Genomic DNA, 57,671 nt, shown 5'->3' with positions numbered 1-57,671 from the left:
TTTTCTTCGCGCAACGAGGTCGCGCACATCTCGCTGACGGCCAGGCGCGATCTGGGCCAGCGAGTGTTCTGCGTCACCGACGATGGCGTGGGCTTCGACATGACGTTTGCGAACAACCTGTTCCGCGCCTTTCACCGCCTGCACACCGGCACCGATTTTCCGGGCTCCGGGATAGGCCTCGCGACGACCTACCGCATCATCGAGCGCCACGGCGGGCAGATCTGGGCGAAGTCGAAGCCCGGCGAGGGCGCGAGCTTCTATTTCACGCTCGGCGGATGACCGCCCGGGCGAGCGGACGCGCCGCCCCGGATTGCGGAAACTCCCCATCGGAATGCCTTGCCACTTATGTCACAATGACTCATGGTGCACTGCAGTAAGCTTGCACTCGGCTCAGATTCGACCAGACTGTAACGACTGCAATTCCGGTACTCATCGAAGCGCGGCCAACGAAGGCTTCCAAGGCCTCGCGGCCCATGGCCAGCGGTTACGGACCCTGCATTCAGGCGATAAAAAATGAAAGAGAAGCACTACCTCAGTCCCCTGCTCGAACCCAAATCGGTAGGCGTGATCGGCGCGAGCCAACGTGAAGCATCGCTGGGCAACGTGGTGATCCGCAACATGCAGAACGCGGGTTTTCGCGGTCGGCTGTTCGCCGTCAACCCGAAGCATGAATCGGTGCTGGGAGTGCCGTGCTACAAATCCGTCGAGGACGTGCCGCACCGGCTCGACCTCGTCGTCATCGCGGTGCCTGCGAGCCAGGTGCTGTCGGTCGTCGAGAGCTGCGGTCGCGCCGGCGTGAAGGCGGTCATCATCATGTCGACGGGATTCTCCGAGACCGGCCCGCGCGGCGCGCTGCTCGAACGCCACGTCGTCGAAGCGGCACGCCGCTACCGCATCCGGCTGCTCGGCCCGAACTGCCTCGGCATCATGCGTCCGGTGCTGGGCCTGAACGCGACTTTCGCGCACGTCAGCGCGATCAAGGGCACGATCGGCCTGATCTCGCAGTCCGGGGCGCTGTGCACGTCGATCCTGGACTGGGCGGAGCCGAACAACATCGGCTTCTCGGCAGTCGTCTCGCTCGGTTCGTCGAGCGACATCGACTTCGGCGAAGTGCTCGAATACATGATCTCGGACCCGCGCACCGAGAGCATCATCATGTATGTCGAAGGCATCCGCGACGCGCGCCGCTTCATGAGCGCGCTGCGCGGCGCAGCGCGCGTCAAGCCGGTGCTGCTGATCAAGGTCGGGCGCCACCCGGACGTGTCGCGCGCGATCCGCTCGCATTCGGGCTCGATGAGCGGCAACGACGCGGTCTTCGATGCCGCGCTGCGGCGGGCCGGCGTCATCCGCCTGTACAACATGGGGCAGCTCTTCGCCGCGGCGAACGCGCTGTTCTCCCACTTCCGCCCGCGGGGCAACCGCCTGGCGATTGTCACCAACGGCGGTGGACCCGGCGTGATGGCGGCCGACCGCGCGGCCGATCTCGGCATCCCGCTTTCCGAGTTCTCGGAGGGCACGATGGAAAAGCTCAACGCTGCGCTGCCGGCCGGATGGTCGCACGGCAACCCGGTGGACGTCCTCGGCGACGCCGACGTCGAGCGCTATCGCAAGGCCGTTCAGGCGGTGCTCGAAGGGCCGAACGTCGACGGCGTGCTGGTGATGCTGACGCCGCAGGCGAACACCGATCCGACCGCGGTCGCCGAAGCGGTCGTCGAGCTCGAGAAGACCGCCGACAAGCCGGTCGTGACGTGCTGGATGGGCGAGCAGCTGGTCGGCCCCGGGCGCAAGGCTTTCGAAGCGGCCGGCATCCCGACTTTCCGCACGCCCGAGCCGGCGGTCGAGCTGTTCAGCCACCTGTCGGCGTACTACCGCAACCAGAAGCTGCTGATGCAGACGCCGGCGTCGCTGTCGCACCTGAACCCGCCCAGCGTCGAGAGCGCGCGATTGGTCATCGAGACCGCGCTGGCCGAGCGCCGCACGGTGCTCAACTCGATGGAATCGAAAGCGCTGCTCGCGGCGTTCCGCATCCCGATCGCGCAGACCGTCGTCGCGCGCTCGGCGACCGAGGCGATGGTGCTCGCCGAGGAAATCGGCCTGCCGGTGGTGATGAAGATCGACTCGCCGTCGATCATCCACAAGGCCGACTCGGGCGGCGTGCGGCTCAATCTCGGCAGCCTTGCGGCGGTGCGCACGGCGTACCAGGAAATCCTCGAGGACGTGCGCAAGAACAAGCCTGCGGCGACGATCAACGGCGTCGCGATCGAGCCGATGATCCTCAAGCGCAACGGCCGGGAACTCGTCGTCGGCGTCAAGCGCGACGCGGTGTTCGGCCCGGTGATCACGTTCGGCGAAGGCGGTAACCGCGTCGTCGCGAACCGCGACATGGAAGTCGCGCTGCCGCCGCTGAACCACTACCTCGTGCGCGACCTGATCAAGTCGTCGCGCGTGTCCCCGCTGCTCGGCGAATTCCGCACGATGCCGCCGGTGAAGATGGAATCGCTCGAGTTCGTGCTGCTGCGCGTCTCGGAGATGGTGTGCGAACTGCCGTGGATCACCGAGCTCGAGATCAATCCGCTGATCGTCGACGAGAACGGCGCGGTCGCCGTCGACGCGCGCGTGACGGTCGAGAACGTCTCGCCGTCGGTCGATCGCTACGCGCACATGGCGATCCATCCGTATCCGTCGCAGCTCATCACGAAGTGGACGAGTGTCGACGGCACCGAGGTCACGATCCGGCCGATCAAGCCGGAAGACGCCGAGCTCGAAGTCGAGTTCGTTCGCACGCTGTCGGCCGAGACGAAGTACTACCGCTTCATGAACACGATGCGCGAGCTGCCGCCGGCGATGGTCGCGCGGCTGACGCAGATCGACTACGACCGCGAGATGGCGTTCCTCGCGACGATCCAGGAAGGCGGCAAGGAAGTCGAGATCGGCGTGTGCCGCTATGCGGTGAACCCGGACGGCGAATCCTGCGAATTCGCGATCGTCGTCGCCGACGCGTGGCAGCGCCACGGCCTCGCGCGCAAGCTGATGGGGGTCCTCATCGAGACCGCGCGCAACAAGGGCATCATGTACATGAACGGCGTATTCCTCGCGAACAACGAGCGGATGCTGAAGTTCGTGCAGGGGCTCGGCTTCACGCTGTCGAACGATCCGGAAGACAGCACCGTCAAGATCGGCGTGCTGCCACTGCAGGACTGACTGACCCCCCAGGACTGCCCCGAAACGCTGCTCCCCCACGACCGATCCCAGTTTCCCCGCTCATGCCCGCATCCATCGAAACACGCACTTTCCACGATCAACCCGCGCTCGTCCTGCGCACGCCGGGCGGCGCGCACGCGGTCGTCTCGCTGTTCGGCGCCCAGGTGCTGTCCTGGACCCCGGCCGGCGGCAGCGAGTGGCTGTACCTCAGTCCGCAGGCGCGCCACGACGGCAGCACGCCGATCCGCGGTGGCATTCCAGTGTGCTTTCCGCAGTTCGCCGCGCTCGGCAGGCTGCCGAAGCACGGCCTCCTGCGCACGCGGCCGTGGACCGTCGGCGAGCAGCGCAGCGGCGACGACTTCGCGCTGGTGACGCTGACGACGAGCGAAGACGATGCGAGCTACGCGGCGTGGCCGCAGCGCTTCTCCGCCGAGATCACGGTGATCATCGAGGGCGATCGCCTCGGCGTCGAGCTCGAAGTCGGGAACACCGGCCACGCGCCGTTTGCGTTCACCGCCGCGCTGCACACCTACCTGCGCGTCGGCGAAGTCGAGAACGCCCGTCTCGAAGGCCTGCACGGCCACGAATACCGCGACGCCGCCGACAACGACCGGATCAAGCGCGACAGCGGCGATGCGCTCGTCGTCGAAGCCGAGACCGACCGCGTCTATCACGACGTGCAGCGCCCGCTGCTGCTGCGCGACGGCGGGCGCAGCCTCGGCATCAACGTCGAAGGCTTTCCGGACGTCGTGGTGTGGAACCCGTGGGAACAGCGCTGCGCCCAACTGCCCGACATGCCGGCCAACGGCTTCCGGCACATGCTGTGCGTCGAAGCCGCGGCCGCACGCCGCCGGATCGAGCTCGACGCCGGCGAGCAGTGGTACGGGCGGCAAACCCTGATCGCACTGTGACGGCGGCAACAGGCGCGGCCAGGGGGCCCCCGCGGCGCTTGCGGCGATGCGGCCGGTTGTTGCACCATCGCGTCCTTTGCCCGGCGGCCGCTTGCCGCCTTCTCGGCCATTGATTCCCTCATGCTCCCGCCCATCGAACAACGCATTGCCATCGAACTCGCCGCGCAGCCCCGCCAGGTCATCGCCGCGATCGCCCTGCTCGACGAAGGCGCAACCGTGCCGTTCATCGCGCGCTACCGCAAGGAAGTCACCGGCGGGCTCGACGACACGCAGCTGCGCACGCTCGACGAACGTCTCGGCTACCTGCGCGAACTCGAAGACCGCCGCGCGACCGTGCTGGCGTCGATCGCCGAGCAGGGCAAGCTCACCGACGCGCTGCACGCGCAGATCGCGACTGCCGACACCAAGCAGCGCCTCGAGGACCTGTATCTGCCGTACAAGCAGAAGCGCCGCACGAAAGCCCAGATCGCGCGCGAAGCCGGCATCGAACCGCTCGCGCTCGCGCTGCTCGGCGACGCGACGCTGACGCCGGAAAGCGAAGCGCAGCGTTATCTGAACGCCGACGCGGGCTTCGCCGACACGAAGAGCGTGCTCGACGGCGCGCGCCAGATCCTCATCGAGCGCTTCGCCGAAGACGCTGAGCTGCTCGGCACGCTGCGCGCCTGGCTGCAGGAGCACGGCCAGGTGAGCTCGGGGGTCGTCGAAGGAAAGGAGAACGACGGCGCGAAGTTCCGCGACTGGTTCGACTTCCGCGAGCCGATCGCCGCGCTGCCGTCGCACCGCGCGCTGGCGCTGCTGCGCGGACGCAACGAAGGGGTGCTGCGCCTCGCGCTGACCGTCGACCAGCCGGACCCGGACGCGCCCCACCCGTGTGAAGGGCGCATCGCCGCCCGCTTCGGGGTGCGCGACCAGGGCCGTGCGGCCGACAAGTGGCTGCGCGAGACGGTGCGCTGGGCGTGGAACGTGAAGATTTCGCTGCACCTCGAGCTCGAGCTGATGAACGCGCTGCGCGAGCGCGCCGAGGAAGAGGCGATCCGCGTCTTCGCGCGCAACCTGAAGGATCTGCTGCTCGCGGCGCCAGCCGGCGCGCGGACGACGATGGGTCTCGATCCGGGCATCCGCACCGGCGTCAAGGTCGCCGTCATCGACGCCACCGGCAAGCTCGTCGACACCGCGACGATCTACCCGTTCGAGCCGCGCCGCGATCGCGACGGGTCGCTCGCGACGCTCGCCGCGCTGGCGAAGAAGCACGCCGTCGAGCTCGTCGCGATCGGCAACGGCACGGCGTCGCGCGAGACCGACAAGCTCGTCGCCGACCTGATGGACGCGGCGCCGCAACTGCGGCTCACGCGCGTCACGGTGTCCGAAGCCGGCGCGTCGGTGTATTCGGCATCGGAACTCGCGGCGCGCGAATTCCCGGATCTCGACGTGTCGCTGCGCGGCGCGGTGTCGATCGCGCGGCGCCTGCAGGATCCGCTCGCCGAACTCGTCAAGATCGACCCGAAGTCGATCGGCGTCGGCCAGTACCAGCACGACGTCAACCAGTCGCGGCTGGCGAAGAGCCTCGACGCGGTCGTCGAGGATTGCGTCAATGCCGTCGGCGTCGATGTGAATACCGCATCGTCGGCGCTGCTCGCGCGCATTTCGGGGCTCAACGCAACGCTCGCCGGCAACATCGTCGAACACCGCAACGCGAACGGCCCGTTCCGCAGCCGCGACGCGCTCAAGGGCGTGTCGCGGCTCGGGCCGAAAACTTTCGAGCTGGCGGCCGGCTTCCTGCGCATCCCGAGCGGTGACAACCCGCTCGATGCGTCCGCGGTGCACCCCGAAGCGTACCCGGTCGTCGAGCGCATCCTCGCGCGCGTCGCGAAGAGCGTGCGCGAGCTGATGGGCAACCCGGCGTTCGTCAAGACGCTGCGTCCGGCCGAATTCACCGACGAGCGCTTCGGCCTGCCGACAGTCCAGGACATCCTCGCCGAGCTGGAAAAACCCGGCCGCGACCCGCGCCCGGAATTTCGCACCGCGACTTTCCGCGAAGGGGTCGAGACGCTGAAGGATCTCGCCCCGGGAATGACGCTCGAAGGCACGGTGACGAACGTCACGAACTTCGGCGCGTTCGTCGACATCGGCGTGCACCAGGACGGCCTCGTGCATATCTCGGCGCTCGCCGAGCGCTTCGTCAAGGATCCGCACAGCGTCGTCAAGGCCGGACAGGTCGTGAAAGTCAAAGTGCTGGAGGTCGACCTGGCGCGCAAGCGCATCGCGCTGACGATGCGCCTGAGCGACGAGCCGCCGGCCGCCGCAGGCGCGGCGGCCGGCGACACGGGCGCGCGCGGCAGGCACGACGGCGGAGCGCGGCCGGAGCGGAACACCGCGCGCAGCGCCGGTCGCAACGACGGGCGCGGCAACGACGGACGGGGCAATGCCGGCGGCGCGATGGCCGACGCGCTCGCTCGCGCGCTGCGCAAGTAGAATGACAACGCGCAACAACAGGAATCTCTGCATGACTTCCAATCCGAGCTACGTCCGCGGTTTCCTGCTCGACGACCTCGACATCCGCGGCGCGGTGGTGCGTCTCGACGACGTCTGGAAAGCGCTGCAGGAAGGGCGCGACTACCCTGCCGAAGTGGCGCGCCTGCTCGGCGAAATGAGCGCCGTGTCGGCGCTGATCACCGCGAACCTGAAGCAGGCCGGGCGACTGACGTTCCAGATCCAGGGCGAGCGGGCGCTCAAGCTGCTGGTCGTCGACTGCACCGAGACGCTGAACCTGCGCGCGTTCGCCGCGATCGACGGCGACATTCCCGCGGACGGCGGCCTGAAGGATCTGATCGGCGACGGCATCCTGCAGCTCACGCTCGACATCCCCGCGCTCGACCAGCCTTACCGCAGCCTCGTGCCGCTCGAAGGCGACAGCATCGCGGCGACGTTCGAACACTACCTGATGCAGTCCGAGCAGCAGCCCGCCGGCATCTGGCTCGCATGCAACGAGGATGCGGCCGCCGCGTTGTTCCTGCAGAAGCTGCCCGGCGCCGACGCGCGCGACGAGGACGGCTGGACGCGCGCCCACCTGCTGGCCCAGACCGTGCAGCCCGGCGAGCTGCTGACGCTCGCGCCGGAAACCCTGCTCGGGCGGCTGTTCGCCGAAGAGAACGTCCGCCTGTTCGACGCCCGCCCGGTGACGCACGACTGGCCTGCCGACCGCGACAAGGTCATCGGCATGCTGCGCAGCCTCGGCGAAGCGGAAGTCAGGCGGATCATTGAGGAGCATGGCGAGCTGGTCGTGCGCGACGACCTGTCGAACCACGACTACCGCTTCGAGCCCGCCGAGATCGACGCCCTTTTCGCCTCGCATCCCGAACCGGGCACACCGCCGTCGTCGCTGCACTGACGAGGGGTTCTCCGGGCTGCCGGAAGGCTTTGCACGGGGCGCTGCCGGCATATCCCGCCAGCCTTGCCCGAATCCCTGCCGCTCAGTAGACTCCCAGCCTTTCAGCGACCCCTTCGGCCACCCATCCCGCCCATGTCCGCGTCCTCCCCTGCCATCCGCCCGATCGAGTTTCGCAACGCCAGCCTCGGCGCGACCATCGCGGTGCTGCGCGAAGCCGAACCGGCCCGCCTCGCGGATGCGCTGCACATGATGCTCGGCGGGATGCCGGATTTCTTCAGCGGCGATGCCGCGGTGCTCGATTTTGCCGATCTCGCCGACCTGCCCGCGCGCATCGACTGGACCGGGCTGATGAGCCTGCTGCGCCGCTACCGGCTGCAGCCGGTCGGCGTGCGCAACCTTCCGCCGGATCTCGCCGCGGCAGCGCGCCAGGCAGGGCTGGCGGTCCTCGACGGCGCCGAGCTGCGCGACCGCCAGAACGGGCCGGCCGCCGCACCCCGCCCGGCCCCGGCACCCGCTCCGGCACCGCAGTCCGCCCCCGCCTCCCGCCGCGGAGCCCCGGGCGGCGACCCTGTTCGTCGACCGTCCGCTGCGCTCGGGCCAGCAGGTCTATGCGCGCGGCGGCGACCTGGTACTGTTCGCCGGGATGAGCAACGGCGCCGAAGTCATCGCCGACGGCAGCATCCACTGCTACGGCCCGCTGCGCGGGCGCGCGATCGCCGGCGCGCAGGGTGACCCTTCGGCGCGCATCGTATCGACCAACTTCGGCCCGGAGATCGTCTCGATCGCCGGCATTTTCCGCACTTTCGAACAAGGCATTCCGGAAGCGGTCGCCGGGCGTGCCGCGCTCGTCCGGCTGCTCGCGAGCGAATCCGACTACAAGCTTGGCATCGAACCGCTGCAGCTCGATTGAGCGCGGCTCCATCTTAAGAAAAGAAAAGGGTATACCGTGACTCGAGTCGTCGTCGTGACATCAGGCAAAGGTGGCGTGGGCAAGACCACCACCAGCGCGGCATTTTCTTCCGGACTCGCACTGCGCGGCTTCAAGACCGCGGTCATCGACTTCGACGTCGGCCTGCGCAACCTCGACCTGATCATGGGCTGCGAGCGCCGCGTCGTGTATGACCTCATCAACGTCATCAACGGCGAGGCGAAGCTCAACCAGGCGCTGATCAAGGACAAGCACTGCGACAACCTGTTCGTGCTGCCGGCCTCGCAGACGCGCGACAAGGACGCGCTGACCGAGGAAGGCGTCGAGAAAGTGCTGAAGGAACTCGAGCACATGGGCTTCGACTACGTGGTCTGCGATTCGCCGGCCGGCATCGAGCGCGGCGCCGTGCTGGCATTGACGTTCGCCGACGAGGCGATCATCACGACGAACCCCGAAGTCTCGTCGGTGCGCGACTCGGACCGCATCCTCGGCATCCTGCAGTCGAAGTCGCGCCGCGCCGCCGAAAGCGACGAACCGATCAAGGAGCACCTGCTCGTCACGCGCTATTCGCCCAAGCGCGTCGACGACGGTGAAATGCTGTCGTACAAGGACGTCCAGGAGCTGCTGCGGGTGCCGCTGATCGGCGTCATCCCCGAATCGGAATCGGTGCTGCAGGCGTCCAACCAGGGTTTGCCGGCGATCCACCTGAAAGGCAGCGACGTCGCCGAAGCCTATTCCGACGTCGTGGCCCGCTTCCTCGGCGACGAACGCGAGCTGCGCTTCGTCAATTACGAAAAGCCGGGGCTGATCAAGCGCCTTTTCGGAGGCAGGTGAAATGACATTCCTTGCGCGCCTCTTCGGCGAGAAGAAGAAGACCGCGGAGATCGCGAAGAACCGCCTGTCGCTGCTGATCGCGCACGAGCGCGGCGACGGCGCGCCGAAAGTGGACTTCCTGCCGGCCCTGCAGCGGGAGCTGATCGAGGTCATCTCGAAGTACGTCTCGGTCAATTCCGACGACATCAAGGTGCATCTCGACAAGCAGAACAACTACGAAGTCCTGGAAGTCAACATCGTCCTTCCCGAGCAGAATCAGGGCCGCTGATCCTCGCTCGGGGGCGGCGGCGGGTCAGGCCGCGAGCAGCGATTCCACCGGCACGCCGACGCGCACGTTGCCCCAGTGCCGCCCGGCGATCATGACCGGCATCGCGATGTCGCACAGGATGTCGCCGGTATCGCGCAGGAAGGTCTGCAGCAGCACGGCTTCCGTGTTCCGCGCGGCGCGCAGCTCGGCTGGCCGGTCGAACTTCCGGCACGTGCGGTTGCCGCCGAGATCGATGTCCGGCTTGCCGGTCAGCGGGCGCGAGTATTTCAGGTTGTGGGCGGCGAGGTAGCTGTCGGTGTTCACCGCGACCGCAGCGACGCAGCCCGGAATCGCCGCGAGGCAATCCTCGAGCAGCTGCTGGCAGCGGCGACCGTACTCGTCGCCCCAGGACACTTTGAACTTCTGCGGCCGGGTGTTCGCGATCGGCTGGTAGCGGCGGTCGAAAATGTCGATGCCCGCTCGCGCCATTTCGTCGAGTTGCGCCTGGATGCGGTCGCGGAAGACCCGCGTCTGGTCCATCGCGTGATCGAACGCCCCTTCCCCGATGCGGAACCGCGACACGAGCTCCTGCACCGCTTCGGTGGCCCGTGAAAGCTCGACCGTGCACTGTTCGGATTCCACCATGTTCGCCGCGACCGCGCCCGACGCCTCGTGGATCGTCGTGACGTTTTGATGCACCTGCCCGTTCGTCGCCGACAGCTGCTCCATCGCGGTGGCGATCTGCTGCAGCTGTTCGCCGGTAGTCTCGAATTCGCCGACCATGAACTCGAAATGCTCGGCGGATTTCCCGACGACTTCGCGCGCCTGCAGCACGTCCGCGTTGATGACGACGTTTTCCGCGCGCGTCGTCATGACGCGGCCGATCATGCCGTCGATGTTGTCGGTGATCTCCTCGGTGGCCCGATTCACCCTTTCGGCGAGCTTCCTGACTTCGTCGGCGACGACCGCGAAGCCGCGCCCTGCTTCGCCGGCACGCGCAGCTTCGATCGCCGCATTCAGGGCGAGGAGGTTCGTCTGGTCGGCGATCGCGCGGATCAACGAAGCGATCTGCCTGACGCTCTCGGAGCGCTCCGACAGATCGTCTACGGTGTGATTGAAATGCAGGATTTTCTCGCTGACCGCGTTGATCTTCCCCGCGATATCCTGCATTTCGTGCAGCGAAGCGCGCGCGATCTCGAGGTTCTTCGTCGTCGAAGCCGAAATGTTCTGTGCGCTCGCCGATACGCTCTCGATCGCCGCGGTCGACTCCGTGCTCGCGGCGAACACCACTTCGGTCATCGTCCCTTGCGTCTGCGCGTCCTGCGCCGAACTCTCGACGTGGGTCCTGACCCTGACGGCGTCGCGCGCGATGCTCACGCTGCGGGTGCGGATTTCGCTGACGATGTGGCGCATCTTCGCCGCGAACCGGTTGTAGCTCATCGCGAGCTGGCGCAGTTCGTCGTGCGTTGCCAGCGGCAGGCTGCGCGAGAAGTCGCCTTCGCCCTGCGCGATCTCGTTGAGAATCCCGGTGATGACCCGCACCGGCCGCACGATGAGGTGGCGGAGGTAAAGGATCTGGCCGATATTGGCGCACAGCGCGATCGCCGTCAGCGCGATCATCAGGTGCAGCCCGCCGTCGAGCGACGCGATGATCTTCTGCGCAGCCGCCTGCGCCACCTCGCCCGCCGCCAGCAGCTCGCGGACCTGGCTCTGCTGATGGACGTAGATGGCGACGTACAACAGGTCGATGAAGAAAAGCAGGAGAAAACTGCACAGCTTCTTCGTCAGCGAGTTCCAGAACGTCTTTTCAACCCATTCGTATAATTGCGAAAACATCGGAGTTCCCGTTTGCATGGCCCGCTTGCCCTTACGGCATCGTGGCCTGCGACTTGAGCCCGGGCCGCGCGTGGCTGCAATTATTTCGCCATGCGGACGCCGGTTCGCGCCTCTGAGGCACGGCCGACGCACGCGGCGCGCCGGCGCCAATTTGCCCGTGTCACCTCCACGTGCCACAATCACCGCTTTTATGCCCCTTGCCGATTCATGAGCGACCAGAACAACACTCCCGCCGCCTCGCAGGACGAGAATCACATCATTTCCGAGCGGCGCGAAAAGCTGGCCGCTTGGCGTGCCGGGGGCCGGGCCTTCCCGAACGATTTCTCGCGCGAGAACATCGCCGGCAAGCTCGATGAAATCTACGGAGAAAAGGAGTCGCACGAGCTCGACGCGACGCCGGTGGAAGTGAAAGTGGCCGGGCGCATCATGCTCAAGCGCGTGATGGGCAAGGCGAGCTTCGTCACGATCCAGGATCTCTCCGGACAGATCCAGCTCTACGTCACGCGCGACGCGGTCGGCGAGGACGTCTATGCCGACTTCAAGCGCTGGGACAGCGGCGACATCGTCGGTGCCGTCGGCACGCTGTTCAAGACGCGCACCGGCGAGCTGTCGGTGAAATGCACCGAAATCCGCCTGCTGACGAAGAGCCTGCGCCCGCTCCCCGACAAGTTCCACGGCCTGACCGACGTCGAGCAGAAATACCGCCAGCGCCACGTCGACCTGATCATGAACGAGCAGACGCGCTTCACGTTCGTCGCGCGCAGCCGCATGGTGCAGTCGATCCGCAACTACATGGTCAGCCACGGCTTCCTCGAAGTCGAGACGCCGATGATGCACCCGATCCCGGGCGGCGCCGCGGCCAAGCCCTTCACGACGCACCACAACGCGCTCGACATGGAACTCTTCCTGCGCATCGCGCCGGAGCTGTACCTCAAGCGCCTCGTCGTCGGCGGCTTCGAGAAAGTCTTCGAGGTGAACCGGAACTTCCGCAACGAAGGATTGAGCCCGCGCCACAATCCCGAATTCACGATGATGGAGTTCTACGAGGCCTACGCGAACTACAAGAGCCTGATGAACTTCACCGAAGGCCTGCTGCGCCAAGCCGCGCGCGAGGCGCTCGGCACCGAAGTGTTCGTCTACCAGGGCCGCGAGCTCGACCTGTCGAAACCGTTCGCGCGACTGACGATCGTCGAGGCGATCCACCAGTACCACCCGGGCTTCTCGATCGCGCAGCTCAACGACGAAGCCTGGCTGCGCGCGAAGCTGATCGACCTCAAGGCCAAGCTGCGCGACGGCGCGGGCTTGGGCACGCTGCAGCTGATGCTGTTCGAGGAGACCACCGAAGCCGAGCTGTGGGAGCCGACGTTCATCATCGACTACCCCGCCGAGGTGTCGCCGCTCGCGCGCCGCAACGACGCGAACCCGGAGATCACCGAACGTTTCGAGCTCTTCATCGTCGGCCGCGAGATCGCCAACGGCTTCTCCGAGCTGAACGACCCGGAAGACCAGGCGGCGCGCTTCCTCGAGCAGGTCAAGGCGAAGGAAGCCGGCGACGAGGAGGCGATGTTCTACGACGCCGACTACATTCGCGCGCTCGAATACGGCCTGCCGCCGACCGGCGGCTGCGGCATCGGCATCGACCGCCTCGTGATGCTCTTGACCGACAGCCCGAGCATCCGCGACGTGATCCTGTTCCCGCAGATGCGCTCGGAGTGATCCCGGCCGGTCCGTCACACCCCAATCCGGGCGCCGCAAGGCGCCTTGTCGTTTCCGAGTCTGTACCCGTGCCCATCGATCCCGCCCGCCTGGCTTTCACCGACGACGGCACGCCCTGCTCCGCGGCCTTCGGCGACGTCTATCACCCGCGCGGCGGCGGGCTCGAACAGGCGCGTTTCGTCTTCATCGCCGGCAACGGCCTGCCCGAGCGCTGGCAGGGGCGCGAGCACTTCACGATCCTCGAAACCGGCTTCGGTTTCGGGCTGAACTTTCTCGCGACCTGGGAAGCGTGGCGAGCCGATCCAAAGCGCTGCGAGCGCCTGCATTTCGTCTCGGTCGAACGCCATCCCTTCACGCGGGAAGACCTCGCGACCTTGCACGCGCGCTGGCCCGAGCTCGCGCCGCTGGCCGCCGAACTGGCGGACAACTGGCCGGCGCTGACACCCGGCATGCACCGCCTGCATCTGGATGGCGGCCGCGTCGTGCTGACGCTGCTGCTCGGCGACGCACGCGAACTGCTGCCGCAGCTCGAATGCCATGCCGACGCGTTCTTTCTCGACGGTTTCTCGCCGGCCCGCAATCCGGAACTCTGGTCCGCCGTGCTGCTCGCAGAACTCGGCCGGCTGGCCGCGCCCGACGCGACGCTCGCGACTTGGTCGGTGTGCGGCGACGTGCGCCGGGCGCTGATCGCGGCGGGCTTCGACTGCGAAAAAGCGCCCGGCTTCGGCAGCAAGCGCAAGATGTGCCGGGCGCGCCACCGCGGCGTCGCGCCCCTGCCGGCGTCGCCCGCGGCGAAGCATGCGCTGGTGGTCGGTGCCGGGCTCGCTGGCAGCGCCACTGCGGAGCGGCTCGCGGCTCGCGGCTGGCGCGTCGACGTCATCGACGCGGCGGGCGGCCCCGGCGAGGGGGCGTCCGGCAACCTGACCGGCGTGCTGCGCCCGCTGCCGAGCCTCGACGACAACCGGCTGGCGCGCATCACGCGCGCCGGCGCACTGTACGGCCTGCATCATCTGCGCCGGCTGACCGAAGCCGGCCTGCCGGTGCGTTGGGACGCGTGCGGCGTGCTGCATCTGGCGCGCGACCCGGTCCACGAAGGCAAGCAGCGCCGCATCGTCGAAGCCCATCGTCCGCCGTCGGATTACCTGCGTTTCGTCGAACGCGATGAAGCCTCGGCGCTCGCCGGCTGGCCGCTGCCGGTTGGCGGCTGGTGGTTTCCGCAGGGCGCGTGGGTTTCTCCGCCGAGTCTTTGCGCGGCGAACCTGATGACCCGTCCCGACCTCATCCGCTGTCACTACGGACGCGCGATGCAGCGGCTCGAAGCGAGCGTCGATGGCTGGACCGCGTTCGACGCCGACGGCAAGGCGATCGCCAGCGCTCCGGTCGCCGTGCTTGCGAACGGCGTGGGCATTCGCGCCGTGCCGCAGGCGGCAGCGCTTCCAGTGCGCAGCGCGCGCGGCCAAGTGACGCATTTCCCCGCCGCGACCGGCAGCTCGCCGAACGTCGTGGTATGTCGGCTCGGCTACGTCGCCCCGGCGCTCGACGGCGTGCGCAGCGCAGGGGCGACGTTCTCGGTCGATGACGACGAGCCGGCGCTGCGCGACGCGGACCAGCGCGAAAACCTCGCAAAACTCGAATTCATCCTTCCCGGCTACGCAAAGGAAGTCAGGATCGCCGGCCTCGCGGGGCGCGTCGGGTTCCGCCCCGCATCCCCCGACCGCCTGCCGATGGTCGGTGAAGTTCCCGCCGTCCTGCGCGCCGACCGTGCCACGCCGCTGGCGCAGATTCCCCGCCACCCCGGGCTGTATGCGGTGGCCGGCTTCGGCGCGCGCGGCCTGGTGTGGGCGAGCCTTGCCGCCGAGCTGCTCGCCAGCCGCCTCGCAGGCGAACCGCTGCCGCTCGAGCGTGACCTCGTCGACGCTCTCGATCCCGCGCGCTACCTGCTGCGACCGGTACGCGGCATGACGCGGGAGGGGTAATTTGCGTCTATCATGAGGGCACATTCCGGCGCGACAGGTACACGCTTTACGGTATTTGCACCCCCTCCCCCCTTGCGTAAGATCGCACCAACTTGAAACTATTCGAAAAAACAGCAGGCCGATTTCGACAGCCGCCGGCACAGGCGGCAGGGCGCACCGGAATCATGATGTTCAGATGAAGGTATGTCCGATGGGATTATCGAGCTGCATGACCGACTTGCGAGTCGGACCGATCCGGGTGGAGGAGACAACCGGATCCCGGATGCCCGCAGCGCGGGTGTCGCTTAAATCGCCGTTTATTTCGTTTGCCTGCGCCGGAAGCACGAAGCGCGATTGCGCCGGCGCTTTCGGTGCGCTCGAGTGCGACGGGAACGCGGGATGACCGGTGGAAACCAGCCGGCGTCTCGTGCAACCGACGCAATGCGACAGTTCGAAAAGTGGGTACTCGATGACCGGGAATAATCGGGCGGCATGGATCGCTCCCGCAAATGTGGACGCCGCCCTCGTCGACAGCACCGACCAGATGCTCGGCCTGCTGAGTTGCGACGGCACGCTGTTGCGGGCAAACCGGAGTCTCGTTGCGTTCTTCGACATCCCGGCGGACGAAATCCTCGGAAAGCCGCTATGGTCCGCGCCGGGCTGGGAGAAATGGGGGATCGGCGCGCTGAACATCAAGCGCGCGGTCAGGGAAGCCGCCGCAGGCAAGGCGAGTCACGTGCTCGGGATCCTTGCCGGCGAGTCGAACAGGGGGCACAGCGCCGAGTTCGATCTCGAACGGGTTGCCGAACATTTCGGCCTCGAGCCGTCGATTGCGTTGATGGGCCGCTTCGACGCTATCGAGAAACAGCTTTCCAGCGCCCGGGCGCTTCGCCTTTCCCAGCTTTACGGCGCCATCTCCGAAACCAACAAGGCCGTGATGCGCAGTTCGAAGCCCGAGGAGGTGTATCGCGCGGTGTGCGACGCGTGCGTGCGCCACTGCGGGTTCAAGCTCGCGTGGATCGGGCTTCACGATCCGCTGAGCGGTTACATCATCCCGGTCGAAGCGGCAGGCCCGGCCGCCTCCTACGTGGACGGCATCAGGACAGGGGCGAACCCCAGCAGCATCGAGCGCCATGACCGCGCCGAGACGGCAGGAGGCGATCTGGTGCCGTCGATCGTGGCGGACATCGCAGCGGACCCGGATCTCGCTGCGTGGCATGCCGCCGCAGCCGCTCACGGTCTGGCGTGCCTCGTTTCCCTGCCCCTGCAGCACAACGGCGCACTGTTCGGCAGGCTCAACGTGTACGGCGGCAAGGCGCACCGTTTCGACGACGAAGCGGTCGCGCTGCTCGAAGAGATGGCGGACAACGTTTCCTTCGCGCTCGACCATTTCGACCGCGAGGCGCTGCGCTGCCACACCGAAGCGGCGTTGCGGGCAAGCGAGGCACGACTGCAGGAAGCGCAGGCGGTGGGCCGGATCGGCGACTGGGAGCTGGACCGCGAAACCGGCGCGATGACGTGGTCGCCCGAGCTCTTCCATCTATTCGGGCGGCCGCTGGAAATGGGCGCGCCGGACCTCGACGAGGCCCTCGCCTATTACGAGCCGGACACGCGCGAACAAACCCGCGCCCGCTTCCGCCACGCGATGGACACCGGCGAGCGCTGCGAACTCGAACAGACGATCACCCTTCCGTCGGGCGCCGTGCACCACCACGCGACCTAGATCGTCCCGCTGAAGGACGCCAACGGGCGGGTGTACAAGCTGTTCGGCACCGTCCAGGACATCACCGAGCGCAAGCTCGCCGAACAGCAGCTTCGCCGCAAGACGCTCGAGATCGAGGACCTCTACCAGAACGCGCCGTGCGGCTACCAGTCGATCGACGCCGATGGCGTCATCATCCGCATCAACGACACCGCGCTGAACTGGCTCGGCCACGAACGCGAGGAAGTCGTCGGCAGGATGAAGATGACCGACATCCTGAGTCCCGACAGCCAGCCGCTCTTTCTGGACCAGTTCCTGCGCCTGAAGCAGACCGGGCTCTTCCAGAGCCTGGAGCTCGAGCTGATCCGCAGCAACGGATCCAGGCTGCCGGTGCAGGTCGACTCGACCGCGATCCTCGATGCCGAGGGCCACTTCGTCGCGACCCGCACGATGTTGTCGGACAATTCGGCGCGCAAGCAGCTCGAGATCGAGCGCGCGGCTCACGAAGCGCGCCTTGCCGAACTGTCGCGGCACATGGTCGATGTGCAGGAAAACGAACGACGCAAACTCGCCGGCGAACTCCACGACCGCGCGAGCCCGAACCTCGCTGCGCTGCAGCTGACGCTGTCGAACCTCGCGGACGCACTGCCGCCGTCGGTATTGACCGAGCTGGAGCCGATGCTCGGCGACGCTCAGGCCCTCCTGCTCGACACCGCCGCCGGCATTCGGGAGATCTGCACGAACCTTCGCCCGGCGACACTGGATTACGCCGGCCTTATCCCCGCGCTGCAGGATTACGCGCAACAGTTCGCGCGCAGGACCGGCACTGCGGTACGCCTCGATCTGGCACCTCTGAAGACCCAGCTTCTGCCGAACGTTCAATCGCTGCTGTTCCGCATCGCCCAGGAAGCGCTGACGAACTGCGCCAAGCATGCCGATGCGGGAACGATTCACCTCCAACTGGCGGAGACCGACGAGGCCCTCATCATGAAGATTTCCGACGACGGAGTCGGCTTCGACTCCTGTCTGCTGGGCGAGAGCGGTTCGAAGCCCGGCCTCGGACTGATCACGATGAAGGAACGGGCGGAGTTCGCGGGCGGCCGTTTCACCATCACATCCAACCCTGAATCCGGGACAGAAATCACCGTGACCTTCGACCTTCACGCACTGAGTACTCTATGGAAAACGCGACAACATCCTTCGCGTCGCGCCAGCGACCGCATGTTCCAAACAGGACCGGGGACCTTATGACGATCCGCATCGTACTGGCCGACGACCACCAGATGTTTCGTCACGCGCTGCGCGCGATGCTCGAGAAGGAGCCGGGAATCCGCATCGTCGGCGAAGCGAGCAACGGCGACGAGCTGATCGATCTCATCAGCCACCAGCCGGTCGACATCGCCTGCGTCGATATCGGCATGCCGGGGATGAACGGCATCGAGGCGACGCGCCGCCTGCTCGCGATCCGCCCGCATGTGCGCGTGATCGGGCTCTCGGCATTCTCCGACCGCCAGTTCGTCCTGGATCTGCTCAACGCCGGCGCGACCGGCTACGTGACGAAGGCCGAGGCCGGCGAGGAGCTGTTGCGGGCGATCCACACCGTGCAGCAGTCGAAGACCTACCTTTGCCCCGACGTCGCCGCGACGGTCACCAACGCGCTGCTCGACAACGCACCGAAAGACATCTCCGCGCCCCGCATCACTGCGCGCGAGCGTCAGGTGCTGCAGCTGATCGCCGAAGGCTACACGTCGACCCGCATCGCCGACCGACTGCACCTGGCGCCCTCGACCGTCGAGGTGCACCGCCGCAACATCATGCGCAAGCTCGATCTGCACAGCGTTGCCGAACTGACGAAGTATGCGATTCGCAGCGGAATAACGACCGTTACCGGCTGACTGAAGATTTTTTCGCGCGTACTACCTGTTTTCATGGACGTCAAACACGCCGATCCCCGTATGGCCCCAAAATGGGCCTGCAAGTAGCATTCCTCGTGCCCGGAGTGATTGTCGTTTTATGCATCTGGACTCGGTCCGCGTCACTGACGCGGGGCTACGTGGAAAAGAAGGGAGCCGGCCTCCCGAACCTTTCGACACCGGGCAACGAAGCTCGCTTCGGCGAGATCAGAATAAATATGCTTTCAGGAATTCAAATATGAATACTCTTCCTTCCGTACAGAAACTGACGCAGGCAGCAAACGGCAACCTCCAGGCTTTCCAGTCGTTCGCCGAGATTGTCCTGAATGCGTCGGAGCGGCTCGTCGCGCTCAACATCGAGACGGCCCGCACGCTGTGCAGCACCGCGACGGCGAATGCCGCCCCGTTGACGGCGAGCAATGACATGCGCGACCAGATCGCGGCGCGCATGGGTACGCAAGGCAAGGTGTTCGAACAGGCCGCGGAATACTTCCGCAGCTTCAACGATCTGTGCGCAAAGACCCAGAGCGAGGTCGCGGAGCTCAATACGCAGCGTCTGAACGAAGTGTCGGAGTCGATGCACGAGCTGCTCGACAGCGTCGCCAAAACCGGCCCGACCGGCGCAGCCGACGTCGTCGCAGCAATGAAGACCGCGATGACCAATGCCAGCGCCGCGTACGAGAACATGATCAAGACGACCCGCGACGTCACCGAGTCGAACCTCGCTGCCGCCAGCAACGCGCTGCAGCCGATCGTCACCGCGACGGCGAAGCAAGCGCGCAAGGCCGCCTGACCGGCAGCCAGAAGGAAATCCTCCGCAAGTCCCGGGGAACCCCCGGGTTGGCTGCGAAGTGAAGCCCTCCCCGCGAAACCGCTTAGGCGGCGCGGGGATTTTTTTCGTTTCGCGCCGGCGCCCGCGGGCGTCGGTTACGCGCCGGGAAGGGCGCCCTGCTGCTGCCCCCCCCCGGCAGGAGCAGGAGGATTCTGCTCCTGCCGCTCCGCTCAGACGTAGCGGCCGATTCGCTTAAGCACCCGCTCACGCCCGAGAACTTCGAGCACGGCGTCGATCGCCGGAGTCTGTGCAACGCCGAGCGTGGCGACGCGCAGCGGAATCGCGACCTGCGGCATCTTCAGCCCGTGTTCGGCCATCGTGTCCTTGATTGCCTGGTTCAGCGCCGACTTTTCCCACGCCACGTCGGCAAGGCGGGCTTTCAGGCTCGCAAGCGCCGCCCTGCCGGCGTCGGTCAGGTGCTGCGCGAGCAGCTCGTCGGACGGGTGGGCTTCGACGCAATAAAGTTCGGCGGCATCCGCGAGCTCGTTCAGGTTCGCGACCCGCTCCTTGTACAGCGCGACGACCGATTCGAGGCGCGGCCCGGTTTCCGGATCGACGCTGCGCCGCGCGAGCCGGCTGGCGACGTCCGCCGCGAGACGGGCGTCGTCGCTGTGCTTGATGTAGTGCGCGTTGAGCCAGTTGAGCTTCTCGGTGTTGAACTGCGCCGCCGAGGGCGTGATGTGGTCGAGATCGAACCAGGCGACGAACTGTTCGCGCGTGAAGATCTCGTCGTCGCCATGGCTCCAGCCGAGACGCGCGAGATAGTTGATGACCGCCTCTGGCAGATAGCCGTCATCGAAGTACTGCATCACGCTGACGGCGCCGTGACGTTTCGACAGCTTCGCGCCGTCGTCGCCGAGGATCATCGACAGGTGCGCATACAGCGGCACCTCGGCGCCGAGCGCGCGCAGGATGTTGATCTGACGCGGCGTGTTGTTCACATGGTCGTCGCCGCGGATCACATGCGTGATGCCCATGTCCCGGTCATCAACGACGACGCAGAAGTTGTAGGTGGGCGTGCCGTCGGCGCGCGCGATGACGAGGTCGTCGAGCTCCGCGTTCGCGATCTCGATGCGCCCTTTCACGAGGTCGTCCCACGCGACGACGCCTTCGACCGGATTGCGGAAGCGCACGACCGGCTCGACGCCGGCGGGCGGTGCGGGCAGCACTTTGCCCGGCTCGGGCCGCCAACGCCCGTCATAACGCGGCTTTTCGCCGCGCGCGCGCTGCTCCTCGCGCATGCGGTCGAGTTCTTCGGTGGACGCATAGCAGCGGTACGCGGTGCCTGCGGCAAGCATCTCCCCGATCACCGCCTTGTAACGGTCCATGCGCTGCATCTGGTAGAACGGCCCTTCGTCGGCGTCGAGCCCGAGCCAGCTCATGCCGTCGAGGATCGCCTGCACCGCAGCGGGCGTCGAGCGCGCGACATCGGTGTCCTCGATACGCAGGATGAAGGTTCCGGCATGCCGGCGGGCGAATGCCCACGAGAACAGGGCGGTACGCGCTCCGCCGATATGGAGGTAGCCGGTCGGGCTCGGGGCGAAACGGGTGCGAACGTTGGAAGCCATGGGGATAGGGGCGCGGAGCCGGGTCGAAAGTTCTGGATTCTACGCCTTCGCCCGGACGTCCCCTGTCGTGACCGGGGCTGCGGCGGGTGAGGCATAAAAACAAAAACCCCGAAGCCGGGCAGCTTCAGGGTCGTGTGTGGTGGGCGGTACTGGGATCGAACCAGTGACCCCTGCCGTGTGAAGGCAGTGCTCTACCGCTGAGCTAACCGCCCTGGGGGCTGCGGTGTCTTCGCCGGAAACTGGTGGGCGGTACTGGGATCGAACCAGTGACCCCTGCCGTGTGAAGGCAGTGCTCTACCGCTGAGCTAACCGCCCGTCGGCGAAGAGCGCGAATTGTAGAAGGAGCCCCCTGCCGCGTCAAGGCGACAATCGCGGCAAATCGGGCCCTTGAGCAGCCGCCCCGGACTCCGGCTATGCCGCCTTCGACAGCGCCGGGCGGCGTGCTTCCATTTTCTCGGCGATCGGGCGCAGGTCGCACTTCTCCGCAACGAGTTTCGGAAACAGCTCCTCTTCTTCCTCTTTCACGTGGTGTTTGACATATTCGCCGAGCACTGTGACTTTGGCATCGAACAGTTCGTCGTCCGGGCCCATCGCCTCGATTTGCGCGATCAGGTCCTTCGCGGTGGCATGCTCGACTTTCGCCTCGTCGAGCAGATCGCCGAACTTCTCGGGATCGATTTCCCGCACGGCAGGATAGAACAGCTCTTCCTCGAGCGTTGCGTGGACTGTCAGTTCATTACAGACGGTGCGGGCGATCTCGGCTTTCTCCTCGCTCGTCTTCGCCTTCTCGAAGTCGCCGAAGAGCTTGTTGACCTTGCGGTGATCCTCGAGCAGGGCGCCGAGGGCGTCCTTGAGACCGGTGGGCAGGCTCGACTTGTTCATGATGTTTCTCCTCGATCGGATTGTTGAAGCGGCCACACAAGACCGCCGGAAGATCGACCCGGAAGGTCGTCGCCGAAAGTCCGGACCAGTCCCTTGCTCCATGGCCGGGCGACCGGTCCGCAGCCGATGGAGCAAGGGCCGGTCCCGCGGCAGCGGAAGGCTGCCGGCGTCCGGTCAATGTCATATCGGCTTGGCGACCATCAGGTAAAAGATACCGACGAATGCAAGAAATGCCGGCACGCCGAGCGCAAACCACACACGGAACAGTCGCCAGTAGCGGGGCGGGAGCAGCGGACGAGCGTTTTCCGCCGCTTCGACGGCGACATCACGCAGGCGGATCTGGATCACGACGACGGGAAGCCAGCACGCGACCGCGAGCACATAGAGCACCAGCGACCAGGCAATCCAGCGGCTGTCGAGCGGGACGTCGGCCAGCGCGGTCAGCCAGAATCCGGTCAGCGGCTGCAGCACGACGGTGGTGCCGGTGAACAGCCAGTCGCCGACGACGACGCTGCGCGTAACCGATGCGGCGACAAGCGGATCGCGTTCGAGGCTCGCGCGCAGCAGATAGAACGCGCTGCCGATGCCGGTGCCGAACAGCACCGTCGACGACAGGATGTGCACCCACTTGACGATCAGGTATTGGTATTCCACCGGTGCGATTCCAGTTCGTACAGCAGCCAGATTGCCGCGAGCATCGGCAAGTTCTTCGATACCGGGCCATAGGGGTGGAGCCAGAACTCGGGGAGCTTCCAGCTGATGATCGCGGTATAAGCGAGGATCAGCCCCGCCTGCACGACGAGCACCGCTGCGCGCCCTCGCCCGGCGAGCATCAGCACGCCGAGCGCGAGGTCGAGCAGCGCGGCGCCGTACAGCGCGGCCGGACGCAGCGCTTCCGGCACGCCGGCCCGGGCGAGCAGCGCATGGCTGTCGGCGACCGGGAAGACGCCGAGCGAGACGATGCCGGTCAGGATCCAGACGAACGCGATGCTCGCGCGCAGCACCGGCAGCAGCCATTGCAGCTGCACGCCGAGGCGCGCCGCGCCGGCCTCACGACGCGGGATGAAGTCCTCGACCCCGCGCGGTTCGCGGCCAAGCAGCCGGCGCATCATCGATGGGTCGGCAGTGTTGCCCCGCCGCAGCATCGCAAGCGTCTCGACGTCGAGCAGCGCGCCGGGCAGCATCGAGGCGACTTTTGCCGCACTGTCGGTCAGCACATCCGGCACCGGGATGAAATGGGGCGGACGCGTGATGCCAAGCGCCTTGCGCAGCGCCGCGAGAAACTCGCGCAGCGTCAGCGCATGCGGCCCGACTGCGGCGATGCGCGAGTTTTCCGGCAGCTCGCCGTCGACCAGCCGCACGACGAGTTCGACCAGGTCGTCGATATGCACCGGCTGCACCCGCTGGTCGCCGCGCCCCGGCAGTGGGATCAGCGGCAGCGACGCGAGCACGCCGAAAAGCCGTGCGCTCGTGCCGCCGGCCCCATACACCAGCGAAGGCTGCACGATCGCGGCCGCAACAGGCAGCCCGAGCAGCACTTCGTCGGCGGCGCGCTTGCTCCGGTGGTAACCGCTTTGCGCGTGCTCATCCGCACCGAGCGCGGAAATCTGGATCACCCGCTTCACGCCGGCTTGGGCGCACGCCGAGAACAGCGCCGCCGGCGCCTGCCGATGCAGCAGGTCGAACGTCTGCCCCCCGCTTTCGCGCAGAATGCCGACCGCGTTGATGACGACGTCGATTCCGCCGAGCATCGGCAGCCAGTCGGCGCTGCGGGTCGCGCGCATGAAATCGACTGCAGCATAGTCGAGCGCCGTGGCATTCGAACGGGCGCGGGCGCGTTGCGGGTCGCGCACGGCGAGGGTCAGCCGGTGCCCTTCGCGTGCGAGCCGAGTGACGAAATGGCTGCCGAGAAAGCCGGTTCCGCCGGTGATCAGGATGTTCATCGCGCTTCTCCTGCACGCGGGCTCCGCGCTTGCATACGTGACGCAAAAGCGGGCTCCCGCCCTCTTCCATCATCCAGACCGACGGAGCGAACCATGACCGACTGGCTGCGCGTGCTGCGCCACGCCGTTGTTTCCGGCAGCGGTGCCGGGATCGTCTCGCTGGTCGCGCTTGCCTGCGGCGGCCAGCGCGATTGTTGCAGCGTGTTCGCGCCGGTCAATGCGGTCAGCCACTGGATCTGGCGCGGCGTCGCGCTGCGCCAGCAGAAGCCTTCCCTGCGATATACGCTCCCGGGCGCCGGCATCCACCATGCGATGTCGATCCTGTGGGCGCTGCTGTTCGAGGAACGCATTGCCCGCGCCGGACCGCGGGTCGGCGCAGCGCGCACGATCGCCACGGCGCTCGGCGTGTCGGCCGCCGCATGCTTCGTCGATCTGCGTCTGACGCCGGAACGGCTGACGCCCGGATTCGAGCGCCGCCTGAGTCCCGAATCGCTGGCCGTGGTCTATCTCGCGTTCGCGCTGGGCCTCATGTTGCCGTCCCTCACCCGGACGTTGCATCGCGATCGGCGGCGTCGATAGTCCGTGTTCACCACCGCCTGGCGAGGCACCGCAATTGCTCGACCGGCTTACGACGCCGCTCCGGGCGGTGCTGCGCGACAACGGGAAACGCGATGAAAATGGAACCGATCGAAGACATTGCAGCGTTCATGAAGCAGAACGGGCTCGTGCTGGTGACTGCCGAGTCCTGTACCGCCGGGCTGATCGCGGCGCGGTTGGCAGACATCCCGGGCGCCGGCGCGCTGCTCGACTGCGCGTATGTGGTCTATTCGTGCGAAGCGAAAGAGCAGTGCCTCGGCGTGAAGCGGGAGACGATCGAACGCTTCAACCTGACGAGCGAAGAAGTCGCGCGCGAAATGGCGCAAGGAGCACTGAAAAAAAGCGCCGCGAACCTGGCGATCGCGAACACCGGCGTCGCCGAAGCGGTCGACGATGAAATTCCGGCCGGAACGCAGTGCTTCGCCTGGGCGTTCCGCACCGGCAAAAACGACGACGACGATCCGGCGATCTTCAGCGAAACACACCGTTTTTCCGGTGGTCGCAACGAAGTCAGGGATGCAGGCGCACACTACGCACTGATGCGCGTGCCGTACTATTTCGCCTGTCTCCACGAATCGTCGTGAGCCCTGCTGCGGGGCCTGCGGGCGCGAGGCGGGCCGGACGAGCATTCACCGGACGGCGGGAGGCCCGATCATGCAAAATTCACCGCTGCACCACTTCGATTTCAGGTTCGTGCTGCTCGAAGGCATTCACGCAACCGCGGTCGAGACGCTCGCCACGAGCGGCTATTCGCGCGTCGATGCGCGCCCCGGTGCGCTGACCGGCGACGAGCTCCTCCATGCGATCGCCGACGCGGACTTCGTCGGCATCCGCTCGCGCACCCGGCTCACCGAGGAAGTGCTCAGACACGCACCGAAATTGCTCGGCATCGGCTGCTTCTGCATCGGCACGAATCAGGTCGACCTGGAGGCGGCGGCGCTGCTCGGCATCCCGGTGTTCAACGCGCCGTTCTCGAATACCCGCAGCGTGGCCGAGCTCGTGCTCGCCGAGATCGTCATGCTGATGCGCGGCATTCCGGAGAAAAACGCGCTGCTGCATCGCGGCGGATGGATGAAAAGCGCGAGCAATTCGTGGGAGATCCGCGGCAAGACGCTCGGCATCGTCGGCTATGGCCATATCGGTACGCAAGTGGGCGTGCTCGCCGAGCACTTCGGCATGAAAGTCGTATATCACGACATCGAGGCCAAGCTGTCGCTCGGCAACGCGCATCAGCTGGGGTCGCTCGACGAGTTGCTGGCGGCGTCGGACGTCGTCAGCCTGCACGTCCCCGAGACCCCGGCGACGCGGAACATGATGGATGGGACTCGCCTCGGTGCGATGAAGCCCGGCAGCTTCCTCATCAACGCGTCGCGCGGCACGGTCGTCGACATCGACGCCCTCGCCGACGCGCTCGCGTCCGGCCATCTGCTCGGCGCGGCCATCGACGTGTTCCCGGCCGAACCGAAGTCCAACGACGAACCGTTCGTCTCCCCGCTGCTGCGCTTCGACAACGTCATCCTGACTCCGCACATCGGCGGCTCGACGGCCGAAGCGCAGGCGAACATCGGGCGCGAGGTCGCGGCCAAGCTCGCCCGCTATGCGAACAACGGATCGACGGTTTCGGCGGTGAACTTCCCCGAAGTGTCGCTGCCCGCGCACGAAGGCCAGTGCCGCGTCCTGCACATCCACCATAACGTTCCGGGCATGCTCGCCCGCATCAACGACCGCATTTCGCAAGCCGGGCTGAACATCGTCGCCCAGTACCTGCAGACGACCCAGCACGTCGGCTATGTGGTCATCGACGTCGACGCCGAAGCGCGCCAAGTGGCGTTCGACGAACTCAACGCGATAGACGGGACAATACGCTGCCGTTTGATTTGCTGAGTTTCTGGCTTCGTCGGGGCTTTCGACCACTGCATGGGGTGACGCTGCACGAGTGATGTTGAGCGCCAGAGCTTAGGCTATCGGCCCGGTGTCGAGCTTAACTTTACCGCTCGCAGCTTGCTCTACCGGCGAACAACAGAAGGAATACCAACATGATCAAGATTGCAGTGATTATTGGCAGCACCCGTCCCGGGCGCAATGGCGAGGCGGTGGCGAAATGGGTATTCGACATCGCTTCGAGACGGACCGATGCCCAGTTCGAGCTCGTGGATCTCAAGGAGGCCAATTTGCCGCTGCTCGACGAGCCGGTACCGCCATCGAGGGGACAGTACAGCCAGCCCCACACGAAGGCGTGGGCGGCGAAAATCGATTCCTTCGATGGCTTCGTCTTCGTCACTCCAGAGTACAACCACGGCACGTCAGCGGCTCTGAAGAACGCCATCGACTACCTGTACAAGGAATGGAACAACAAGGCCGCTGCCTTCGTCAGCTACGGCAGTGCGGGTGGCGCCCGGGCGGTCGAGCACCTGCGGCTGGTCATGGCCGAAGTTCAGGTGGCCACAGTCCGTAACCAAGTGATGTTCTCGCTCTTCACCGACTTCGAAAACTTCAGCACCTTCAAGCCTGCTGCGCATCACGAGAAGTCTGTTAATGCGATGCTGGACCAGCTGGTGGCTTGGACTGGCGCGTTGCAGCCGTTGCGCGGCAAATAGCAGACCCACCCGGACGCCTTACGAAGCGTTAGGCCGGATCCGCGTTTTGCCGCGAACCGCCGCACCAGCGACATCAGCCGCTTTCAGTACAAACGCTAGTCACAGCGAGCCATGCTTGGTGAACACTGAATCGCCCACGCCATGCCGAGACCTGCCGAACTCATGCACGCTCCCGATCTTGGGCTTGCCGGCCAAGTCGCCATCGTCACCGGCGCGAACTCCGGGATCGGGCGCGCGTGCGCGCTTGCGCTCGGCCAAGCGGGGGCGACCGTGGTGGTCAATCATCTGCCGCGCAGCGCCAGCGCGGCGGCCGACGTGGTTACCGCGATCGAGCACGACGGCGGCCGGGCCCTGGCCTTCCCGGCCGATGTCAGCCACGAATCAGAGGTGCAGGCGATGTTCGCCGACGCGGTCCAGCGCTTCGGCACGGTACACATCCTGGTCAACAACGCCGGCATGCAGCGCCGCGCGCCCTTTCAGGAGATGAGCCTCGAGCAGTGGCGGCAGGTCATCGACGTCAACCTCACCGGCCAGTTCCTGTGCGCGCGCGAGGCGGTGCGCGAGTTCCTGCGCCGGGGCATGCAGCCCGAGCGCTCCTGCGCGCTGGGCAAGATCATCTGCATGAGCTCGGTGCACCAGCTCATCCCCTGGGCCTTCGAGGCCAACTACGCGGCCGCCAAAGGCGGGGTGATGCTGCTCATGCAGTCGCTCGCGCAAGAGCTCTCCTGCCATCGCATCCGCGTCAACGCGGTGGCGCCCGGCGCCATCCGCACGCCGATCAACCGCTCCATATGGGAGAACGACGACGCGCACGGAGAGCTCCTGAAGCTCATCCCCTACGGCCGCATAGGCGCACCCGAGGACATCGCCGAGGCGGTGCTGTGGCTCGCGTCCGACCTTTCCGACTACGTCGTCGGAACCACGCTCTTCGTCGATGGCGGCATGAGCCTTTATCCCTCGTTTCGCGGCAACGGCTGAGCCATGAGCAAGCCCATCGAAGACTACGGTTTCATCGGCAACACCTTTACCGGCGCGCTGGTGGCGCGGGACGGCTCGATCGACTGGCTTTGCCTGCCCCGCTTCGACAGCGACGCCTGCTTCGCCCTCGTGCTCGGCGACGAGGACAACGGCTCATAGCAGATCGCGCCGACCGCCCCGGTGCGGAAAGTCACCCGCCGCTACCGCCCCAACACCGCGATTCTCGAGACCACCTTCGAAACCGACGAAGGCCGGGTCACGCTGATCGACTTCATGCCCTTCACCGACGACGAGCACTACATCGATCTGGTGCGGCTGGTGCGAGCGAGCACGCTTGGCGCCTGCAAAAAACCATCCTGCGCCAGCTGGAGGAGGACTGGAACCAGCCCGACGAGGGGATCTGGGAGGTGCGCGGGGGCAAGCGCCACTTCACGCACTCGCGGCTGATGTGCTGGGTGGCGTTCGACCGTGCCGTCAAGGCCGTGGAAGGCTTCGGGCTCGAAGGGCCGATCGGGCGCTGGCGTGCGATACGCGAACAGATTCACGACGATATCTGCCGCCACGGTTGGAACGAGGCCAAGCGCAGTTTCGTGCAGTACTACGGCGGCAGCGCACTCGATGCCTCGTTGCTGCTGATGGCCCAGGTCGGGTTCCTGCCCGCCGCGGATCCCCGTTTCGCGAGCACTGTGGAGGCGATCGAGCGGGAATTGCGGGTGGATGGTCTGGTGCTGCGCTACCGCTCGAACGAGACGCCCGATGGGCTGGAGGGCGACGAGGGTGCGTTTCTCGCCTGCACCTTCTGGCTCGTCGATGCCTACCTAATGCTCGGCCGTCGCGATGACGCGCTCGCTTTGTTCGAGCAGCTGCTTGCGCTGCGCAACGATCTTGGCCTTCTGTCCGAGGAATACCACCCCCGGCTGAAGCGACAACTGGGCAACTTTCCGCAGGCCTTCTCCCACATCGCGCTGATCAACTCCGCCCACAACCTGATCTCTGCCCATGGGCCTGCGGAGGACCGAGGAGCCGACCATCTTCCGCCCGGGCCCTGATTTGATTGTGGCGGGCCGTTCCGGAAAACGCTTCGATCGACGGTCGGCATCCGCGAGGAGCGCGGGCGAGTTCGCCGCGGGCCCCGCTTGTGTCACTCGGCATAGGGGCCCTCTGGCCGCATCCCCTGTCGGGTCACGGCCTTCACGGGGTTATGTGCCTTCGTTCTTCGCCTTGTCGCCCCGTTCGGAGGTTTCGCCGGTCTTCGGCGCGACGGGGTCGCGCTTGGGGGACACGGCCGGCGGGTCGCTTGCCGGAAAGCTCTCTTCGCTCGATTCGTCGATCAGATCCTCGACATGCGAATCCTTCGGCTTATGCACCGAAGGATCGGTGCATGCGGGTTCCCGTTCTGTGCTGGCCATCGAAATCTCCTTGTCGAACATCATGAAGGGCGTGTTGATACGACGCGGGCCCGGCCGCGGGGTTCCACCGCGTTGCTACACCCCGGCGGATGCAAGGGGGTCAGGGACGGTCGTTGCCTTCGGTGTCGGTCCAGATTTCGATCTGGCGCAGCACCGAAAGCACGACCCACGTGATCACGGTCGCGGCAATCGCAACACCGAAACGCCCCGTTCCGATCGTCACACCGATTGCAGACGTCATCCATATCCCCGCAGCGGTCGTCAGCCCGCGGATGTTGTTTTCCCTTTCGCGCTTCAGGATCGCGCCCGCGCCGAGGAAACCGATGCCGGTGATCAGCCCCTGAATGACGCGCGATAGGCCGGAACTGTCCATGCCCCCTTCCACCGCGGCGATGACGAACAGCGTCGAACCGGATGCGACGAGAATATGGGTGCGCAATCCTGCGGCCTTTCCTGCGCGTTCGCGCTGCATGCCGATGACGGCGCCGCACAGCAGCGCAACCATGAGGCGCAGCACGGGCCTTGCGAGTTCCTGGAACCCGCCCAGCCCGGCACTGAGTTCGGCGAGGATCGTATCCAAGACTGCCTCCGTGGCCCGGCGGATGCGGGGCGCGGGGAACGAGTGCAGCCCGCATGCACGTGGCACGCATGGAAGAGCAATTGGGGTGCCTGGCGTCCTCCGCCACCGATCGGATCCTCAACGTGGCCGCAACAGCGACGGCGGTTCCGCCTCGGGTGCGCGTGGCGCCAGCTTCAGGGTGTCGCGCTCCGCCTCGCGCGCTTCCCGCGCCAGCGCCCGCAAGCACAGCGCGACGGTCCCGGCGAACACCTCGTCGTACCACGGAAACGCGCCGCTCGCGGCGACGACGATGCCATCCAGACACACCCCGCCCGCGAGCAGCGTGTCGCCGGTGCGCAGCAGGTGTGGGAACTGCTGCTGCAGGACCCGGCCGTCCCTGCCGGTGATCCAGCTCAGCCGCGCCTTCGCGCGTGCGAACGCGGCGTAATCGGCGTCCCATGCGGTGCGGTCGCCGAACGTGTGCTCGTGCAGGATCGCCTCCTCGAACGACGTGGCGCCGGGCGGCCGGCACGGGTCCATGACAACGACGTGGAGAAAGCCGCTGCCGACGACGCTGCGGTCGCGCATCGCGTGCTCGATCATCGGCGCCGTCAGCGCGATCGCGCGGCGGGCCGCGGCAGGCGTGAGGTAGTGGCTGCCGGTGCCGGGGTAGGCAGGTGCATCTTCATTCAGTGTCGTCATGTCGGGCTGCTCCGGGGTGGGGTTCGGGGAAGCGCTGGGACCGCCAAGTTGAGGTCATGGCGGCGGTTCGAGGGCCGGTGGCGCAGGCGAAGGAGAATCAGCACGCCGTCCGGCAAGGTTCGCGATTACGGCGACGAGCTCGTCGGCGTCGACCGGCTTGGCGATGCACACCTGGAACCCGGCGAGCATCGCGCGCATGCGGTGATCACCGCGATAGGCGCTCAGCGCAATCGCGGGCAGACGGTCGGCGAGGCCGAACCCGTGCTCGACCTCGAAGCGGCGCAGCTGCCGGATCACCTCGTAGCCGTCCTCGTCGCCGAGCGCGACGTCGCAGACCAGGATGTCCGGCCATCGGGAACGCGGCAGTGCGAACAGCCACTGGAGGGCCGCTGTGCCGGACGGGTTGGAACGCGACAACGCCCCGTGCCGGTTCAGCATCTCCTCGAGCTGCGCCCGTATTTCGGCGTTGTCATCGACGACCAGCACGTTGATTCCTGAAATCGACGGCGCCGCGAGCGCCGGAGTGCCCGCGACAGGCTCGGTGCCGCCCTCCGCGGCAACGGCGCCGATCGCTGGCGCCCCCCGCAGCGGAAACTCGACGATCGCCCGCACGTCCCCGTCCGGGTCGCGCCGCAGCTCGATCGTGCCGTGGTGCTGCTCGACGATCGCGCGGATGGCCGTCAGGTCGAGCGGCGGTACTCCGGCAGCGGGCGGCGGCTCCGCGTCGGCCGTCTTCCCGGCATGGATGAAGCTCACGCGCAGGCGCTCGCCGACGCGCTCGATGCGCCACTCGGCGCGCCCTCCCGGCGGCGTGGAGGCGATCGCGTTCTCGGCCAGCGCCCACATCACCTGCTGCAGCAGCCCCGGATCGCCGGTGATGCGCACCGGATCGGCGGTGATCGTGCTGTAGAAGCCGATGCCGCGCGCGTCGATCGTGGCGCGAAGGCCATCGACGACGCCGGCGAGCAGCGCGACGAGGTTGATCTGCTGCGTCGCGAGGCCCCGTTCGGCGCGCTCGACTTCCTGCTGCTGGCGCTGCAGCTGCCACAGCTGCGCGTAGATCCCGCCCTGGCGCAGCAGATGGTCGTGCGAGCCGCGCTCGACGACGCGACCGTGTTCGAGCACGAGGACCTCGTCCGCATCGACGACCGTCGACAGGCGGTGCGCGATGATCAGCGTCGTGCGTGTCTTCGCCAGCCGGTCGAGCTCGTCCTGGATCGCCCGCTCGGAGCGCGTGTCGAGCGCCGACGTCGCTTCGTCGAACACCAGGATCGGCGGATTCTTGAGGATCGCGCGCGCGATCGCGATGCGCTGCTTTTCGCCGCCCGACAGCATCACGCCGCGTTCGCCGACTTCGGTGTCGTATTGGTTCGGCAACGCCGAGATGAAGTCGTGCACGTGGGCGGCCTTGGCCGCGTCGATCACTTCGGCGAGCGACGCGCCGGGACGCCCGTAGGCGATGTTGTACGCGACGGTGTCGTTGAACAGGATCGTGTCCTGCGGCACGATGCCGAGCGCGGCGCGCAGGCTGTGCAGCGAGACTTCGCGGATATCGGCGCCGTCGATCAGGATGCGCCCGCTGCCGACTTCGTAGAAGCGGAACAGCAGCCGCGCCAGCGTCGATTTGCCCGAACCGCTGCCGCCGACGACGGCCACCGTGCCGCCGGGCGAAATCGTGAAGCTGACGTCCCGCAAGATCTGCCGGTTCGACTCGTAGCCGAAGTCGACGTGCTCGAAGCGCACCTCGCCGCGCGAAACCGCGAGGTCCGCGGCCTGCGCCACCTCCCCGATCTCGGGCTTCTGTTCGAGCAGGCGCAGCATCTTCTCGGCGTTGACCGCCGCATCGCGGGTCTGGCGAAAGACGAAACCGAGCGAGTTCAGCGGCAGGCAGATCTGGATCACGTAGGCGTTGACCAGCACCAAGTCACCGACTGTCATCGTGCCCTGCACGACGTTCTGCGCCGCGAGCAGCATCACGATGGCGACGCCGACCGCGATGATCGCGCTCTGGCCGATGTGCAGCATCGACAACGCCTTCTGGTTCTTGACGCCGACGTCCACCCAGTCGTCGAGGATGGTGCCGAAGCGCCGGTGCTCGTAGCGCTCGTTGGTGTAGTACTTGACGGTCTCGTGGTTCAGCAGGCTGTCGACGAGCCGCCCGTTGGCGCTGGAATCGAGTTCATTGAGCGCGCGCTGGTAGATTGCGCGGCGCTCGGTGAACAGCACCGTGAAGCTCGAATACACGAGGAAGGTCGCGAGGATGACGCCGGTGAACCAGTCGCTGTAGTTGAGCGTCATGATCACGATCACTGCGATGATTTCGACCATCGTCGGCAGGATCGTGAACAGCCCGACGCCCAGCAAAAAACCGATGCCCGCCGTACCGCGCTCGACGTCGCGCGTGACGCCGCCCATGCGGCGCTGGGCATGGAAACGCGAGCTGAGGCGATGCAGGTGCTGGAATACGTCGAGGAGAAATCCCGACACCGTCTTCTGTGTGACGAGCACGAACACCACGTCGCGCACTTCGCTGAAGAACGTGCCGAGAAAGCGCAGCAGCGCGTAGCCGAGCAGCAGGAAAACCGGGAGGACGGCGACCGGGGCGGCGCCGAGGTTGTCGATGATCGCTTTCAGCGCCAGCGGCACGGCGACCACGGCGAGTTTCGCGAGGACGACCAAGCCGAGCGCCACGGCAGTGCGTTGCGGATAGCGGAGCACCGCTGCCGACAGCAGGCGCAGGACGAAGCCGCGCGTCGAGGGCGGCGAGGAAGCTCTCATCGGGGCGACGGTCCCCTGAGTGGCGCCCCGCATCGCGGGAGGCCGATCGTTCGGCAAAAAAAGGGCCGGGGCGAAATTCCGCCGCCGGCCCTGGCTTTCATGCTGCAGATCAAGGACTCGGGGACTGCCAGTAGTTCCGCTGGCCGTAATAGGCGTGTATTTCACTTGCCCATGTCGGGTCGGCCATGGTCGGCCAGTGGTCCTTGTCGAACCCCGGGGCGTTCCTGAGCCGTTCGGCGTCCACGTCGAGGATGAAGCACTTGCGGTCCGTGTCGAGCGTCAGGGCGCCCCACGGGATTGCAAAGAGCTTGCGGCCGAGGCCGAGGAATCCGCCCGTCGACAACACTGCGTATGCAACGCGCCCGCTCTGCACGTCGATCATGATCTCCTTGATGTTGCCCAGGTCTTCGCCGGCGCGATTGACGACGTCATCACCTTCCAGGGTGCTTGCCGCCATGACTTCGGGGCCGGGTCCGCTGGAGTCTTCGATTCCCGAGCCGACGATGCCGGCCTGCTGAGTGCTGGGGGTCCCGGGAGGATTGATGCTTGCCATGTCATTACTCCTTTTCGATGAAGGTTCCACGATGAAGACGACCGGACTTCGCGGAGGGCGCCCGGCCGGCCCTGCTCACTCCCTGCTTTGTCCTTACGACTCGCCGGAGGAGCTTCCCCGTCCGCCCGAATCGCCCGGTTCCGACTGCCCGGATACCGATCGCCCGGACGAAGCTCCGGTTTCCTGCGCCCTCCTGTTCGACGACGCCTCGGAGCTGGCGAACGTCTGCGCTTCGGGCGGAGGCTCCGGAGCGCGGATGCGCAGGTGGTTTTCGATGTCCTTGACGCCCCAGCAGCTGTCGGCGACGTTTTCGATGACGTGCTTCATGTAGCGCTCGGGAACAGTTCCTTCCAGCGTGATGCAGCCATCCGAAACATTCACCGAGACCTCGCTGACGTCGACCGACTGCTCCTGCATGAGGCGCTCGCAGACGACTTCGTGCAGGCGCTCGTCGGAGCGCGAATAGCCTTTCGGCCCCTGGCGGCGGCGCCCGACGTCGCTCCACAGCGGCATGCCGCGGTATTGCGGGGTGCGGCTGTACGACGGGCTACCGACACGGGGAATTTCCTGGTCCTGGGTCCACTGGCCTTGCGATGAACCGTAGTCGCCAGCCCCAAAGCCGCCGCGCACCCCGCCCTGCTGAAACTGCCCCATGCCGGGATCCAAGGGTCCGTACTCCATGTCCCCGGAACTCCCGTGGTACGGCCGGTTGCCGCCGTACCCGCCTCCTTCGAAGCTGCCCCCGGGGTTGCCCCGGCGCCATTCCTGAAGGTTAGGGTCCTCGCCGGACCGTCCGTATTCGTGGCTAGTGCGCCCGCCGAACGAGCCTTCGCGCACCGAGCCGTAGCCCCCTGCTGAACCGCCCTCGTCGAAACTGCGCTGGCTGCCCTGCAGTTGTTCCGGCTGGCGCGAGCCGCTGCCCTGACGCTGTCCATACACATCTGGGGGTCTGCCATAACCCGGCCCCGGCATGCCACGCCCGCCTTCTTGTTCGCGGCGGAGCTGTTCGTCGTGCTGCGGCGTTGGCTGCGAACGATGTCGTTTCATCATCGTGCTCCTCTTGCCCGGTTGGGGAGCTGCCCGAGGGACGCCTTGCACCGGCGACCCTGCTCCCTCTTCTGTGGAGAGTGGCAAACGCCGTGCCCTGCACGCGGGCTGCCGCGATGGGCCGATCGGTCCTTCTCGGCAGGGCAAAGCGTTGCAACGATTACAGGAGGATGTAGTTATAAGGCGGCAATCGACAACCGTTCGCCCTGAGCTTGTCGCAGGGCGCTGCCAAGGCTTCGACAAGCCGGTCCGAGCCAAGCCGAAGAGCTCAGCCCGAACGGTAATTGGCTGCCAGGTCAATAGCGGCGCGCAGCCCGCACGGCGAGTATCACGCGGCCGACGTCATGCGGCCGATGCTTGTGGGCGTTGCGCCTCGCGATCCGCGACGTCGAGCGTCGTGGCGATCGTTTCGATCAGGATCCGCGCCTCGATCGGTTTGCCGACGCAATCCTGGAAGCCGGCGAGTTCGAAGCGCGTCCGGTCGAGGCGGCTCAGGGCGGTCACCGCGACGGCCGGGATGAACGGCAGCGAAGCGAGTTCGCGCACGCGCTGCAGAACGCTGAAGCCGCTGTCACCGGGCATCGCGATGTCGAGCAGCAGAATCGCCGGCAGACTGATCGCATCGGGCCGGGCGAGCTCCGCGAGCAGCTCCGCGCCGGAACTGAAAGTGCGCACGCGCGCACCGGCTTGCGACAGGATCATCGTCATCACTTCGCGCGCGTCCGCCTCGTCGTCGACCACCAGCGCTTCGACACCTTCGAGCGCAGTGCGCTGCGGGCGGCCTTCCCGCGCCTCGAGCGATTCGCCCGGCACGGCGTCCTCCAGCGCGCCGGGCAGCTCGACCGTGAATACCGACCCACAGCCCGCGCCGCCACTCTCGACCCGCACGCTGCCGCCGTGAAGTTCGACGAGGTTGCGTACCAGCGCAAGCCCGATGCCGAGGCCCTGATGGCGACGCGTCATCGAAGTGTCGGCCTGGCTGAAGCGGTCGAACACGTGTGGCAGGAAGTCGGCCTCGATGCCGACGCCGGAATCCGCCACCGACAGGATCACCGACGTCTCACCCTGGGTCAGGCGTACTTCGACCCAGCCCTCTTCCGGCGTGAACTTCAGCGCGTTCGCAAGCAAGTTGATGACGATCTGCTGCAGGCGGTCGTGATCGCCGTTGATGGTCATCGTCGGGCGATCGGTATGGACCCGCAGCTCGATCCGTTTCGCCTTCGCCGTATCCCACGAAAGGTCGATCGCCGCATGGACGATATCGACGAGATTCACGCGGCGGTTGTTCAGTTCGAGCTTGCCGCTGATGATCCGCGAAGTATCGAGAAGGTCATCGATCAGCCGCGCCTGGTGATTGATGTTGCGCTTGATCGCCTCCGCCGCGCGCAGCACCGTGGCGGGTTCGAGGTTGTTCGACGCGGTGAGCACCTGGCTCCAGCCTTTGAGCGCGTTCAGCGGTGAACGCAGCTCGTGCGAAACGATCGCAAGGAACTCGTCCTTCGCACGGTTGGCGCGTTCAGCCTCGCCGCGCAGCCGGTGTTCGGCGACGAGCAGCTGTTCGAGCTCGCGCTGCGCGCGCTTGCGCTCGGTGATGTCCTTGGACACACCGACGAGGCCGAAAACGTGCCCCTGCGAGTCGCGCAGCGGCGACTTCGTCACGAGGAAAGTGCGTGTGCCGGCGCGTGTCGTGCGCGTCTCCTCGACGACGATGGGCCGGCGCGTCTCGATGACGCGGCGGTCGTTCTCGAGGATGCGCCGCATTTCCTCGGAGTCGCCGAAAAGGCTCTCTTCCTTGTGGCCGACAACCTGCGCCCGGCTCAGCCCCATCGCCTGCAGCGCGGCCGGATTGACCATCATGATGCGCCCCTCCCGGCTTTTCGCGACGATCAGCTCCGGAGTGCTCGCAGCGATCGTGCGCAGCAGCGTCGTGCTTTCGCGCAGCACCGACATCGTCCGTTCCAGCGCCCGCGTGCGGTCGCCGACGCGCCGGTCGAGGGCGGCGTAGGCCTGCCGGTCCGCATGTTCGCGCGCGCGGTGAGCACGGGCGTCGCGCAGCACCAGCACGCCACCGCTGATCCCGCCTTTCCAGTCGCGGATCGGTGTCGCCGTCGCCTCGACCGCGCGCACGCTTCCGTCGCGCAGGCGCAGCGCCGGTTCGCCGCTGATCGTCACTTGGCGCAGCTCGGCAAACGCCCTCTCGAACGGCGACCCCATCGGCTGATCGGTCGCTTCGTCGACGAGCACGACCAGCTCCTGCAGATCACGGCCGATCGCGTCGCCGGCCTTGACGTCGAGCAAGGTCTCGGCCGCCGGGTTGAGGAACCCGACACGCATCTCGTTATTGACGGTGATGACCGCGTCCTCGATCGTCGCCAGCGTGACCTCCAGCCACTGCTGCTGCGTGTTGGCGCGGATCTCGGCGATCGAACGGTCGGTATTCATCTCGTCGAGCCGGGCGGCGGTCCACAGGATCAGGACCGTGGATGCGACGATCATCGCGACCGCCACGACTCCTTCGCTCTCGATCACGCCGAACCATCCGAAGCGCTGGCCCAGTGCCTGCAGCCAGCCGGCCAAGAGCGGCACGGCGACCGCGACCGGCAGCAAGCGGCGGAAAATCACCGCGCCGGGCGAATCGTGTTCGAGCAGCTGCATGAAGCGTGGCGGCGGATTCCTCAACAGCAAACTGAAGCTCGTGATCAGCAGCGCCAGCGCCACCGGCAGCGCGATGCCGACTGAAGGAATCGCGAGATTGAGGCGGACGAGGTGAAAAGTCAGCCCGACCACCGCAACCAGCGCGACGCCCCCGACGGCCACGGCAAGAAGCCGCGAGATCGCGACCAGGCGAGAGTCGTCCATCGGCGCGAGCGCCAGGGCTGCGGCAAGGAGGAAATAGGTGGTGGCGGTGCCGACGGCCGGCCCGGAAGGGGAATAAATCGAGCCGAGATCGGCCGGCGGCAAGAGCGGCGACAAGACCATGCCGATCGGGTCCGGCCCAAGCGTCAGGGCCATCACCGACATCAACGCAACGGCAAGGGCGGCCAGCGGAACAGTGAAACATGCGCGCGCAGCGGGCGCACGATCGAGCTCGCGCAGCGCGAAGGCGACGAACAGGAGCTTGACGATGCTGGTCGGCATGAACGGCACGAAATCCGCTCCGAGCGTTCCCAGAGCGGGCATTCCGACAAACCATCCCACTGCGCCGATGAGCGCCAGCACCACAACGGCAGGGCTCGCGTACGCGGACACCTGCTGGAACCGCATGCCCCAGAGGCTCGGGCCCCGGTCGGCGGCTGGTGGAAGGAACACCGTGTCACCCACTCGCATCGTCATCGGCATGGTCTCCGGCCTTGCGCCACGCGGAGACGGCCCTGCCCCTTTCAGTCCGCACTTGCAGGCAGCAGCGCCTGCAGAGGCCGCCGAAAGGGGACGAAACGGCCGTCCGGCTCACGCATCTTATGACCGTGATCCGGAGGCGGTGTTCTTTTTTGCAGATAATTACCGTTTACCGTTTGCAGACATGCCCGACGCCGGCCAAGGGGGCGGAGGGCTGACAGTTACCCTTGGCGACGCCGTTCCACCTGCCCCTCGCTGCTGCACCCACCCGACCAGGTGCGGGACCGCTCCCCAAGGGTTGCCATAGCGCCAGCGCAACGCCGACAGCGCCAGGCCGGTTGCCACGGCGAGAAAGCCCTTGCGCACTGGCGCTCCTGCCTCCTGGCGGCGAGGACGTCGCCGCATCACGTTGCCGACGACAAACCCCATCATCAGCGCCGCCCCCAGCCCACGTGGGGATGCGATTTCGCTGCGCACATGCCCGCGCCACGCGTCGAACTGAGCGTCGAGCAATCGACGCTCGAGCGCGACACGGGCTTCGACTTCCGTGAGGGACTTTCCACGTGTGTTCATGGTATGTCTCCGCGGGGCGGCTCACCCTCGACCTGCCGCAAGGTCGCCGCGAGCGGCGGATTGTGCTTGAGCTGGCGCCACAGCCACGTCCCTGCGAGCGCTGCTGCGACGACGTTGATCAGCCCCGCGCATGCCAACACGCCGGGCCACGAAACGCCATCTGCGAGCAGCCAGCCGGCGACCGCGACGACAAATGCGAGCCACGCGGTGACGACCAGCACTGCCGCCACGATCGCGACGCACAACACCTCGATGATTTGGTGCACCGCGTGACGAGCGTCGACGACGACCAACGATGCGTACGCTTTAGCCAGACTCTTGACACGTCGCAACAGGCCCGGTAGCGAAGGGTCTGCCGGCCCTGTTTCGTACGTTCCCGCCGCCATCATCGACTCCCGCTCGCGGGCGATCAGTGCGACGTGAAGCGGCTGAACAACATCCCCACTCCGACCGCGATCATCACCGATGCGACCGGATGGCGCCTCACGCATTCGCGGGCGCCTTCCAGCATCTGCTCCTGCGTCGCCATCCATTCCTGCCCTTTTTCCCCGGCATGCCGCAGCGTCGAGGCGGCAGCTCCGGTAACACGATCGACCGCCTCGTGCGCGGTGCTCGAGAAGCGCTCTATTTTCTCCGCTCCCTTCTCGCCACTCCCGGCCATCGTGCCTTGCATACCCGTTGTCGTGTTTTCCATTCTGGGTTCTCCTTTGAGTGATCTGCCGAAAGCCCGTTGCCGAGGCAAAGCCGCTGGCGTACTCCCGAGAGGCAAACCGCGTGCCTGGGGAAATGACGGTCAGCGCCGGCGCTCGTCCTCGCGCGGGTCGCGGTTCGTCGCCTCCGACGTCTCGGGCGGCACGTCGGCCCCCGGCGAGCGTTCGGGTGGCACGCCCGGACCCGGGACATCCGACGGGATGCCGCGCCCGGTCGTGTCGCGCAGGCCGCGGCGAATATCGCGAGCCGCCTGTTCGATCACTTTGCGCGGGAGCTTCCCCTCCGGCTCGGGGCGGTCGGGCGACTCGTCCCTTTCGTGCGGCAACGGCATTTCGTCGGCCACCGGAGGACGGGCGATGTTCGTGTCTTCGGCGTCGGGGACCGGATAACGGGGGTTGGATGGCTCCGCCTGCCCGGGCTTGGCCGGGTCGCGCCTGCTTTCCTTGCTCATTGGCACACCTTTGCGGAAGTTAGCGTGTTCTTCCTGCAAGCACATTTCATGCAGGGGGAAAACGCGTTGCACCGCAGGAAATGCAATGCGGATGTCCAGTAAGACTTACGCCAGCTGGTAAGACTTACATCGAAGCAGCGTGTTTCGCTGCTGCGGCGTCACTGAACTCCGTTGGCCGAAGAACGGCTCTCGTCTTCGCCCGGCCCGCCCGCGAACTCCTCGGCATCCTCTTCGTCATAGAGGTCCTCCTTGCCGGCGTTATAGACGGCCAGGCGGTTGTACAGCGTCTTCAGGCTGATGCCGAGCATCTCGGCCGCCTTGCGCTTGACGTTGCCGCATTCCATCAGCGTGGCCTCCATGACCCGCCGGTTGACTTCGTCAAGCGGCGTGCCGACGCGGATCGTGATCACGGAACTGTTCGATTTCTGCAGGGAGTTCTCCGGCGCGTGATCCGGCTCGATGACCTCGTCGGCGAGGATGAAGGCGCGATGGACGTAGTTCTTCAGCTCGCGTACGTTGCCCGGCCAACTGTGCGCATACAGCGCGGCGATCGCCGCGGGCGAAAATCGCTTGTTCGTCTGTTCCTGCTCGTTGAGTTCGGCAAGGAAATGTTCCGCAAGCAGTTCGATGTCGGTGCTGCGTTCACGCAGCGGCGGCAGGTAGATCGGGAACACGTTGAGGCGATGGTAGAGGTCTTCGCGCATGCGGCCCTCGGCGACCGCTTTTTCGGGCGAGCGGTTCGTCGCGGCGATCAGCCGCACGTCGGTCGAGATCGATTCGTTCGTGCCGACCCGCATGAACGTGCCGGTCTCGAGCACGCGCAGCAGCTTGACCTGCATCTCCGGGCGCATCTCGGTGACTTCGTCGAGGAACAGCGTGCCGCGGTTGGCCCGTTCGAAAAAGCCGTGGTGCTGGCGATCGGCCCCGGTGAAGCTGCCTTTCTCGTGCCCGAACAGCTCGCTCTCGACGAGCTGCGGCGAGACGGCACCGCAGTTGAGCGGCAGGAACGGGTGGCGCTTGCGCCGGCTCAGCTCATGGATGCTCTGCGCGACCACTTCCTTGCCGGTGCCGCTCTCGCCGATCAGCAGCACCGAGGCCGAAGTCGGCGCGACTCGCGAAAGCTGGTCGTACAGGCGGTTCATCGGCGGGGAGCTGCCGAGGATGTGACCGAAGCGCCCGAGCTTGCGCAGTTCGTTGCGCAGCTCGCCGATTTCCTGGCGGAAATGTTCCGCTTTCGGGATCCGCTGCAGGATGCCGCGCAGGCGCTCGATATCGACCGGCTTGACGAGGTAGTCGGTGGCGCCCGAACGTAGCGCGTCGATCGCGGTCTCGACGCTCGCGTGCCCGGTGATGAGGACGACTTCCGTCGTGTCGCGCGATTCGAGCTCGTCGAGGAGTTCGATCCCCAACCCGTCGGGAAGCATCAGGTCGGTGAGCACGACATCGGGAGTCGAGCGGGTGAGATGGATGCGCGCGGCGCGCAGCGAATCGGCGGTGGCCACGGTGTAGCCTTCGCTCTTGATGAACTCGGTGAGCCAGCCCAAGGATTCGGGGTCGTCATCGACCAGCAGTACGTTGGACATTTCTCCTCCAGGGCACGACGCTAGCTTGATACTAGTCCTCTCGACGTCCGCCCATTGTGGGAAGTTGTAATTTTTTCAGTCAATTGCCGTCGAGCTGATGCGCGTGCCAGCACCCTCGCCGGGAAAGCTGATTGCAGTGGAGCGTGAAACGGCGACGGCCGCGGGAAGCCTCGTCGCCGGTTCGCGGGAGACCATCATGACGATCGACTGGAACGAAATGTTTGCGCTGACGGTTTCGCCGCTCGAGCTCATCATTCGCGGCACGATCGTCTATTGGGCGATCTTGGCGATGTTCCGCACGATCCTGCAGCGCGACATTGGGGCCGTCGGGGTCGCCGACGTGCTGCTGCTGGTGCTCATCGCCGACGCGGCGCAGAACGCGATGGCGGGTGAATACCGCTCGATCACCGACGGGCTGATACTGGTCGCCACGATCGTCGCGTGGAACGTCATCTTCGATTACCTCGCGTTCCGCTCCGAGCGCCTGCGCCGCCTGCTGCAGCCGCCGACGCTGCGGCTGGTGCGAGAAGGGCAGATCCTGCACCGCAACCTGCGGCGCGAATTCATGAGCGAAGAGGAGCTGCGCTCGAAGCTGCGCGAACACGGCATCGAGGATCTGGCGGAAGTGCGTGCCGCGTTCATGGAAAGCAATGGCACGATCACCGTGCTCCGGCAGGACGGTGGCGAACCTGACAAGGCGCCGTCGGATCCGCGGCCGCTGTAACTCCTTCTCCGCAGTCCATGCGAACTTACATCGCCCGGCGCGGGCCGGATCGCCGATGTCCCCTATTCCGTCCGGGCACAGAGCTTGCCGATGCGGGTGCAGCACCCCGTACGACAGCATAGGCGGCGACAACATGAAAATTGCACTCATCAGCGAACACGCCTCTCCCCTCGCGACCCTCGGGAGCGTCGACAGCGGCGGCCAGAATGTCTACGTCGCCTACGTCGCCCGCGAACTCGGACGCGCGGGGCACAGCGTGGATGTCTACACGCGGCGGGACAGTCCCGACCTGCCGCCTGTCGTGCGCTTCGGCCAGAACGTGCGGGTGATCCCGGTCCCGGCCGGGCCGCCGTGCTTCATCGCGAAGGAGGCGCTGCTGCCGCACATGGAGGAATTCAGCGAAAGCGTCATCGCCTGCTGCGCCGGGCGGCGGCCGTACGACGTCGTCCATGCGAACTTCTTCATGTCCGGCATCGCCGCGCTGAGGATGCGCGAGGAATACGGCACGCCGTTCGTCATCACGTTCCATGCGCTCGGAAAAGTGCGTCGCCTGCATCAGGGCAGCGCGGACGGATTTCCGGCGTCGCGAACGGACATCGAGGAGCTGCTGGTCGCCTCGGCGGACCGCATCATTGCCGAATGCCCGCAGGATCGCTGCGATCTCGTCGACCTCTACGACGCGCCACCCGAGCGGGTCGCGGTCGTGCCATGCGGCGTCGATACTACCGAACTGGGGCCCGGAAGGCGTCCGCTGCGCAAGGAGTTCGGGATCGCCGACGACCAGTTCGTGGTCCTGCAGCTGGGCCGCGTGGTGCCCCGCAAAGGCATCGACAACGTCATCCGCGGCATCGCCGAATTGCGGCGGCAGCACGGGATCGAGGCGACGCTGCTGGTCGTCGGCGGCGAGTCGGACCAGCCCGATCCTGCGCTGACGCCCGAAATCGGCCGCCTCGCGGACATCGCCGAGGCCGAGGGCGTGGCCGAACGCGTGATCTTCACCGGGCGGCGCCCCCGCGCGGCACTTCGCGACTTCTATTGCGGCGTCGATGTGTTCGTCACGACGCCATGGTACGAGCCGTTCGGCATCACGCCGCTCGAAGCGATGGCCTGCGGCTGCCCGGTGATCGGCGCGAAGGTCGGCGGCATCAAGCACACGGTGGTCGACGGGGTCACGGGGTTTCTCGTGCCGCCGAACGACCCGCAGGCGCTCGCCGCGCGTCTCGCCCGCCTGCAGCGCGAACCGTCGCTCGGGCGGATGTTCGGTCGCGCCGGCATGCGGCGGGTGCGCAGCGGCTTCACATGGCAGCGCGTGACGAGCGCGCTCGAGACCGTCTACCGCGCCGTGCAACCCGCTCCCGCGTTCCAAATCACTGAAAGGACGATCGGCTTATGACTCTCCAGCACACTCCCCTCGAGGGCAGGACCGCTCTCGTCACCGGTGGCGGACGCGGGCTCGGCAAGGCCCTGTGCGAGGCTCTGGGCGCGGGCGGGGCGCGCGTCATCATCGCGGACGTGCGGGCCGATCTCGCCGAGCAGGCCGCGCTGGCGCTGACCGACAAGGGGTACCAGACGATGCATTGCGCCGTCGACGTCGGCGACGAGCAACAGGTGGCGGATTGCCTCGACGCCGGACGCGAGCGCTTCGGCGCGATCGACATCCTCATCAACAACGCCGGCGTCGACTACACGCTGCCGCTCGATGAGCTCGAAGTGGCGCAGTGGGACCACGTGATGGCGACGAACCTGCGCGGACCATTCCTGTTCTGCAAGCGCGTGCTCGAACAGATGCGCCCGCTCGGCAGCGGCCACATCATCAACATCACCTCGACCGCGGCCAAGCGCGCGTGGCCGAACGCCTCGGTGTATCACGCCAGCAAATGGGGCCTGCTCGGCTTCTCGCACGCGCTGCACGCCGAGTTGCGCCCGCTCGGCATCAAGGTCACCGCGGTCATCGCCGGCGGCATGCGCACGCCTTTCCTGCTCGACCGCTTTCCGGACATCGACCTGGCGACGCTGCAGGAACCCGCGACGGTCGCAGCGGCAGTCGTGCAGGTGCTGCAGATGCCGCCGGACAGCGTCGTGCCGGAGATCACCGTGCTGCCGATGGGGGAGACATCGTGGCCCTGAATGCTGCGGTTTTCATCGACAAGGACGGCACGCTGATCGACGACGTGCCGTACAACGTCGATCCGACCAAAGTACGTTTGTGCGAAGGCGCAGGCGAAGCCCTCGCCCGGCTCCAGCGCCACGGCTACCGCCTCATCCTCGTGACGAACCAGCCGGGCGTGGCGCTCGGCCTGTTCGAGCCCGATGCCCTCGAAGCGGTGTGGGCCGCGATCGCCGCGCTGCTGTCGCCGTACGGGGTCGTGCTCGACGCGATCTACCACTGCCCCCACCATCCGCAGGGCACCGACACCCGCTTCGCCAGCCGGTGCGAATGCCGCAAGCCCGAACCCGGCCTGCTGCTGCAGGCCGCGGAGGACCACCGCCTCGACCTGCAGCGCTCGTGGCTGATCGGCGACATCCTCGACGACATCGAAGCCGGGCGACGGGCCGGCTGTCGCACCGTGCTGCTCGCGGTCGGGTCGGAAACGGAATGGCGCCGCGGACCGATGCGCGAGCCCGACCTCGTCGCCTCGAGCCTCGTCGAAGCGGTGGACGGCATCCTCGACTGGACGCCGGCCGAAGCGTCCCATCGCATCGCGACGGAACCCGAGAGCGGATTCACGGTGTGGCAGACGGACGAGCCGGAATGGACGCGCTGACCCGCGCCGCGCGCTGGAAAGAGGCACGGCGCATCCTCGTGGTGCGGCTCGACAACCTCGGCGACGTGCTGATGACCACCCCAGCGATCCGGGCGTTGCGCGAATCCGTGCCGGGCCGGCACATCACGCTGCTAACGTCCGCGTCGGGAGCGGCCGCAGTGCCGTTCGTGCCGGAAGTCGACGACGCCATCGTCATGTCCAGCGCGCCGTGGATGCCGGGCACCGACAGCCCGCCGGGCGAGCTCATCGACGCCGTGCAGCGGCTGCGCGAGCGGCGCTTCGATGCGGCCGTGATCTTCACCGTCTATAGCCAGAGCGCGCTGCCTGCGGCGATGTTGTGCTGGCTCGCCGGCATTCCGCTGCGGCTCGCGCACTGCCGCGAGAACCCGTATCAGCTCCTGACCGACTGGATCGAGGACCCGGAGCCGCAGGAACTGTTGCGCCACGAGGTGCGCCGCCAGCTCGACCTCGTCGCCGCGGTCGGCGCGAGCTGCAATGACCGCCGCCTGTCCTTCCGGCTGCGCGACGAGGACAAGATCCATGCACGCGCGCTGCTGCGCGGCGAGGGCATCGACCCCGAGCGGCCGTACGTCGTCATCCACCCCGGCGCGTCGGCGCCGTCGCGCCGCTATCCGGAAGAGCATTTCGCCGCAGTCGTGAAGCGCGTGCTCGGCTTCGCGGGCGGCGGCCAGGCGTTCCAGATCCTCTTCACCGGAGATAAATCCGAACGAGCGCTGGTCGATACGATCCGTTCGCTCGCCGGCAGTTGCCTGCCGTCGCTCGCCGGCCGGCTCCAGCTCGGCGAACTCGCGGCGGTCATCGATTCGGCCGCGGTGCTGATCGCGAACAACACCGGCCCGGTGCATCTCGCCGCCGCGGTCGGCACGCCGGTCGTCGACATCTATGCGCTGACGAACCCGCAGCACGCGCCGTGGAAAGTCGCGCATCGCGTGCTCTACGAGGATGTGCCCTGCCGCTTCTGCTACCGCAGCGTGTGCCCGCAGGGGCACCACAACTGCCTGCGGCTGCTCGACCCGCAACGCGTTGCCGAAGCCGCACGCGAACTGCTGGAGTTGGGCGCCGAACAGTCTTCCGTCCCGCTGCCGGCGATCAGCGCCGGCGAACACGACCTCTTCTGACTGCACGCGGAAAAAACCTCATGCGATCGTCCGCCCCGCTGCGCATCTTCACGTGGCATGTGCATGGCAACTACCTCTACTACCTGAGCCAAGTGCCGCACACGTTCTACATTCCCGTCGATGCGGCGCGCTCGCCCGGCTATGCGGGGCGTGCCGGCGCGCTGCCATGGGGCGACAACGTCGTCGAACTGCCGCTCGAACAGGTTGCGGCGACCGAGTTCGACTGCATTCTGTTCCAGTCGCGCAGCCACTACGAAGACGACCAGTACCGCGTGCTGTCCGCGGCGCAGCGGCGCCTGCCGCGCATCTACCTCGAACACGACACGCCGCAGGTGCATCCGACGAACACGCGCCACCCGGTGGACGACCCGGCGACGCTGCTGGTGCATGTCACGCCGTTCAATGCGCTGATGTGGGACAACGGCCGCACGCCGACGCGCGTCATCGACCACGGCGTGATCGTGCCGCCGCACGTGCGCTACGAAGGCGGGCTGCCGCGCGGCATCGCGGTGGTGAACCATATCGCGCGCCGCGGCCGGCGCCTCGGCGCGGACGTCTTCGCGATGGCACGGGCGCAGGTTCCGCTCGACCTCGTCGGCATGGCGTCCGAATGCAGCGGCGGGCTCGGCGAGATTCCGAACCCGGAGCTGCCTCAATTTCTGTCGCATTACCGCTTCTACTTCCACCCGGTGCGTTGGACGAGCCTCGGGCTGGCCGCGATCGAGGCGATGATGATCGGCCTGCCGGTCGTCGGGCTCGCGACCACCGAACTCGTGACCGTGATCCGCAACGGCGAATCCGGCTTCCTCGACACCGATCCGCAGCGTCTCGTCGAGGCGATGCGGCACCTGATCGAAGCGCCCGACGAAGCGGCGCGGCTCGGCGCCGGGGCCCGTCGCGTCGCGCTCGAGCGCTTCAACATCGAGCGTTTCGTCGATGACTGGCTGCATGTCCTTGCCGAAGCCACGGCATAAACGGACGCGCGAGCGCGTCCGGCCGCCGCGTGAAGCCGCGTGGGCGGCGCGGCTCAGGCTGCCGCCACTGCTCGCATCGCCACGTAAAGCCGCGCGTATCGGCCGGCGCTGCCCCCCCAGCTGAAGTCGCGCGCCATGCCGTTGCGGCACAGCGTGCGCCACGCCACCCGGTCGGCGAACACTTTCAGCGCACGGTCGACCGCTTCGACGAGCGCCGCCGGCGTTGCATCCGCGAACAGGAACCCCGATGCTTCGCCGCGATGCAGGCCATCGACGCTGAAGTCGCCGACCGAATCGACGAGACCTCCCGTCGCGCGCACGATCGGCGGCGTGCCGTAGCGCTGGCTGTACATCTGGTTCAGCCCGCACGGCTCGAAGCGCGACGGCATCACGAACGCATCGGCGCCGGCCTCGATGCGGTGCGCGAGCCGCTCGTCGAAGCCGATCACCGCCGCGATACGCTCCGGCGTTGCGGCCGCGCGTTCGCGCCACGCCTGCTCGAAGCGCGCATCGCCTCCTCCGAGCAGCGCGAGCTGCACCGGCCGCGCGAGCAATTCCGGCAGCGCATCGAGCACCAGGTCGATGCCTTTCTGGTCGGTCAGGCGGCTGACCATGCCGAGCAGCAGCGCATCGTCGTCGGCCGCCAGTCCCAGCTCGGCCTGCAGCGCGCGCTTGTTCGGCGCCTTGTCTTCGAGCGTGTCCGCGTCGTAGTTCGTGTCGAGGTGCGGATCGGTGCGCGGGTTCCAGGCGTCCATGTCGATGCCGTTGAGGATGCCGGCAAGGCGGTTCGCGCGCGTTTCGACCAGCCCCTGCATGCCGCAGCCGTGCGCCTCGGTGCGGATCTCGTGCGCATAGGTCGGGCTGACGGCGACGATGCGGTCGGCGTAGTAGAGGCCCGCTTTCAGGAACGACAGCTTCCCCCAGTACTCGACACCTTCGGACTTCAGGCTCTCGGGCGGCAGTCCGAGCCGTTCGGCGACGTCGAGCGGGAAGATCCCCTGGAACGCGAGGTTATGGACGACGACGAGGCTCGGTGCCGCTCCGGGCAGGCCGAGCTTCAGGTACGCCGGTGCGAGCGCCGTGGGCCAGTCGTTGCAGTGCAGGATGTCCGCGCGCCACACCAGCGGGCTCGCGGCACTCGCGAGCCGTGCGGCGACGTGCGACAACAGCCCGAAACGCAGCGCATTGTCGCTGTAATCGACGCCGTCGCCGTCCTGGTACGGCCCACCCTCGCGCCGGTACAGCGACGGACAGTCGAGCACCAGCGCCGGCACGCCGCTTGGCAGCCGGCCGCGCAGCAGCCGGGCCGACGGCAGGCCATGGGCGGAGCGGATGTCCGCGACCTTGCGCGCATTTCGCGCCGCCTGGCGCACCGACGGATAGCCCGGCAGCAGCACGCACACGTCGAGCCCGAGCGCCGCAAGCGCAGCCGGCAGGCTCGCGCTGACATCGCCGAGCCCGCCGGTCTTGGCCCACGGGGCGCACTCGGGCGTCACAAACAGCACGCGGAGTCGCGCGGCTTTCCTGATGGCGCTCATTCCGCCTCCCGGACGGCAACGGCACGGTCGCGTTGCGGCACGAGCAGTGCCAGGGGCAGCGCACCGAAGAGGCGCGCGACATCGAGATGGCAGCGGTTGCCGGCGCACTGCGGCCGCACGTCCTGCCCGCACAGCGCGTCGCGCCATTGCCGGCCTTCGGAGAACGCCGGCAGCTCGACGAACGTGTCCTGCCAGATCGTCGTGTCGCGCAGCAGCGCGGCATCACCGCGGCACAGCGTGAACAGCAGGCGCGAGGCGACGACGACGACGATGTCGTCACCGAGGACGCGCGCGAACGCGACGACGTGCAGCGCCGCCGGCCCGTCCGTCTCCAGCGCAACGTAGCGGCCGAAACGCATCGTCTGCTCGAACTCGCGGCGCGCTGCAAGCGCGCGCCACAGCACGTAGAGCTTGATGCGGCCGTCGTCGCGACCGTCGGACAGGGCGTCGAGCATCGCAGCGAGCGCGTTGCGTCGCGTGGCCTCGTCCGCGCCGTCCGGGCACTCCTGCTGCAGACCGTGCAGGAGTTCGCGCGCGGCGGCGAAATCGACCGGGACGCGGTTATCGGGGTCCACCAGCCGGTAGTTCCATCTCTCGCAGCCCTGATAAATGTCCGGCACGCCGGGCGCGGTGAGCTTGAGCAGCGTCATTGCGAGGCTGTTGTAGCAGCCGAAGCACGACACGCGCGCGTGAAACGGCAGGAAATCGGCGACGAACGGGTTGTCGAGGCCGCCGGCAAAGAGGCGCCGCACGAAGCCGGAAAGCGCCGCCTCGTAGCCGGGCTCGGGGTTCATCCAGCTGGTGTGCCGTTTCGCCTCGCGCACGGCCTTCAGCATGTACGCATCGACGCGGCGCGCGAGTTCGGCCAGGCTGCGCGCGTCCGGCCGCGTCGCCGGCCACACGCCGAGCAGCGTCTGGTACAGCAGGTACTCGTCGTTGCACGACGGCGCGAGCGCGTCATTGACCCGACGCTTGTGGCGCTCGTTGAGCTTGCGCCAGCGCCGCAGCGCGAGCCGCCATGCGCCCGGCATTTCGGACAGCACGTCGATGCGCGCCCGCACGTCCTCCGAGCGCTTGCTGTCGTGGGTCGAGCTGCCCACCAGGCCGAACGGGTGGCTCGCCGCGACACGCTCGTTGGCCGCGTGGAAATCCTGCACCGCGATGCCGAACGTGTGCGGGTCGCCGCCGACGTCGTTGAGCGACACCAGCCGGTTGTAGCGGTAGAACGCCGTGTCTTCCATCGACTTCGCCATCACCGGCGCGGTGAACTGCTGGAAACGCCGTACGAAGCGCAACTTTAGCAGGCGCAGTTCCGCCGCGGTTTCGGTCGGCGCCGAGACCAGCACGTCGCGCACGAAGCGCAGCACCGTCGCATCGCCCGCGCGCGTGCGCGCGGCAGCGGTCGCGACGGCGCGCTCGATGTAGCGGCGGTCGCTGTCGGAAACACCGCGCGCCCCGATGTACGTGCGATAGACCGGGAAGCCGGCGACGATCTCCTTCAGCGCGCCGCGCAGCCGGCTGCGCGTGAAATCGCGCGTGCGCCGGTCGTGCTGCGCGATGTCGTGGAGCAGCACCGCGAGCCCGCTGACTTCGCCCGGCAGCGAATGCGTCATGATCAGCAGCTTCGCTTCGTGCAGCACTTCGCTGAAATTGCGCGCTTCGCCGGTGAAGGCGCGGTAGATCCGCGAAAAGCGCGACTCCTGCGCCGAATCGACGAACAGCCCGTTGCACAGGTTCGCGAAGCGGTAGCCGGTGTCGCCGTGCACCGGCCACTCGCCCGGCAGCGGCTCGAACTCGGCGAGGATCTTCTCGACGACGAGGTACAGCGCCGGCTCCGGGCCTGCCGGGGGCGTGCCGCGGGCGAGCGCCAGCTCACGCGAGATTGCCGCATGGCGGGCCTGAAGGCGCTCGAAATACGCGACCGGCTCGGCGAGCCCATCCGGGTGATCGATGCGCAGGCCCGACACGCGCCCTTCGGCGAGCCAGCGGAAGATCTGCGCGTGCGTCGCCTCGAACACGCTTTCGACTTCCATGCGCAGCGCCGCGAGGTCGTTGATGTCGAAGAAGCGGCGGTAGTTGATGTCGTCGGCGGCGACGCGCCACGACGCGAGCCGGTACGCCTGGCGCGCGAGCAGCGCGTCGAGCGCGTCGAAGCTGGCCGGTTCGCCGACGCGCCCGTTGAACGCCGCAAGCCGTTCCTCGATACGCGCGCGCACCGCCGGGAGGCGCTCGTGGAGCGCCGCGAGGTGCTGCTTGAAGAGGTTCTTGTTGTGGCGGCGCTCGGTCTGCAGCGCCGGGTCGGCGACGTCGCGCGGCGGCAGGTGGCGCAGCGCCGCGAGCAGCGTCTCGAGTTCGACCTGCTCGGCGGCGACGACGCTTTGCGCGCCGCGCGTCGACGCGGCCGGCGTGAGGATCGACGGGTAGTCGCACGGATCGACCGGGAAGCGATGCTCGAAGTAATGCACGCTGAATTCGCCGCGCTCGGCGCAGAAACCGAGCGTGAGCTCGCCGGCTTCGAGCACCAGCCCGTACTGGTCGCCGAGCACCGGCAGCAGCACTTTGCCGCGCAGCTCCGGGAAAGGCGGCTGCCAGTCGATGTCGAAGTGGTCCGCGCATTCGGACGCTTCACCGTTCTCGAGCACGTCCTGCCACCACTCGTTGTCGGCGCCGAGCACGCCGACGTGATTCGGCACGACGTCGAGAACCTGCCCGAGCCCGAGCTCGGCCAGACGGGCGCAATAACGGTCGAAGTCCGCTTCGCTGCCGATCTCGGGATTCACCGCCTGGTGGTCGATGATGTCGTAGCCGTGCCGGCTGCCGGGGCGCGCTTTCAGGAACGGCGCCGCATAGACGTGGCTGATGCCGAGCTCGGCGAGATACGGCAGCACCGCTTCGGCCGCGGCGAAGCCGAAGTCGGCGTGGAACTGCAGCCGGTACGTCGCGCGCGGGATCGTCGCAGTTTCCGGGTGGAAGTCGGGCGGGCCGCCGCTCAACTCGCGCAGCGGGCACGGCCGTTCCGCGTCGATCGCCGCGCTGACTGCGCGCCACCGCGGATCGACTTCGAGGTCGGCGAGATCGGCGCCGAGCTTGCGGCGCCAGTTGGGGTATTCGGACTCGCTCGTCCCCGGCAGATTGACGCCTTCGAGCTGTCCCAGGACGTCCTCGAACTGCACCACCGCGATTGCCGCCGGCGTGCGTGCGATGAAGCGATGCACCGCGACGGCGAGGCGCGGATCGTCGTCCGCGATGAGCCCCGGGTCGCTGCCGAGTCCGTCACCCTGCCCTTCGTTTTGCCGCTCGCCCGACCGCTCTCCGAGGACCGCTTCGGCAGCCAGCGCGGCAAGCAGCGCACGGCGGTCGGCGTCGCGGCGTTCGAACTGGCGATCGCGCATGCCCGGTTCGCGATACATGCCGAGCCTGTCGCGCAGTTGCAGGTCGAAGCCGCTCCAGTAGCTGCGCAGCGTCGGCAGGTCGTGCGTCGACACCGCCGCGACCGCCTGCGCCGGCCAGTCCCGCGGCGCCCTGAAGCTGCCGGCGTCCCAGTCCTGCTCGAAATACAGCGGACGGTACGAAAGGACCGCGTGGCGCGCCATCGCGTCGCGGACTTCCTGCGGCACGATGCCGAGGTCCTCGCCGATGACGACGCAGCGATGGCGGCGGCTTTCGAGGCACAGCAGCCCGAGCAGCTCCTCCATCGGGTACGCGACGTAGGCGCCGACCTCGCGCTGGCCGTCGCCCGGCAGCCAGAACAGGCGCATCAGGCTCATCACGTGATCGATGCGCAGCGCCCCGGCGTGGCGCATGTTCGCGCGCAGCACCGCGAGGAAAGGTTCGAAGCGCTCGGCCGCGAGGCGCTGCGGGATGACCGGCGGAAAACCCCAGTCCTGCCCGGCCGGGTTGAGCTCGTCGGGCGGCGCACCGGCGTGGACGCCGAGCGCGTGCAGCTTCGGCCGCATCCAGGTCTCCGAGCCGCCTTCGTTGACCCCCACTGCCAGGTCGCGGTACAGGCCGATCGCCATGCCGCGCGCCTGCGCTCGTGCGGCAACGCGGCGCAGCTGCGCTTCAGCCTGCCATTGCAGGTACTCGAAGAATTCGACGCGCTCCTCGTTGGCGAGGGCGAACGCTTCGACCGCCGGGCCATCGATGTCGCGGTACGCCTCGGGCCACACGGTCCAGCCCCACACTGCGGGGTCGATGCGGAAGAACCGTTCCTGCAGCGCGTCGAACAGCGCGTGCGCGCGCAGGCTGCGCCCGCCCTCGCGCTGGAAGTCGCGGAACAGCCCGGCGCGCTGCGTGTTGCGCTCGAGATGCACGCTGCGGAAATGGCGGTACAGCATCTCGAGCACTTCGAACTTCGCCGCGGCGACGCCGCCGTAGTCGACGAATTCGGTCGCCCGCAGCGCTTCGAGGCGCTCGCGGAACGCAGGCTCTTCGACGCGCTGGCGCGCGGCGGCGCATTCGCCGTAGTCGCGCGTCGTCTCGATCTCGATGTACAGCACGTTGAGCCATTCACGGCTCGACGGGCTGTACGGGCTCGCGCGCGCTGGGTCGTGCGGGAACAGCGCGTGCAGCGGATTGACGCCGACGACGTGCGCGCCGGCATCGGCGGCGAGGTCGACGAGGCGCAGCAGGTCGCCGAAATCGCCGATCCCCCAGTTGCGCGACGAGCGCAGCGCATACACCTGCACCGCCGGCCCCCACAGCCGGTCGCCGACGCACTGCGGGGCCGGGCGAGGCAGCTGGAAACAGGCCGCGGGGCAGATCGCGAGCGCCGCAGTAGCCAGTTCGCGCGGCGGCTGCGCAGCCTCGAAGAGCAGCAGCCGGTGGTGGCCCGGCGGCACGTCGATGGGCAGTTCCAGCAGCGCCGGGCGGCGGCTGTCGTCGTCGCCACTCCCGTCAGCGTCCGGAACCACGGGCGAGTCGATGTCGGGCGAGTCGATGTCGGGCGAGGCGACGTCGGGCAAGGCGGTGTCGGCCGCGGCGGCGCGCGGCACAACGACGCCGGAACGCTCACCGCCGTCCTCGAGCACGATGCGCCACGGCAGCGTGCGGCCGATGAATTCCGCCGGCAGGTTCGCCGCCAGCCGCAGCGGCGGCGTGCCGCCCTGCACGACCAGCAGCGGTGGCAGGATGCGCCGGCGCGCAGCGGCGCGCAGGTCGGCGAGGCAGGCCTGCGCCTCGGCGTGGCCGGCGACCGGATAACCGAGCGCGGCGACGATGTCGCGCTTCTTCGCCTCCGGCACCAACGTGCGCCGGCCCCACGCGTCCTCGTACTCGAGCGCGACGCCGAGATACACGCACAGCGCGTCGAGCCCCGTGCCCGCCTCGCCGCCGTCGTGCCCCGTGCCCGAGTCCGCGTCGCTTCCCCTCTCGCTCCCGCTCCCGCTCGCCGTTTCGCCTTCCATCTTTCCCCCTTGTTGCAGCCGGTTCCGCGCGTCGCTTCCTGCGCCTCTTTTCCGCTACGTGCCCGCGCCGTCCGGCGGCACTACGTACGCCTGCACCGCGCACGGCGGGAGCTGCCGCGGTTCGTCCGCGCGCGGCCCGAGTGACGCGAACGGGACGACTTCGAGGCGATCGAACGTCACCGCAGCGCCGGAAAAATTGGCGCGCAACACAAGCGCGGCGCCGTCGACGCATGGCCAGCGGATTTCGAACGCCTCGTCACCGTGCATCGCCGTCGTGCAGCCGCCGGCGACGATCTGCGGCACGCGCGGCACGACAAACTCGTGGCGCAATGCGAGCAGCTCCCGATAAAAACTTAGCCATCGCTGCCCGGCTTCGCTTTCACGCGCGCTCCAATCGAGCTTGCTCGCGAGGAACGTCGCCTCGGCGCACGGATCGGGGATCTCGCCCCCGCCCTCGCCCTCGCCCTCGGCGCCGCCGGCCGCGGAAAAATGCTCGAACCCGGCGAACTCCCGTTTGCGGCCCTCCCGCACCGCAGTCGCGAGCTCTCCCTGGTAGTCGCAGAAATACTGAAAAGGCGTCGTCGCCCCGGCCTCCTCGCCCATGAACAGCAGCGGCGGCGAAGGAGCGAGCAACTGCAGCGCGACGACGGCGCGCAGCCTGTCGGGCGGCGCCAGCGTCACCAGCCTCTCGCCGAACGCGCGGTTGCCGACCTGGTCGTGGTTCTGCAGGAAATTGACGAACGCGGTCGGCGGCAGCGCGGCGCTCGGTTCACCGCGGGGCCTGCCGTGGAACGGCGACAATTCGCCCTGGTAGGCGAAACCTTCGGCGAGGCAGCGCACGAGGTGGCGCACCGGGTGGTCCGCGTAGTCGGCGTAATAGCCGTCACGCTCGCCAGTCAGCAGCACATGGGCGGCATGGTGGAAGTCGTCGTTCCACTGCGCGTCGTAAGTGCCTTTCGACTGCGGCGCGCCGAGCCGCGACGCCTCGTTGTCGACGTGTTCGAGAACCAGATGGAGCTGGCGATGGGTTGCGCGCGCCCGCACCCACATCGACAGCTCCTCGAGGATGTGCCGGGGTGACGCGTCGAAGATGCTCTGCACCGCGTCGAGTCGCAGGCCGTCGAAGCGATACTCCTCGAGCCAGTACAGCGCGTTGTGGATGAAGAATTCGCGCACCGTCGCGCTCGCGACACCGTCGAACGCGATCGCGCCGCCCCACGGCGTGGCATGTTCGGTCGTGAAGAACTGCGGCGTATAGACCTGCAGATAATTGCCGTCCGGGCCGAAATGGTTATAGACGACGTCGAGCAGCACCATCAGGCCGAGCCGGTGCGCGCTCTGCACGAAATGCTTCAGCTCGTCGGGGCTGCCGTACGCCGCATCCGGTGCGAACGGCAGCACGCCGTCGTAGCCCCAGCCGCGGCTGCCGGGGAAATCCGCGAGCGGCATCAGCTCGATCGCGGTGACGCCGAGCCGCGCGAGTTCGGCGAGCTTGCGCTCCGCGGCGTCGTAGCGCCCTTCCGGCGTGAAAGTGCCGACGTGCAGCTCGTAGATCACCGCCTCGTGCCACGGCCGCCCATGCCACGCGCCGTCCTCCCACCCGAACTGCCGCGGGTCGACGAGCAGGCTCGGGCCGTGGACGTCCTGCGGGTTGAAGCGCGACGCCGGGTCCGGCACTTCGAGCTGGCCGTCGAGCCGGAACATGTAAAGATCGCCCGCCCGCGCCTCGGCGACGCGGCACGTGTGCCAGCCTTCGGACTTCGCGCACGTCACGTAATGCTTCGCTCCCGACGGCGTGAAAAGGCACAGCTCGACGTGCTTGGTCGCCGGCGCCCACAGGCGGAATCGGTAGCCGACGCTCTCGTCGTGCTCGTCGATGCGCTCCGGCCCGAACGGCATGCGGTGGATATGGTGCGACGGCCCATGGCGCGACGGCCGGCCCGCGGCGCGAGCGCCCCCGTATTCGAGTTCCGGTGCTTCCCGGCCGGGGGTCCCGGCATCGTGGTAATGCATAGTCATGGCTTGAGCTGCCCCTTGCCGACGACGACGACGCCGGATTCGCTGATGTGGAAACGCTGGCGATCCGCCTCCAGGTCGTAGCCGATCTTCATACCCGGGGGAACGAAGTTGTACTGGTCGATGATCGCGCGGCGCACCCGCGCGCCCTTGCCGATGACCGAGCGGTCCATGATGATCGAATCGACGACCTCGGCCCCTTCCTCGACGACGACTTCGCGCCGCAGCAGCGAGCGCTCGATGACCGCGCGGCGGATCACGACCCCGGCGCCGAGCGACGCGGTGCGGATGTGGCCGTCATGGACCTGAGCGGCTTCGGTCTGGTCCGGATTCGCGTAGATCGGCCAGTGCGGGTTCGACATGCAGAATTTCGGAAATTCGCCGAGCGTGTCGAAGTTGGCCGCGTAATAGGCGTCGATCGTGCCGACGTCGCGCCAGTACGCCGGCTCCTCGTAGTCGCGGATGCCGCGCATGCGGTTCGTCGTGAAGTCGTACGCCATCACGCGGTTGCGCTCGGCCATCGCCGGCAACAGGTTCTTGCCGAAATCGTGGCCGCCGCGCGAATGCGCGCGCATCAGCGCGTCGACGAGGAGATCGGCGGAAAACACGTAGTTGCCCATCGACGCCAGCGCGTGACCCGGCCGTCCCGGCATCGGCTCGGCGGTTTCGGGCTTCTCGCGGAAATCACGGATGCGACTGGCACTGTCGGTGCGGATGATGCCGAACGAGCTCGTGAGTTCGAGCGGCACGGGGAGCGCCGCGACCGTCGCGTCGGCCTGCGTCGCGACGTGGAATTCGATCATCTGGCGCAGATCCATGCGATAGACGTGGTCCGCGCCGAACACGACGACGAGATCCGGCTTCACCAGCTCGATGAGGTGCAGGTTCTGGTACACCGAATCGGCGGTCCCCTGGAACCACTCCGGCCCGTGCTGCATCTGCGGCGGCACGACCGTGACATAGTGGTGCGGAATCAGCGGACTCATGACCCATGAACGCCGGATGTGTTCGATCAGCGATTGGGACTTGTACTGCACCAGCAGGTAGATCGAATAGATCTCCGAATTGACGAGGTTCGACAGCACGAAATCGACGATGCGGTGGCGTCCGTTGAAAGGCACCGACGGTTTCGACCGCTCCGCAGTCAGCGGGTGCAGACGGCTACCTTCCCCCCCCGCCATGACGAACGCAAGCACTGATTTGCCGGCAATCATGATTCACCTCCACGCAAGCACCTGCCGCGGCACGAGCACCGCGGACACTGAAATGGGAGAGCAGCCGCGCCCCGCGGCGCCTTGGCCTGCCGAGCCGGATGGTCCTGGCGCGGGCCTCGCGCGGGCAGCCCGCCGCGGCGCGCGCAGGCGGCTTTCGAGCAAGCGG

Annotated in this window: 48 protein-coding genes, 2 tRNA genes and 1 pseudogene (2 of these 51 cut by a window edge); 27 read left to right on the top strand and 24 right to left on the bottom strand. The window is 67.3% G+C overall.

The features are described from left to right. From GO608_RS16530 to minE, 8 genes and pseudogenes are all read left to right on the top strand, one after another. Positions 1-279, top strand: partial view of a sensor histidine kinase gene (locus GO608_RS16530; RefSeq protein WP_247003241.1) — the end only. It extends 1,374 nt beyond the left edge of the window; 279 of the gene's 1,653 nt are visible here — the last part of the coding sequence; its start codon lies beyond the left edge, outside the window; the stop codon is at positions 277-279. 234 nt (positions 280-513) lie between these two features. Beyond that, complete coding sequence (locus GO608_RS16525; protein WP_169199774.1) at positions 514-3,201, top strand: bifunctional acetate--CoA ligase family protein/GNAT family N-acetyltransferase; 2,688 nt, start codon at positions 514-516, stop codon at positions 3,199-3,201. Positions 3,202-3,263: 62 nt separating this feature from the next. After that, complete coding sequence (locus GO608_RS16520; protein ID WP_169199773.1) at positions 3,264-4,112, top strand: D-hexose-6-phosphate mutarotase; 849 nt, start codon at positions 3,264-3,266, stop codon at positions 4,110-4,112. 120 nt (positions 4,113-4,232) lie between these two features. Continuing rightward, positions 4,233-6,584, top strand: a complete 2,352-nt coding sequence (locus tag GO608_RS16515) for a Tex family protein (RefSeq protein ID WP_169199772.1) — start codon at positions 4,233-4,235, stop codon at positions 6,582-6,584. Positions 6,585-6,615: 31 nt separating this feature from the next. Further along, positions 6,616-7,500: an Hsp33 family molecular chaperone HslO gene (gene hslO, locus GO608_RS16510; protein WP_169199771.1), complete on the top strand. Its 885-nt coding sequence runs from the start codon at positions 6,616-6,618 to the stop codon at positions 7,498-7,500. 132 nt (positions 7,501-7,632) lie between these two features. Continuing rightward, a pseudogene (gene minC, locus GO608_RS19710) lies at positions 7,633-8,410 on the top strand (septum site-determining protein MinC). Between the two features lie 36 nt (positions 8,411-8,446). Next, on the top strand, positions 8,447-9,262 hold the full coding sequence (gene minD, locus GO608_RS16495; protein ID WP_169198687.1) for a septum site-determining protein MinD: 816 nt from the start codon (positions 8,447-8,449) through the stop codon (positions 9,260-9,262). A gap of 1 nt (position 9,263) precedes the next feature. After that, positions 9,264-9,530 carry a cell division topological specificity factor MinE gene (minE, locus tag GO608_RS16490; RefSeq protein WP_169198686.1) on the top strand — a complete coding sequence of 89 codons (267 nt, stop codon included), beginning with the start codon at positions 9,264-9,266 and terminating at the stop codon, positions 9,528-9,530. A 24-nt stretch (positions 9,531-9,554) separates the two neighbouring features. Here the strand turns inward: minE and GO608_RS16485 are convergent, their stop codons facing one another. Further along, on the bottom strand, positions 9,555-11,345 hold the full coding sequence (locus GO608_RS16485) for a methyl-accepting chemotaxis protein (RefSeq protein WP_169198685.1): 1,791 nt from the start codon (positions 11,343-11,345) through the stop codon (positions 9,555-9,557). Between the two features lie 207 nt (positions 11,346-11,552). Here GO608_RS16485 and lysS point away from each other — a divergent pair, with 207 nt between their 5' ends. The 6 genes from lysS to GO608_RS16455 all read left to right on the top strand — a co-directional run bounded on the left by lysS (position 11,553) and on the right by GO608_RS16455 (position 19,424). Then, the gene (lysS, locus tag GO608_RS16480) at positions 11,553-13,061 is read left to right on the top strand and encodes a lysine--tRNA ligase (protein ID WP_169198684.1); all 1,509 of its coding nucleotides are present in this window, start codon (positions 11,553-11,555) and stop codon (positions 13,059-13,061) included. A 68-nt stretch (positions 13,062-13,129) separates the two neighbouring features. Further along, positions 13,130-15,037: a bifunctional tRNA (5-methylaminomethyl-2-thiouridine)(34)-methyltransferase MnmC2/FAD-dependent 5-carboxymethylaminomethyl-2-thiouridine(34) oxidoreductase MnmC1 gene (gene mnmC / locus GO608_RS16475; protein ID WP_169198683.1), complete on the top strand. Its 1,908-nt coding sequence runs from the start codon at positions 13,130-13,132 to the stop codon at positions 15,035-15,037. 448 nt (positions 15,038-15,485) lie between these two features. Further along, positions 15,486-16,739: a GAF domain-containing protein gene (locus GO608_RS16470; protein WP_247003239.1), complete on the top strand. Its 1,254-nt coding sequence runs from the start codon at positions 15,486-15,488 to the stop codon at positions 16,737-16,739. A gap of 30 nt (positions 16,740-16,769) precedes the next feature. Further along, positions 16,770-17,969, top strand: a complete 1,200-nt coding sequence (locus GO608_RS16465) for a PAS domain-containing sensor histidine kinase (protein WP_247003237.1) — start codon at positions 16,770-16,772, stop codon at positions 17,967-17,969. Then, positions 17,966-18,613, top strand: coding sequence for a response regulator (locus GO608_RS16460; protein WP_169198682.1), 648 nt, complete (start codon positions 17,966-17,968; stop codon positions 18,611-18,613). The genes GO608_RS16465 and GO608_RS16460 overlap by 4 nt, the downstream gene beginning before the upstream one ends. 256 nt (positions 18,614-18,869) lie before the next feature. Next, a complete protein-coding gene (locus GO608_RS16455; protein WP_169198681.1) occupies positions 18,870-19,424 on the top strand; it encodes a phasin family protein in 555 nt (184 codons plus the stop codon). Between the two features lie 209 nt (positions 19,425-19,633). On the opposite strand, the gene gltX is transcribed toward GO608_RS16455, so the two are convergent. The 6 genes from gltX to GO608_RS16425 all read right to left on the bottom strand — a co-directional run bounded on the left by gltX (position 19,634) and on the right by GO608_RS16425 (position 23,856). Next, positions 19,634-21,031: a glutamate--tRNA ligase gene (gene gltX, locus GO608_RS16450; protein WP_169198680.1), complete on the bottom strand. Its 1,398-nt coding sequence runs from the start codon at positions 21,029-21,031 to the stop codon at positions 19,634-19,636. A 137-nt stretch (positions 21,032-21,168) separates the two neighbouring features. Continuing rightward, positions 21,169-21,243 (bottom strand) — tRNA-Val (locus GO608_RS16445). Positions 21,244-21,271: 28 nt separating this feature from the next. Then, positions 21,272-21,346, bottom strand: a tRNA-Val gene (locus tag GO608_RS16440). A gap of 96 nt (positions 21,347-21,442) precedes the next feature. After that, complete coding sequence (locus tag GO608_RS16435; protein ID WP_169198679.1) at positions 21,443-21,913, bottom strand: hemerythrin domain-containing protein; 471 nt, start codon at positions 21,911-21,913, stop codon at positions 21,443-21,445. Positions 21,914-22,093: 180 nt separating this feature from the next. Beyond that, positions 22,094-22,567: a DUF2269 family protein gene (locus GO608_RS16430; RefSeq protein ID WP_169198678.1), complete on the bottom strand. Its 474-nt coding sequence runs from the start codon at positions 22,565-22,567 to the stop codon at positions 22,094-22,096. Continuing rightward, entirely contained in the window at positions 22,549-23,856 is a 1,308-nt protein-coding gene (locus tag GO608_RS16425) for an NAD(P)H-binding protein (protein ID WP_169198677.1), read from the bottom strand. The genes GO608_RS16430 and GO608_RS16425 overlap by 19 nt, the downstream gene beginning before the upstream one ends. A 93-nt stretch (positions 23,857-23,949) precedes the next feature. Here GO608_RS16425 and GO608_RS16420 point away from each other — a divergent pair, with 93 nt between their 5' ends. The 7 genes from GO608_RS16420 (at position 23,950) to GO608_RS16390 (ending at position 29,077) form a co-directional block, all read left to right on the top strand. Continuing rightward, positions 23,950-24,435, top strand: a complete 486-nt coding sequence (locus tag GO608_RS16420) for a hypothetical protein (RefSeq protein ID WP_169198676.1) — start codon at positions 23,950-23,952, stop codon at positions 24,433-24,435. A gap of 92 nt (positions 24,436-24,527) precedes the next feature. Next, a complete protein-coding gene (locus tag GO608_RS16415; RefSeq protein WP_247003235.1) occupies positions 24,528-25,037 on the top strand; it encodes a CinA family protein in 510 nt (169 codons plus the stop codon). A 70-nt stretch (positions 25,038-25,107) separates the two neighbouring features. Continuing rightward, positions 25,108-26,337: a phosphoglycerate dehydrogenase gene (gene serA, locus GO608_RS16410; RefSeq protein ID WP_169198675.1), complete on the top strand. Its 1,230-nt coding sequence runs from the start codon at positions 25,108-25,110 to the stop codon at positions 26,335-26,337. A gap of 152 nt (positions 26,338-26,489) precedes the next feature. Next, complete coding sequence (locus GO608_RS16405) at positions 26,490-27,050, top strand: NADPH-dependent FMN reductase (protein ID WP_169198674.1); 561 nt, start codon at positions 26,490-26,492, stop codon at positions 27,048-27,050. A 162-nt stretch (positions 27,051-27,212) separates the two neighbouring features. Further along, entirely contained in the window at positions 27,213-28,028 is an 816-nt protein-coding gene (locus tag GO608_RS16400) for an SDR family oxidoreductase (RefSeq protein WP_211159396.1), read from the top strand. 3 nt (positions 28,029-28,031) lie between these two features. Continuing rightward, complete coding sequence (locus tag GO608_RS16395) at positions 28,032-28,187, top strand: trehalase-like domain-containing protein (protein WP_211159395.1); 156 nt, start codon at positions 28,032-28,034, stop codon at positions 28,185-28,187. After that, on the top strand, positions 28,118-29,077 hold the full coding sequence (locus tag GO608_RS16390; RefSeq protein WP_211159394.1) for a glycoside hydrolase family 15 protein: 960 nt from the start codon (positions 28,118-28,120) through the stop codon (positions 29,075-29,077). Before GO608_RS16395 ends, GO608_RS16390 begins: the two co-directional genes overlap by 70 nt. Positions 29,078-29,227: 150 nt before the next feature. On the opposite strand, the gene GO608_RS16385 is transcribed toward GO608_RS16390, so the two are convergent. The 12 genes from GO608_RS16385 to GO608_RS16330 all read right to left on the bottom strand — a co-directional run bounded on the left by GO608_RS16385 (position 29,228) and on the right by GO608_RS16330 (position 41,730). Continuing rightward, the gene (locus tag GO608_RS16385) at positions 29,228-29,437 is read right to left on the bottom strand and encodes a hypothetical protein (RefSeq protein ID WP_169198672.1); all 210 of its coding nucleotides are present in this window, start codon (positions 29,435-29,437) and stop codon (positions 29,228-29,230) included. A gap of 100 nt (positions 29,438-29,537) precedes the next feature. After that, a complete protein-coding gene (locus GO608_RS16380) occupies positions 29,538-30,017 on the bottom strand; it encodes an MgtC/SapB family protein (protein ID WP_211159393.1) in 480 nt (159 codons plus the stop codon). Positions 30,018-30,134: 117 nt separating this feature from the next. Then, entirely contained in the window at positions 30,135-30,698 is a 564-nt protein-coding gene (locus GO608_RS16375) for a hypothetical protein (RefSeq protein WP_169198671.1), read from the bottom strand. A gap of 54 nt (positions 30,699-30,752) precedes the next feature. After that, a complete protein-coding gene (locus GO608_RS16370; RefSeq protein ID WP_169198670.1) occupies positions 30,753-33,476 on the bottom strand; it encodes an ABC transporter transmembrane domain-containing protein in 2,724 nt (907 codons plus the stop codon). Between the two features lie 109 nt (positions 33,477-33,585). Further along, positions 33,586-34,029 carry a PRC-barrel domain-containing protein gene (locus tag GO608_RS16365; protein ID WP_169198669.1) on the bottom strand — a complete coding sequence of 148 codons (444 nt, stop codon included), beginning with the start codon at positions 34,027-34,029 and terminating at the stop codon, positions 33,586-33,588. Positions 34,030-34,122: 93 nt separating this feature from the next. Next, positions 34,123-35,079, bottom strand: coding sequence for a BON domain-containing protein (locus GO608_RS16360; protein ID WP_247003233.1), 957 nt, complete (start codon positions 35,077-35,079; stop codon positions 34,123-34,125). A 339-nt stretch (positions 35,080-35,418) separates the two neighbouring features. Further along, positions 35,419-38,409, bottom strand: coding sequence for a PAS domain-containing hybrid sensor histidine kinase/response regulator (locus GO608_RS16355; protein WP_247003230.1), 2,991 nt, complete (start codon positions 38,407-38,409; stop codon positions 35,419-35,421). A gap of 165 nt (positions 38,410-38,574) precedes the next feature. Then, the gene (locus GO608_RS16350) at positions 38,575-38,985 is read right to left on the bottom strand and encodes a hypothetical protein (protein WP_169198666.1); all 411 of its coding nucleotides are present in this window, start codon (positions 38,983-38,985) and stop codon (positions 38,575-38,577) included. After that, positions 38,982-39,371: a phage holin family protein gene (locus tag GO608_RS16345; protein ID WP_169198665.1), complete on the bottom strand. Its 390-nt coding sequence runs from the start codon at positions 39,369-39,371 to the stop codon at positions 38,982-38,984. Before GO608_RS16345 ends, GO608_RS16350 begins: the two co-directional genes overlap by 4 nt. A 23-nt stretch (positions 39,372-39,394) precedes the next feature. After that, on the bottom strand, positions 39,395-39,679 hold the full coding sequence (locus tag GO608_RS16340; protein ID WP_169198664.1) for a hypothetical protein: 285 nt from the start codon (positions 39,677-39,679) through the stop codon (positions 39,395-39,397). Between the two features lie 99 nt (positions 39,680-39,778). Then, positions 39,779-40,147, bottom strand: coding sequence for a hypothetical protein (locus GO608_RS16335; protein ID WP_169198663.1), 369 nt, complete (start codon positions 40,145-40,147; stop codon positions 39,779-39,781). Positions 40,148-40,305: 158 nt separating this feature from the next. Continuing rightward, entirely contained in the window at positions 40,306-41,730 is a 1,425-nt protein-coding gene (locus tag GO608_RS16330) for a sigma-54-dependent transcriptional regulator (protein WP_169198662.1), read from the bottom strand. Positions 41,731-41,926: 196 nt separating this feature from the next. Here GO608_RS16330 and GO608_RS16325 point away from each other — a divergent pair, with 196 nt between their 5' ends. The 6 genes from GO608_RS16325 (at position 41,927) to GO608_RS16300 (ending at position 47,332) form a co-directional block, all read left to right on the top strand. Beyond that, complete coding sequence (locus GO608_RS16325; protein WP_169198661.1) at positions 41,927-42,454, top strand: DUF421 domain-containing protein; 528 nt, start codon at positions 41,927-41,929, stop codon at positions 42,452-42,454. Positions 42,455-42,587: 133 nt separating this feature from the next. After that, a complete protein-coding gene (locus tag GO608_RS16320; protein ID WP_169198660.1) occupies positions 42,588-43,847 on the top strand; it encodes a glycosyltransferase in 1,260 nt (419 codons plus the stop codon). Beyond that, on the top strand, positions 43,844-44,581 hold the full coding sequence (locus GO608_RS16315; protein ID WP_169198659.1) for an SDR family oxidoreductase: 738 nt from the start codon (positions 43,844-43,846) through the stop codon (positions 44,579-44,581). The genes GO608_RS16320 and GO608_RS16315 overlap by 4 nt, the downstream gene beginning before the upstream one ends. Next, positions 44,572-45,219 carry a D-glycero-alpha-D-manno-heptose-1,7-bisphosphate 7-phosphatase gene (locus tag GO608_RS16310; RefSeq protein WP_169198658.1) on the top strand — a complete coding sequence of 216 codons (648 nt, stop codon included), beginning with the start codon at positions 44,572-44,574 and terminating at the stop codon, positions 45,217-45,219. The genes GO608_RS16315 and GO608_RS16310 overlap by 10 nt, the downstream gene beginning before the upstream one ends. Continuing rightward, complete coding sequence (gene waaF / locus GO608_RS16305) at positions 45,207-46,358, top strand: lipopolysaccharide heptosyltransferase II (RefSeq protein WP_169198657.1); 1,152 nt, start codon at positions 45,207-45,209, stop codon at positions 46,356-46,358. The genes GO608_RS16310 and waaF overlap by 13 nt, the downstream gene beginning before the upstream one ends. Positions 46,359-46,378: 20 nt before the next feature. Next, positions 46,379-47,332, top strand: a complete 954-nt coding sequence (locus GO608_RS16300; protein ID WP_169198656.1) for a glycosyltransferase — start codon at positions 46,379-46,381, stop codon at positions 47,330-47,332. Positions 47,333-47,385: 53 nt separating this feature from the next. On the opposite strand, the gene glgA is transcribed toward GO608_RS16300, so the two are convergent. The 5 genes in view from glgA to GO608_RS16275 are tightly spaced (at most 54 nt apart) and all read right to left on the bottom strand, a layout consistent with a single transcriptional unit that may run on beyond the window. Further along, positions 47,386-48,870 carry a glycogen synthase GlgA gene (gene glgA, locus GO608_RS16295; RefSeq protein WP_169198655.1) on the bottom strand — a complete coding sequence of 495 codons (1,485 nt, stop codon included), beginning with the start codon at positions 48,868-48,870 and terminating at the stop codon, positions 47,386-47,388. Next, the gene (locus GO608_RS16290) at positions 48,867-54,275 is read right to left on the bottom strand and encodes a malto-oligosyltrehalose synthase (RefSeq protein WP_169198654.1); all 5,409 of its coding nucleotides are present in this window, start codon (positions 54,273-54,275) and stop codon (positions 48,867-48,869) included. The genes glgA and GO608_RS16290 overlap by 4 nt, the downstream gene beginning before the upstream one ends. A 54-nt stretch (positions 54,276-54,329) precedes the next feature. Beyond that, on the bottom strand, positions 54,330-56,294 hold the full coding sequence (treZ, locus tag GO608_RS16285) for a malto-oligosyltrehalose trehalohydrolase (RefSeq protein ID WP_169198653.1): 1,965 nt from the start codon (positions 56,292-56,294) through the stop codon (positions 54,330-54,332). Further along, positions 56,291-57,505 carry a glucose-1-phosphate adenylyltransferase gene (locus tag GO608_RS16280; protein WP_169198652.1) on the bottom strand — a complete coding sequence of 405 codons (1,215 nt, stop codon included), beginning with the start codon at positions 57,503-57,505 and terminating at the stop codon, positions 56,291-56,293. The genes treZ and GO608_RS16280 overlap by 4 nt, the downstream gene beginning before the upstream one ends. A 3-nt stretch (positions 57,506-57,508) precedes the next feature. Next, positions 57,509-57,671, bottom strand: the 3' end of a protein-coding gene (locus tag GO608_RS16275; protein WP_169198651.1) for a DNA topoisomerase IB. 983 nt of this gene lie beyond the right edge of the window; only the last 163 of its 1,146 coding nucleotides appear in the window; the start codon falls outside the window, past its right edge; it ends in the stop codon at positions 57,509-57,511.

This window comes from Aromatoleum buckelii (assembly GCF_012910785.2).
In the GTDB taxonomy this organism is placed as follows: domain Bacteria; phylum Pseudomonadota; class Gammaproteobacteria; order Burkholderiales; family Rhodocyclaceae; genus Aromatoleum; species Aromatoleum buckelii.
This window is presented reverse-complemented; position numbering and strand designations above follow the sequence as displayed.

Excerpts from the sequence above, each read along its gene's own strand:
- GO608_RS16330 (WP_169198662.1), bottom strand. The coding sequence starts at position 41,730 with ATGTCCAACGTACTGCTGGTCGATGACGACCCCGAATCCTTGGGCTGG.
- serA (WP_169198675.1), top strand. The coding sequence starts at position 25,108 with ATGCAAAATTCACCGCTGCACCACTTCGATTTCAGGTTCGTGCTGCTC.
- glgA (WP_169198655.1), bottom strand. The coding sequence starts at position 48,870 with ATGAGCGCCATCAGGAAAGCCGCGCGACTCCGCGTGCTGTTTGTGACG.
- GO608_RS16435 (WP_169198679.1), bottom strand. The coding sequence starts at position 21,913 with ATGAACAAGTCGAGCCTGCCCACCGGTCTCAAGGACGCCCTCGGCGCC.
- GO608_RS16375 (WP_169198671.1), bottom strand. The coding sequence starts at position 30,698 with ATGACGACACTGAATGAAGATGCACCTGCCTACCCCGGCACCGGCAGC.
- GO608_RS16280 (WP_169198652.1), bottom strand. The coding sequence starts at position 57,505 with ATGATTGCCGGCAAATCAGTGCTTGCGTTCGTCATGGCGGGGGGGGAA.
- minE (WP_169198686.1), top strand. The coding sequence starts at position 9,264 with ATGACATTCCTTGCGCGCCTCTTCGGCGAGAAGAAGAAGACCGCGGAG.
- GO608_RS16290 (WP_169198654.1), bottom strand. The coding sequence starts at position 54,275 with ATGGAAGGCGAAACGGCGAGCGGGAGCGGGAGCGAGAGGGGAAGCGAC.
- GO608_RS16470 (WP_247003239.1), top strand. The coding sequence starts at position 15,486 with ATGACCGGGAATAATCGGGCGGCATGGATCGCTCCCGCAAATGTGGAC.
- GO608_RS16400 (WP_211159396.1), top strand. The coding sequence starts at position 27,213 with ATGCACGCTCCCGATCTTGGGCTTGCCGGCCAAGTCGCCATCGTCACC.
- GO608_RS16335 (WP_169198663.1), bottom strand. The coding sequence starts at position 40,147 with ATGAGCAAGGAAAGCAGGCGCGACCCGGCCAAGCCCGGGCAGGCGGAG.
- GO608_RS16395 (WP_211159395.1), top strand. The coding sequence starts at position 28,032 with ATGAGCAAGCCCATCGAAGACTACGGTTTCATCGGCAACACCTTTACC.
- GO608_RS16520 (WP_169199773.1), top strand. The coding sequence starts at position 3,264 with ATGCCCGCATCCATCGAAACACGCACTTTCCACGATCAACCCGCGCTC.
- GO608_RS16355 (WP_247003230.1), bottom strand. The coding sequence starts at position 38,409 with ATGACGATGCGAGTGGGTGACACGGTGTTCCTTCCACCAGCCGCCGAC.
- GO608_RS16320 (WP_169198660.1), top strand. The coding sequence starts at position 42,588 with ATGAAAATTGCACTCATCAGCGAACACGCCTCTCCCCTCGCGACCCTC.
- GO608_RS16405 (WP_169198674.1), top strand. The coding sequence starts at position 26,490 with ATGATCAAGATTGCAGTGATTATTGGCAGCACCCGTCCCGGGCGCAAT.
- GO608_RS16525 (WP_169199774.1), top strand. The coding sequence starts at position 514 with ATGAAAGAGAAGCACTACCTCAGTCCCCTGCTCGAACCCAAATCGGTA.
- GO608_RS16425 (WP_169198677.1), bottom strand. The coding sequence starts at position 23,856 with ATGAACATCCTGATCACCGGCGGAACCGGCTTTCTCGGCAGCCATTTC.
- GO608_RS16300 (WP_169198656.1), top strand. The coding sequence starts at position 46,379 with ATGCGATCGTCCGCCCCGCTGCGCATCTTCACGTGGCATGTGCATGGC.
- gltX (WP_169198680.1), bottom strand. The coding sequence starts at position 21,031 with ATGGCTTCCAACGTTCGCACCCGTTTCGCCCCGAGCCCGACCGGCTAC.
- GO608_RS16455 (WP_169198681.1), top strand. The coding sequence starts at position 18,870 with ATGAATACTCTTCCTTCCGTACAGAAACTGACGCAGGCAGCAAACGGC.
- GO608_RS16515 (WP_169199772.1), top strand. The coding sequence starts at position 4,233 with ATGCTCCCGCCCATCGAACAACGCATTGCCATCGAACTCGCCGCGCAG.
- lysS (WP_169198684.1), top strand. The coding sequence starts at position 11,553 with ATGAGCGACCAGAACAACACTCCCGCCGCCTCGCAGGACGAGAATCAC.
- treZ (WP_169198653.1), bottom strand. The coding sequence starts at position 56,294 with ATGACTATGCATTACCACGATGCCGGGACCCCCGGCCGGGAAGCACCG.
- GO608_RS16385 (WP_169198672.1), bottom strand. The coding sequence starts at position 29,437 with ATGGCCAGCACAGAACGGGAACCCGCATGCACCGATCCTTCGGTGCAT.
- GO608_RS16350 (WP_169198666.1), bottom strand. The coding sequence starts at position 38,985 with ATGAACACACGTGGAAAGTCCCTCACGGAAGTCGAAGCCCGTGTCGCG.
- GO608_RS16485 (WP_169198685.1), bottom strand. The coding sequence starts at position 11,345 with ATGTTTTCGCAATTATACGAATGGGTTGAAAAGACGTTCTGGAACTCG.
- hslO (WP_169199771.1), top strand. The coding sequence starts at position 6,616 with ATGACTTCCAATCCGAGCTACGTCCGCGGTTTCCTGCTCGACGACCTC.
- GO608_RS16365 (WP_169198669.1), bottom strand. The coding sequence starts at position 34,029 with ATGGCAAGCATCAATCCTCCCGGGACCCCCAGCACTCAGCAGGCCGGC.
- GO608_RS16345 (WP_169198665.1), bottom strand. The coding sequence starts at position 39,371 with ATGGCGGCGGGAACGTACGAAACAGGGCCGGCAGACCCTTCGCTACCG.
- GO608_RS16360 (WP_247003233.1), bottom strand. The coding sequence starts at position 35,079 with ATGATGAAACGACATCGTTCGCAGCCAACGCCGCAGCACGACGAACAG.
- GO608_RS16420 (WP_169198676.1), top strand. The coding sequence starts at position 23,950 with ATGACCGACTGGCTGCGCGTGCTGCGCCACGCCGTTGTTTCCGGCAGC.
- GO608_RS16370 (WP_169198670.1), bottom strand. The coding sequence starts at position 33,476 with ATGAGAGCTTCCTCGCCGCCCTCGACGCGCGGCTTCGTCCTGCGCCTG.
- GO608_RS16415 (WP_247003235.1), top strand. The coding sequence starts at position 24,528 with ATGAAAATGGAACCGATCGAAGACATTGCAGCGTTCATGAAGCAGAAC.
- waaF (WP_169198657.1), top strand. The coding sequence starts at position 45,207 with ATGGACGCGCTGACCCGCGCCGCGCGCTGGAAAGAGGCACGGCGCATC.
- GO608_RS16460 (WP_169198682.1), top strand. The coding sequence starts at position 17,966 with ATGACGATCCGCATCGTACTGGCCGACGACCACCAGATGTTTCGTCAC.
- GO608_RS16315 (WP_169198659.1), top strand. The coding sequence starts at position 43,844 with ATGACTCTCCAGCACACTCCCCTCGAGGGCAGGACCGCTCTCGTCACC.
- GO608_RS16325 (WP_169198661.1), top strand. The coding sequence starts at position 41,927 with ATGACGATCGACTGGAACGAAATGTTTGCGCTGACGGTTTCGCCGCTC.
- GO608_RS16340 (WP_169198664.1), bottom strand. The coding sequence starts at position 39,679 with ATGGAAAACACGACAACGGGTATGCAAGGCACGATGGCCGGGAGTGGC.